Genomic DNA, 55,751 nt, shown 5'->3' with positions numbered 1-55,751 from the left:
GGGATGAACTCGTTGTTTTGTTTTCTTCTCTAGGATATGTCAAAAAGGAAATGCAGGGATCAAGAGTGCGATTTTTCAATGCTGAAATTAATCACACAATATTAATGCATCGCCCACATCCAGAAAGTTATATTAAAGGTGGAACGCTGAAAGCTATTAAACAGAACTTGAAAGAGGCTTGGGTTTTATGAAACATTTAAAATATAAAGGATATTTAGGTACGGTTGAGCCGGATTTTGAAAATAATATCCTGTATGGAAAGCTGGCATTTATTCGTGATCTGGTGACTTATGAGGCAGAAACATTGGCTGACCTGGAACGGGAATTTAAAACATCGGTTGATTTGTATTTACAGTCCTGTGTGGAGGACGGAAAGGAGCCTGACACGCCCTTTAAAGGTGTGTTTAACGTCAGGCTTGATCCAGAGCTGCATCGTCGGGTCGCTGAAATGGCGATGGAAGAAGATTTGTCGCTGAATGCCTTTGTCAATAAGGCACTGGAAAAAGAAGTCAGTCATCATCGCGCAGGGGCTTAATCGCCCCTTTTTGTTGCTCGCAGGCGTTGATGTTTCTTGGTATTACGGTGTAGTGTGTTGTATTTACAAACAATGCTTTACGGTGTATTACGATGCATACTCTTTAATTGCTTGCAATCTCTTTTCACGTTCGTTGCTTTGTTCAGCTTTTTTCAGTTCACTGAATATGTACTCTTCATCTTTACCCGTGAGTTTTGAACCGGAGAGCAAGCGATTAACAACTTTACGTCGAATTGCAGGGTAATCTTTGGTTTTATCGAGTATGGACAATATGCGGTCACTACTAAGAATCTGGCCTTTCCCTGATTCCACATAATGTAGAAAAAATGCGATTGCGGACACGCCCAAAAGCACTGTAAGGACGGCTACACCATCAAGACGAAACTTTGATATAAAGGAATACGCGACCACTCCAATAATTGCTAAGCAGAGACATAAATAAATTAAGAGGTTTTTGTTGCGTTGTTTTTTTTGTGCGCGATCATGATCATCTATGATTGCCAGTATCTTTTCTGGAGTTGCTTGAGCCATTTTTTTTCCTTATCAGGGAGACGGAGTGTTCAATCATCTGGCTTTACAATGTAAAGCTGTGTTTGTCTTTACGGTGTAAATAATGAGATGTGCAGTTAAAAGTGTCAATCAGGTATCATATAGTAAAACACTATATGATTTTTCTGTAATAGGCTTAAAAAATTCTCGCTTACATTGTAAAGGTCTTTGTGTCTTTACAGTGCACCACGTTGTAAATCACTGCCTTCTGTGGAGATAATCATGTTTTTTTCTGTTGGTGTCGAAACACCGAAAGATGATCAGACTGCATACGGCATCACTGTTCCGGCTTTTGATTGTTTTGGTTTTGGATGTGTTTCTGCGGCTGATTCTCAGGCAGAAATACCCGCTATGGCGCGTGAAGCGATATTGGCAATCGTGGAAGATATGGTATTAAGCGGTGCTTATTCTGTTGATGATATTCATGATGAAGGGTGTTTGACTTATTCGGATCACTCCAATTATAAGCACTGTGATAGCTGGTTTTTGGTTGATGTCGATTTAACATTAGACATGCCGTAGTCCGGCTATCGGGTCATGAGGACGCTGAAGAATATCGCAGGCATATATTTACAGTGTAAAGGTGTTTCTGTCTTTACATTGTAAGGCTTATTGAATACTACACTGTAGTGCAATGTATGTGTTTTTATGACCTATCCCCGCGTTGTGCGGGGATTTTTTTTGATAGCTAACCGCTCGCCGCAGTCTAGCGACCGAGCATAGCGAGCGAGTGACGAGGAAGCGGAAGATCCACCGTTGCCAGGAGAAAAGCAGGTACGCACTATGCATTCTGCCCTAGTGATGCTTTCACAAACCACGCGGCCTGAACTATTACGCCATGAATCCAGCGCAAATCGGCATCACGATTTTCTTTTTTCATTTTTTCGCCACTTAAAGCCTTGCTTACGTGACTTTTTACCAGATTTTCGTGTAATTCTTTTGCTTCTTCAATTGTGAAACCACCAGGCAAATTTGGCGCTTCTGCTTCCAGTGATGCCAGAGCAATTTCATAAGCCCGGCGCTCAATATTGTCTCGCACGTCCAGGCTGCCGATTCGCTCCCTGATTTCTTTAATTAGTTTCTTGTCGTCGTCGGTAAATGTTGTCATCTCACTCTCCTTTGGCGTCAATGTTTACAGCCTGGCAAGCCTCTTTGAGCACCCAGTCAATAGCGTCTTTCCATGCCCCTGTTTCGACGGGAGGATTCGTGTGCTTTACCTGATCGTAGAAGCGTACTGCGTTTACCAGTCCTCTTGTTGGTGCTGCTATCGCAGGTGGTAAGTTGTAGAGTTCCTGAATTTCATAGTTCGGCCTGTCGTTGCAGTCTTCTTTTGTCGGCACGTATTTCCAGTCACCAACCCACGTTTTACCCTGAGAGTCCGTAACGTCTTTTTTCACGTAACGATACCTCCATGCAACAACCCCAGCTTCCAGCGATGCCAGTGCGATTTCATAAGCCCGGCGTTCAATATTGTCTCGCACGTCCAGGCTGCCGATTCGCTCTCTGATTTCTTTAATCAGTCCCTTGTCGTCGTCGGTAAAAGTTGTCATTAGTGACTCCTTTTCATATCTATGGTTTTCTTGAATCAATTTCGTCTAGTTTGAGTTTTATATTTTGCTGGTCTGATTTTGGTAATTTTCTCATGCTCTCTTCAGTTATTTTTTTCATATCAAGAAAAGCTCTTGCATAGAAGCGCAGGCTTGCCTCTTTTTCATGTTGTGCAACATACCAGGTTGCGCCAGAAAATGCCGCAGACAGGCATAATGTGCACAAGGCACAAATTGCAATGGCTGTTCTTGTACTGAAGGGTTTTACAGTCTTAGATAATGACTTCAACTTTTCTTCATATAATTTGTTGTTTTTTTCCTGGTTGCGTTTAATTCCAGATATGAGTTCAATAATATCATCTGTTAATTTTTCTTTTACCTCAATACTTGTTTCTTTTAGATCGTTTTTTCCCTCTTCTACTTTTTCTTTTATTTCATTATCCAGATCGCCGCACGTCTCAACAATATTCTTGAATCTTTGAATATAGTCATTTTCTACAGATGAAACGACCTGTCTGAAGCCCTCAGACAGGGCAGTGAAGTTAGCTTGTAACTCATTGCTGAATTTTTCCTGTATCTTTTGGTTCAGAAAAATTAATGAAATAACTGGATCGTCTTTTGATATTTTATGCCCTGTCTCCTTGAATACATCAACAATAAAATTATCAATATCTTCACTGGAAACAGCCTTTTCAGGCTGTTTTAATTCTGGCTGATTAACTGTACTCATATTATTCACCGTATTCATCGTCATAGATGCTATCTAATTGTTTGTAAATGTCATTGAAGACTCGTTTTAATCGTGATTTAGCCATTAATCCAAAATGGTCGGACTCAAGAGCTTCTTTCAGTGTTAGTGATTTTTCTGTTAGCTCTTTGATGTCAGAGGCAAAGGCATCACTTTTTCTGTCCTGAATAACCACAACGCCAGCGATTACATCCTTGTTTTTTTCAATGAATTTAGTTTCTATTAATGGGATATTTTCAAGTGCTGGAATACCCTGAAATTCATTTATCCAGACAATAAGTTTTACCTTACTTCCTTTAACCAGTTCTTTCAGTTCTTCAAATCCCTGCAAGGTATCCGCAAGAGCTTGTCCACCAACGATAACAGTATGGATATAAACGTCTTGTTCTACATCTTCAAACATGTCCATAACACAGTTATCATTGAAATACTGAATTAACGGTAAAAATGTAGATGCGCCATTGTCAATAACAAAAGTATTCTGACTATTGGTCAGCATCGATTCGAACATTGGATCGAATTTGGATTGTATTACTTTGCTGTTTTCAGTGATTTGTATCAAATCTGCATTTAATCTTTTTACTTTAACCGTAGTTGTATTAACCGGGTCTGTGTCACCGACTACGATATTATCCATGTGATTTTCATCAATAAAGTATTGTGCCAGTATTGCGGTCGCGAATGATTTTCCAACACCACCTTTACCCTGAAGGATGAAATTGATTGAGTTTTTCATTTATAATGCTCCTTTACTTAAAGATATTTATTTATAAATTTTTCATTCGTAGCACTTGGATCGTGCTCTATTTCTTTTTTGTTCTCACTAATGTTTGAAAAAAAACCTTTTACCCCCCCTCTCGGTTCATCGCCTTTAGCTTCATTCTGAACAATTACATCTATGGTTTTTGTCTGTTCTTTTGGTTCAGTGCATTTTTGTCTTTTTTTAGCCCTCTCTGTCATATTTATATAAGTCTTTTGGGCTAGTTCTGTCTTGGTGTTGTTGTTTATGTAATCAGCTATTTGCTCCCATGTATAATATTTCTTTGCTTCAAGTATATTTTGCAAATACATATTGAAGACAGCCTGCTTTGATTTCGATTTTGTTTCGTTTATAGCCTCGCATATTGGAGATAATAAACTCTCGATCTTTTTCATTTGTTACATTTCCTCTCTCTCTACCTCCTACATTGGCATAATACCTTATTTAAAGCAATTTGCTCGCCGTTTGTGTGGGTGATTATGTGGGTTGTTTTGTGGGTTGTCAATGGGGGTGTGGTCTTTTTTGTGGGTTAAAGTGTGGGTGATTGTGTGGGTTGTGTGTTTTTGGTTGTGGGTTATTATGTGAGTCATTGTGTGGGCTGTATGCACGGCATTTTTTGTTCTTCTAAAACACAGGCACGATACCGATTGTACACAAGACCGTTCCGGTCATGTTACAATCGTGTGCCAAAGGGGGACGCCCCTTTGAAACCCCGAACGATGCAGCCGTTCTTATGCGGTTCTACGAACCTTGAGGACATATGAAGAAAAAAACCAACAAAAACGTTCATGTAACATTCAGACTTACCGAAGAAGAATATGCTCCGTTCGATAGGGCTATAAAAGAGCTTAATATTAGTAAGTCTGAATTTTTCAGGCTGCTTACTATTGGTAAAATAAACACATATGCATCTGATAAACGTAACATACCAGAATACAAACGTTGTCTTTCTCAGTTGAGTTGGGCAGGAAACAACATAAATCAAATAGCGCACCGATTAAATTCAGATCATTTAAAAGGTATTATATCAGAATCGCTTTATAAAAAGGTTTTAAATGGACTAATCGGTATTCGTGATCGCCTTCAGGAGATAGCTAAATGATTGTCAGATACGGTGGTGGTAATGATGGTATCGTTGATTATCTGATAAATGGTCGCAAAGCAGAACGCCAGTACACGCGTGATGAACTTGATCATCGTGTTGTTCTTGATGGTGATTTACAGACTACAGATAAGATTATTGATTCTATTGAAAACAAAAGTCAGGAACGTTATTTGCACATTACTCTGTCTTTTCATGAAAGTCATGTGTCGAATGAAGTGTTAAAGGCTGTTGTTGATGATTATAAAAAATTATTGATGAATGCTTATCATCCTGATGAATACTCTTTTTATGCGGAAGCTCATTTGCCTAAAATTCGTCATATCCAGGATAATAGCACTGGTGAACTTGTTGAAAGAAAACCACATATTCATATTGTAATTCCTAAAGTAAATTTGATTACTGAAAAGTTCCTGAATCCAGTGGGAGATGTTACCAAAGGGCATACAATTGAACAGCTTGATGCTATACAGGAATTTATTAATAATAAATATAATCTTGATAGCCCTAAAGACTATCCGCGTAAAGATGCGGATTACGGAAAAATTATAAGTAGAGTTAAGGGGGATCTTTACAAAGAGCATCACTCTGAATTGAAAGGTGAGTTGCTTTCGCGTATAGAGAACGAGAAAATTGAAAATTACTCTGTATTCAAAGATATTGTTGCAGAGTATGGTGAACTTCGTATAAGAAATGCTGGTAAAACCAATGAGTATCTGGCTGTAAAATTGCCTGGAGATAAAAAATACATAAACTTAAAAAGTCCTCTTTTTCGTCAGAATTACATTGAGACAAGGACATTAACACTTGAGAAACCAACACACAAAGAGATAGAAAAGAGACTTAATACCTGGTTAAATAAAACAAGCCAAGAGATTAAGCATATTTTTAACCAGGCGGAGAAAACAAGGGAACTTTACAAGACATTAAGCCCTTCACAACAAATTGATTTCCTGCAAGAGAGGATAAAAGAATATGACTCAAGAGAAAAACTTAACGAAAGAAATTCTCAGCAAACGTCAGGACGAGCGGGAGGTTACAAGTCGTGTCCTAAAAAGTTTGCCAGAATCCGTCAATCTGAAGCAACAGTCGGATTGTCACGTATGCCCCAACGCGGTATGGTTTACGGAATCAATGGATTCACAAGACCCGACTCTGTCAGTGTATTGTCAGATATTTCGCAGCGTGATCTGGCAGAGCAATTATCGCAAAGAGAACATCCTGGTCAGGATGTGCGACGGGATTATGATAGACAATTCACAGAGTCAGGAATAAAAAGTCTTGAACGCTCTTCTTTTTTGTGTGAAACGATGTTTCAGACTCTGAATGAGGCGGCAGAGAAAAACGAAATTGCAACGATGGCAGAAATTCGCAGAAATATTGATCCTGTCAGGTTTCTGTCTTCTGCCGCCGAGCGTTTTAATATTATTCCAGCGCAGCATAAAATCAGAACAGCAAAGGACGGTTCCCCCCGGTTTTCTGTGGGGAATCGTAATATGAACGCATCTGATTTTCTGACAAAGCATATTAATCTTGCCTGGAAAGATGCGAAATCCTTTCTGCTTGAAGTTTATTCACAGCAGTTAGAAAACACGCCATATACGCGCTATCCAACCTACAGACGCCTTACGCATCATGAAGCCCGTGAGCGTCTTAACTCACTGAATTTATCGGAAAAAACATTACGAAATACTATCAGGTTTGAGCGTGGCAAGCTGTATAATGATCTGCGAGAGATGAGACGCGAGTTGAAGTTAATACCACGTGAACAGCGTGATATTGCCGTGGGTGTGATTGTTTACAAAAAACTAACCACACTTGAGCGTCTTTCTGAACTCGACACAGAGGGGCGACACATAATTCGTCAATATCATGCTGACTGGCATAAGGATAAAGATGAAATGAAAGCCCTTGAACGTCTCAAAAGCTATCTCAACTTCGATGAAATCAACGCCATTTCTGCTGACGAACCCGAACTTTCGCTTCAGAAAGCGGTGGATTCCCAGCGCCGCTTAGAAGAGGCGAAAAAGGTTAACTCCAAACTAAAAGATCTTGTGATGGATAAGCAGGATTCCAGGATTGTTTATCGCGATCAGGAATCGGAAAAGCCTGTCTTTACCGACAAAGGGAACTTTGTCGTTGCGGGTAAAAATCCTTCAAAAGAAGAGATCGGAATAATGCTTGAGTATTCCAGGGAAAAGTTTGGTGGTGTACTCAAACTTACCGGCTCTGAAGATTTCAAAAAAATGTGCGCTGAAGTTGCCGCAGAGCAGGACATGAAGATTATTTTACGCCCGGAGCAGTATCAACAGATGATGCTGGAATTAAAAGCAGAACTTCAGGGTAATAAGTTTGAGCAGGTGGAAACACAGGAAAATAGCCAGGAGTCCGAATCCAGAATAGAGAAAGGTGATGCATTGAAGGAACAGGCCACCGAACAGGAACAGGCTACAGAGCAGGCACAGGCTACAGAGCAGGCACAGGCTACAGAACAGGCACAGGCTACAGAGCAGGCACAGGCTACAGAGCAGGAACAGGCCACCGAACAGGAACAGGTCACCGAACAGGAACAGGCTACCGAACAGGAACAGGCTACCGAACAGGCACAGGCCACAGAGCAGGCACAGGCCACAGAGCAAGCACAGGTCGCAGCGCAGGCCACATCTTCATATGATCCTGGTGTTATTACCAGGGCAAACACCCTGGATTCACAGATGCTTAGTAAAGGCACAAATGGTGAATTTGGCTATTTGAAATCTCTGGATAGCGATGAAAATGAGATTTGGGAAGTGCTGGGACATGTACCTGGAGACAGCGATGATATTTTTGACGTTGCCAGTTTTGATAATGAAAACGACGCAAAAGAATTTTGCAAAATTGTGAATGAGTTAGGTATTGACAGAACACAGGCTCTGATTCAGGAGCAGCTTACTACTCAACACGATCAGGCTACTGCGCAGGTGCATAATAAACAGGAAATTTATTGTATAAACTTTAGTCGCTTCCATGATTTGAATGAAGGTATCGTCTTTCATTCTAAAGATGCGGCTATTCAGTGTTATGAGGAAAGCAAATCTTCTGCAATAGAAAAATATGAAAGCAATTATTTAAATGGTGATGGTTTTGATACTGTTGTGCTTATGTCTAAAACTGTCTCAACCGATGAATTATCCTCTTATCCAGAGGGGGCATTAGTAACGTTTGATAGGCCATTTGAAATAATTGCCAATTCATATGAAGAATACCGTACTCCAGTGTATGCGGTTTCTTTTTCGAAGGATGAGTTTAGTGAAGATATTAAGACTTTTGAGTCATTGCACGACGCATCTGAATATAAAAATAAGATGCTTCAGGAGCACGGGCTTAACCAGGATGATATCTTAATCACACCTGTAACAAGAGAAGAAATCGCCTTTAAAGGAATTAAGGACGCTGTTAATGACGCTAATATGGCAGTGATGGAACAGGCGGGGGATTCGTCCAGAGAATCACCAGAAGAGATACTCGCCAGTATTTCAGCTAACGAGCATATGATCTCCGGGCTTGAAAACTTCCTGGTTAAAGACCGTTCTCAGTTCAGTTCCTGCAATGGGGATATCGTTGTGGAGGCGGAAATTACCAGGGGGGAAGGTGGTCTTTATCACCTTGCGGTCGCTGGTAAGCATGGCTTAGAGCGTGGTGATGCAGTTGCCAGAGTGGATGTTACGGAGCAGCAATTTGCCGCGATCACTGGAAAAACACCTTCTGAAGTTTTAACGGGGGACCAAACATCGGCTCGTGTTCCGGTAATTACAGGTATCCATTTCAGTACAAGGGCTATTGAAAATGTGAATAAACTGGAACAACAGAAGGATTATGTCTATTTCTCAACACATGAAGGCCTGAATGCTGAAATAAAAGATTTCAGCTCTCTCAAGGATGCTATTGAGTGGGGCCGGGTTGAATGCGAGCTACATGATCTCAATAAGCGCGATACTGTCATTTATCGCGTCGAGTCTGAACATATTTCTCAGGGGATTGACGCTGTAATGAAAAATGCTGAACGCGTGGAGCGTCATGAAATTGAGAAAGCACAGGGACGGGATTGCACGCCGGAAGACGGCAAGATTCTTGAGGCAATTGATCGCTTTGAGGACAAGTTCAGAGGGGAAGGACTGAAGTTCGAAAGGGAGAAGGCCGAATCCGATTTGCTTAATCACGGATTCACTCGTGAAATGGCAGAAGATGCTCTTGGAAAACAATTTGTCCAGGCCAGAGAAGAACATCTGGAATTGCAGCAACAGCGTGACAATTCACAGGACATGCACTAATTAAGAAAAAAGCCCGGTTTTCGGGCTTTTTAAGAGCTAAAAAATTGCAGTATAATTGCCGCAATTATCCCACCGTTTATTTTTTGAGTAGTTTCTCATGATGCAGCATACTTCTGTGTGGTACCGACGCTCGGTCAGTCCGTTTGTTCTTGTGGCGAGTGTTGCCGTTTTCTTGACCGCGACCGCCAATCTTACCTTTTTTGATAAAATCAGCCAAACCTATCCCATCGCGGACAATCTCGGCTTTGTGCTGACGATCGCTGTCGTGCTCTTTGGCGCGATGCTACTGATCACCACGCTGTTATCATCGTATCGCTATGTGCTAAAGCCTGTGTTGATTTTGCTATTAATCATGGGCGCGGTGACCAGTTATTTTACTGACACTTATGGCACGGTCTATGATACGACCATGCTCCAAAATGCCCTACAGACCGACCAAGCCGAGACCAAGGATCTATTAAACGCAGCGTTTATCATGCGTATCATTGGTTTGGGTGTGCTACCAAGTTTGCTTGTGGCTTTTGTTAAGGTGGATTATCCGACTTGGGGCAAGGGTTTGATGCGCCGATTGGGCTTGATCGTGGCAAGTCTTGCGCTGATTTTACTGCCTGTGGTGGCGTTCAGCAGTCATTATGCCAGTTTCTTTCGCGTGCATAAGCCGCTGCGTAGCTATGTCAATCCGATCATGCCAATCTACTCGGTGGGTAAGCTTGCCAGTATTGAGTATAAAAAAGCCAGTGCGCCAAAAGATACCATTTATCACGCCAAAGACGCGGTACAAGCAACCAAGCCTGATATGCGTAAGCCACGCCTAGTGGTGTTCGTCGTCGGTGAGACGGCACGCGCCGATCATGTCAGCTTCAATGGCTATGAGCGCGATACTTTCCCACAGCTTGCCAAGATCGATGGCGTGACCAATTTTAGCAATGTCACATCGTGCGGCACATCGACGGCGTATTCTGTGCCGTGTATGTTCAGCTATCTGGGCGCGGATGAGTATGATGTCGATACCGCCAAATACCAAGAAAATGTGCTGGATACGCTGGATCGCTTGGGCGTAAGTATCTTGTGGCGTGATAATAATTCGGACTCAAAAGGCGTGATGGATAAGCTGCCAAAAGCGCAATTTGCCGATTATAAATCCGCGACCAACAACGCCATCTGCAACACCAATCCTTATAACGAATGCCGCGATGTCGGTATGCTCGTTGGCTTAGATGACTTTGTCGCTGCCAATAACGGCAAAGATATGCTGATCATGCTGCACCAAATGGGCAATCACGGGCCTGCGTATTTTAAGCGATATGATGAAAAGTTTGCCAAATTCACGCCAGTGTGTGAAGGTAATGAGCTTGCCAAGTGCGAACATCAGTCCTTGATCAATGCTTATGACAATGCCTTGCTTGCCACCGATGATTTCATCGCTCAAAGTATCCAGTGGCTGCAGACGCACAGCAATGCCTATGATGTCTCAATGCTGTATGTCAGCGATCATGGCGAAAGTCTGGGTGAGAACGGTGTCTATCTACATGGTATGCCAAATGCCTTTGCACCAAAAGAACAGCGCAGTGTGCCTGCATTTTTCTGGACGGATAAGCAAACTGGCATCACGCCAATGGCAACCGATACCGTCCTGACCCATGACGCGATCACGCCGACATTATTAAAGCTGTTTGATGTCACCGCGGACAAAGTCAAAGACCGCACCGCATTCATCCGCTGATTTCTCCCTGTATTTTTTCCAAACCCACCGCACACTCCATTCGTATTATGGGCGGTGGGGTGGGGTTTGTTATGCCGTATTTATCAAATAAACGCCTACTTGCTGAGATGAGTATCGCTCTTGTCATGGCGATCGTTGCCACGCTGACCCTTGAGCACAGTCAGATTGATCTGATGGTCGCTGATTGGTTTTATCTGGGTATGGGGCATTGGATGGTTGCCAAGCAAGCTTTTTTGCCAGATTTGCTACTGTATTCTGGACTAAAAAAGCTGCTGATGGCGATGCTGATCTACTTGCTGGTTGCGACCATTTGCCGTGCTTATCATGAGAAAAAGGGCAATGCTATCACTGCCAAGTGGCTTGTCCCAGTGACAAAATTTCGCGTGCGTGAGCTTGCGTATCTGGTGCTGACTTTGATCCTAGTGCCGACAGTTGTCGCGTCATTGAAGGCATATACTCATGTGGTCTGCCCTGTGCATTTGACGATTTTTGATGGTACGCTGCCGTATTTGCCGATGCTTGATAGTATGCGTAACACCATTCCTGATAAGTGCTTTCCTGCGGCGCATGCCAGTAGCGGATTTGCGCTGTTTGCCTTTGCGTTTGCGCCAAGTTTGCGCCGCCGTCGTGGTGCGATCATCATCGTGGTGATGGCATTGGGCTGGGCGATGGGCTGCTATAAGATGATTATTGGCGATCATTTTTTGAGCCATACGGTGGTGTCGATGATGCTTGCGTGGGCGATGTCGGCAGGGCTTGCGTGGGTGTTTTTTAAGAAGGGTGAACAAGGAAAAAAAATCAACCCCAAACAGAAATAACAGCTACAAAAATGGACAGTAATAATGCAATAAAAGTAATGTTGAGCCATATGTTGGACGAGTCTTTTAAGACTAATGAGGCTGTTAATGCCATTGTAATGAAACTAATGATAATAATGGCTGCAAATAAATATTGTACAATGTTTTTTATTGTACTTGGTTGCTCCCCAATTCTTTCTCTGTAATTTGCATCAACATTAGATATCCATTGAAGTAATAGAGCAATAAAACAGCCTACTCCGCAAACGGTGAATTGCACAGACGTCGGGTTTGAATCAAACAACGAGATCGCTAAGTTATATAAGTATACCGCGCCTGAAATCACCCCGACAACTAAAATAGAGATGAGTATAATCCGAAGAACTAATGTATTGCTTTCCTTTAAGGAATATATTAAAGCCGCTTTTTCGTATTCTTTCATGATTTAATCCAGTCTATAAGTATAAGAACCAACAAAACTGTCCAGGATTCATTTTCTGTGAGCATATGAAATCCCATCCAGAGTGATGATACTGGCAGAAACACGCCCACAGCCGGAATTATTAGTCTGGCGGAGAATATCCTTATCAGGAGTATCAATAGTGATAAGAACAGAAAAAGAGTGATCATGTGGAAAAACATTCACATCACCTATAACACTATTAAGATAGCCTGCCAGATATCCATTTCAGACAGGCTATATACAGGGTTCAATTCATTCTATGAAAGGTGTATAGGGATTGCTGATGTTTGTGTCGATCAAAAATCTAATATTAATAGATGAGAACTAATATACATATTTCCAGACGGATGGGGGGATTTTATCGTAGAGTTTATTCATTGTGAGTTCTGCAAGCCTGTGATCGGCGGCGGCATTAAACGACTCAAGCTCAGAAGGAGGGAGGCTGTTTTGGTTTTTTTCAATAATCTTTTCAAGTGTGTCGAGTGTTGAGCAACGTCTTAACTGAAAGAGCCAGTCTTGTTTTGTTTTCATTGTACAATTCCTGAAGAACATCCTTGTCCTATAGTAGCTACAACGATGTTTGATTTCTACTGCTGGATTTATTTCTTACTTTTTTGTGTAAACTCAAATCCCAGTTTCCCGGTTGCTTTGTCAACCAGTTTTACTTTTGCTGAAAATTCTTTGTTTGTTTTTTGACTAATGAAACCTTTCAATTCACTTGTAACTCCTTTTGTTATTAACGTTTCAATTTGTTTATCGGTTAATGATTTGCCGCAGAAATCTTTCCATATCTTAAATTCACATCCTGTACAGGAATAGCTTTTTGGCCTGATAACAATCTGTTTACCACAGGAAGGACAAGGAGAGGACAGGCGTTGTGACTGACCAGACGGCGCGCTGGGGGAAACTTTTATTTCAGCACTGTTCGCATTACTGATCATCGGTATCAGATCATTGTACAGTTCGTCAACGAACTGTTCGATGGTCATTTCTCCGTTTTCAATGAGTGTCTGTTTTTCCGCCCATAATGCCGTCATATCTGGATTAACAGCTATATCCGGCAGAGCATCAATAAGCGCATACCCGGTATCTGTCGGAATAAGTTTTCCTTTTTCCAGGGTGATATAGTTCCGTTTTTTCAGTGTTTCCAATATGGAAGCCCGCGTAGCTGGCGTACCAATACCGCCATGTTCGTCTTTTTTATCCCGATCTTTATCCTTCAGTAACTTTTTAATCACTGGATCAGTGACAAAATCTGCGACACGAACAAGCGCGGCAAGTAAAGTGGCTTCGGTGAATAATGGCGGTGGCGTTGTTTTCTTCTCATTCACAACCACTTCTTTTGTCGTCACTGTTTCTCCTGTGCGAATTTTACAGAGCAGATCAAAAGCGGAATCATCATTTTCGGCTTCTGATTCCTCATCCCCGGTATTTTCCTCACCAAGAAACGCTTCAAATCCGCTGTCTGTTGTTTTCCTGGCACGGGCATAAAACGACTCATCACCACACTGAATGGCAACGGATACTTCCTGGTATGTTTTTTCAGGCATGAACTGAACAAGATAGTGTTGTGCGATTGCCAGGTAAACATTGCGCTCGTCACTGCTCAGCGCGTTTACATCCGGTACGTTAACGGTCGGGATTATCGCCGTATGCGCAGTCACTTTCGCACTGTTAAACGCCTTGCTTTTACGTGTCGAATCAACGTCCAGTGGCTGATCGAATACTGACTTCAGGGCATCGAGAACCTGTGGTGCTTCGCTGAATTGTTCATCAGAAAGATATGAGCAATCTGAACGGTTGTAAGTAATTGCTTTGTATTTTTCACGTAGCTGCTGTGTGATATCCAGCGTTTGTTGTGCCGTCATTTTGAACTTCTTGTTCATGTACTGCTGAAGCCGGACCAGGTTAAAGGGCAATGGCGCAGCCGTTTTTTTATCGTCTGTTGCTGCTGCTTCAACTGTCGCTGGTTTTCCTGCAAGGGAAGCCGCTGCTCCATTCGCCCACGCCTTATCAAGTAATTTACGGTCTGTCAGTGGTGCGAACTCACCAGGTTTCCAGTTCGCCCTGATAACATCAACGCCGCGTTGAAAATGCCCGGTCATGGTGTAGTAGAAACTGGATTTATGATTCTTGTTGGCACGGGTGCGATTTACTATCAGGCCAAGAATAGGCGTCTGAACACGCCCGACCGAAAGTGTCCCTTTATAGCCTTTAGCCCGTGCCGGGATCGTATAAGCACGCGTCATGGATAAACCGTATATCGCGTCGGCTACAGAACGCGCCAGAGCCTTGAGATAGAGTCCTCTGAAGTCACGGTTATTTTTGGGATTTGCCAGTGCCTTTTTCACTGCCGGAAGGGTGTTGTCGTTGATCAGAACGCGCTTAACGGGTTTTGTGTTGCCTGCATATTCCAGGACCTCATCGACAAGTAGCTGTCCTTCGTCATCTGGATCGCCAGCATGAATAATTTCGGTCACATCGGCACGCCTGATAAGCTCAATAATCGTTTTAACTTGTTTTGCGGCGCTTTCTACTGGCTGGTATTTTACGGGATAAAGACGCAAAGGGAGTGTTTCAATCTTCCACTCTTTGTATTCAGGATTATAGTTTTCGGGGGGCTGTGATTCGATAATATGACCAAAACAGTTAGTCACAATAGTATTATCACTTTCAAACCAGCCATCATGACGGGTAAAATTGCCACCAAGCGCCTTAACAATATCATTCGCTACTGCGGGTTTTTCTGCGATAAAAAGTTTCATTTTGTTATCCTTTACATTGAATTAATCTTTTGGCACAACGGATAGCACGTTCTTCTGATACTGCCTGTTGCCAGTTATCTTCACTTACTGGATGTCTGAATCTGCGTTCACAGCCATTAAAAGCAAAAATCCCCTCACGGTTAAGTATATTAGTTGCAATATCCTGGTCTTTAATTCTCAAAAAGGCTGTTACGGCAAAACCAGAATACGAAGAAATTTTTGAAATGATGCATTCATCAGCTTTTATTAACGCGGCAAAAGGAACTATCTTTTGATGACCACACGAAATCAGAGGGAGTGTGTGAATATCATAATAAGCTATTGAATGACAATCCATGCGGGTATCATCAATAGCTGCCAGCCAGAATCCTGTCTGGTCTTTTATTTTTCTGCTAATATCTGAATCTGAAACACCAGGATTTAATAAATATCCACCATAACAGACATGGAAGGGGTGAGCAGATTCATCAATATCAGGAAGTTCTTTTACCGGATTTTCTTTCCAGTCCTTCAGAACACCGAATTCAAGAGCATCCAGCAAAAACTTTCGTTCAAATCCATCAAGCAATGCATATTGCATGTTAAACCTCTCAAAGAAGCTCTGATTTGTTGACCTCATGGTGAACCAGTTCACCATTGCGTAAGACAAACAGGTAAGAAAACTTTCTTTCCTTATCTTTCAGTCAGTTTTTGTATTCAGAAAGAATAAACACCCAGTCATCGGTGCTGTAATGAGATGCGATGACTCATTATCTTTTTAGTGATGAGTTGATTATTTTTAAAATATGCCTGCCTTTAATTAGCATGTTTCTGGAAACAGCCTGATTACGAATACCTCTCATCTGGTCAAACTGATAGGTTAAATCATGTTCTTTTCGTGAAAGTCCAAGAGTGGCTCTTTCATTATCCATCAGGACTGAAATTGCAATATATTCTCCAGATGCACACCAGTCTGCATAACTGGCAACGCAATGTTCCATCTCCTGACCTTCCTGACACAGAGCATCAAATGTAATTAATTCATTTACACCGTTATCAACTTTCTGCCAGTTTATCCCAGTTCCTTTCCATTTTGGGATTACGGGAATAACGTTATTCTTCACTTGTCGCGTCCATTCATCAGATAGTCTCCAGAAAGAAGGCCACTCCTGGTTTTTATGAATTAACCGTTCTTCTGCTAACAACCAGTCAATTGCATGACACAACTGATTCGTTTCCATTTCCCAGCGTGATGTTTGCCTGGATTCAGTATTACGGTCATAAAAGCCAATGTTTTTAAATAAATCACGATGATATTCTAGCCATTTTGAGCATATACGATAAATATCATTTTCTTTTTCTGAGTAAGCTCGAATGCTAATATAATCGATAATCCAGTAAATTGCTCTCACAGGATAGTTCTTGATAAGTGGATGGCGTAATAATCTGACTGTAAATCTGAATGATGCATTATCATGTTTATCATTTAAAGCATATACTAATGACAAACTAACATGTCGTAAACTTCTGAACTCACCATAACTAAGTTTGCAGGGAAAACTGATTTTTTCATATAACTCTTTTGTCTTTCCAGATAGTATAAACTGACCATTTTTATGTTGTTGTCTTAGACGACCAACCATAGGCCACAATCCGAAAAAATCCATATCATTCACAATATGGATTCGCTTTGAAAAATCCAGATAGTCCTCAAATAATGCCTGACGAATTGAATTGTAAGCTATCGAACAATGTGAAGCTCTGGCATATTGTGCAAATATCTTTTTATCTACCATTATCCATATAGCTTTACTCAATGCTTTTGAAGCATTAAATTCATTATCCACCCCTATAATTTTTAATGCTCTCTGATAAATTTTGTTTTTTATCTCTGCGAGTAAAATATGTCTGCTGATATATCGTGTATTATAGGGGTAGTTGAATGATGCTATTTTACCAAGGCAATGAACAATGTCATGTATTCCATACTCATATGAGTAATATACATTGGATGGATATAGTGTGGAAATATAACGACTCTCACTGTTTTCCTCTTCCTCTCCAATGCGTAACAAATAGAGTTTGTCTTCAATTGAATATCCAGCCTCAATCAATGATTTGATGATGTAGCTAATCGCATATTTTAACCAGTCGTCCATGTCGTATGCAGATTTTTTAGACCAGAATAAAAAAATCTTACCAGGAAATGAATTTCTTCTGGTCCATACCCCAGTGTGCTTATCTCTTAGCTTGTATCCCCACAAAGTGATTTTGTTATTCTTTTTGTTTTTTCTAATACGAAAAACGCCACAAATGATAATGGAGATGTACTTTTCATTCTCCTCTGTTTTTACAAGACGAAGCCCCCCTGTATTTTGATAGATTTTAAAAACATCATGCAACGTAAGAATATTATTGTCCCTTGTCTGTTGATTAATTACATACATGCCGCCCCCTGTTAAAAAGAAGCCTTTAATATTGCACAAAGATAAAAAGACAGAATCATGGCAAACCAAAAGAAGAATGCATTTTCTTGCCCCCTTAATTTCTGATACGCCATTCCCACGGTGGAACCGGATTTGCATCGGCCCACAAACCACGTTTTTGTTCCTGCGCTTCCCGTTGCAGAGCCGGTAATGACTCATCCACGTTGTAACGTTCATATACCCATGCAGCGCCAGACTGAACCATAAAGCGGCTGGCATCCGTGCCGTTCGTCGTGAACACATGACCGATAATGCGTCCGTAGCGGTCTTTATGTGAATAAGAGACTGTCACCTGTTTACCTGCAACCAGAGTTTTAAGCTGACTAGTTGACCAGCGTCCAAAAGGTTGTTTCTTTTCAGGGGCATCGATGTTTATCAATCGGACTCGGATCGGAACTTCATACACAACAATTTTTGCGGGTAGTGTTTTAATTTCTATGGTGTCGCCATCGAGAACGCGAATAACTTTCCCCTGAAGAATTTTCTGGTTAAATGTATAAGGTATTCCACCTGCATTTGCAGACTGAAAAGCGGTAAGCAGATAAATAAATATTGTTAATAAGATTTTCATAAAAGATTAACGTTAATTTGTCTGTGCAATGGATAGAGCGTTATTCTTATTTTCTTCCTGCCGCTTCATCGAAAAATGATGATTTTCCTACTGCTGCGGCATCATACTGAAATGAATATCCAAAATCATCGTCATGCTCAAAACCTGTATTTTCTCCATTTTTTAGTCTGGAAAGAATAATCTCAAGTTGACTGATTATATCTTCCCTTTCACTATGACGAGTGCCTTGTAAGAGAATAGTTACTTGTTGCAAAGGATATGCATGTTCAATCCATGCCTGGCTAGGTCCAGAGTGCGTTGTATATAAATTTTTTTGTGCCGAAATATTATTCAGAAAACAGTTTAAGTCATCATTGGAATAAATTTCTTTAATATTGTTGATGTTGGATGTTAGTTTTCCAAGTTGGAATGGTGGAGAATTTTTGTCTTCATTGTTGTCTCCTTTATCGTATTCTGGAAACACAATTAACAAAGGTGCACCATTAGTTCTCTTCATAAAACGGGTTACTAGCCGCCCAATATATTTATTGGACATATGCTGTTCAATGTCCAGGACAGCATATTCCTCCGCTGGGAACATTTTGTTTTTTTCGATGGATTTAATTTTTCTGGTAAGATGAATGTTTCTGATAAGCAAACCTACTATCAGGAAGTAAATAAATATCCAGAATAAAAAATCACTCTGTAGTTGTTCTATCATAAGTGAATCCTCTAATTTGTTAATGGACAAATCATTACCCGTTCATCAATGTTTGTAGGAAGTTCGCCAGGAGTAGGGACGCGTTCTCCTCGCTGGGCGGCTTGTGCCAGTGTTCGTAGCAGCAACACGCTGGCATGAAATATGGCCTGTTCTTTTGTGGCTGCGCTTGTTTCCAGGTCGAAATCACTCAGAGTCACAACGACTTGCCCGTTTCTGTTCTCGACCGTTGCCGGGTAGGGAACAAAATAGGGAGCGATTTTGCTGGTTTGCTTGCGTCGGGCATCGAGTTTACTGACAAGTTGATAAGCCCGAAGGTGTGTGTATCGTTTCAACATGTTCAGGGAGCGATGGCCTGAAATAGCGGCAACCTCAATGACGTTCAATGTACCAAGTTCGAAAAATCGGCTGATAGCCTCATGACGGAGGTCATGAAAATGCAAGTTTTCTATCTTCAGTTCCTGAAGTGCTGTTCGCCAGGCACTTTTGAATCCCGAAGAGGTATAAGAAAAAATATTACCGTTAAGCTGTGTCGGCAGCATTTGCAGGTAATTACGGGCTTTCCTGGATAGCGGAACATCGCGTGGAGCACCGTTTTTGGTTGTTGGAAGATGAGCTACCCCATGTTGCAGATCGACGTGTTCCCAACGCAATGACAAGATTTCACCTTGTCGCATTGCTGTTTCCAGCGCCAGATGAAAAATGACGTAAAGAGCCTGATTTTTTTCTTTGAAATACCGCGAAAGTCGGCGTTCTTCTCCTGAAGTCAGGCGACGATCGCGCCCGCTACTGATTTTGGGTTTTCTGACCAGTTCGACAGGATTCATGCGGCATGTTCCCCATTCCACACGGGCGATATTGAATAATGATGACAACAGGGCAAGTTCAAGACGGACGGTGTTTCCGGTTATTTGACGCCCCGTTCGTGGGTTAATTTGCGCCAACCGTTGATCCCGATAATTGGCAATATCAACAGTGGTAATGTCATCCATATAGCGTTCAGCAATAGGGTGACGTTTAATCACATTTACGCGATAAAACTCCTGTAGATGGCCTTTTTTGTGGATGGATACTGTCTTCAGGTATTTGTCCAGCGCCCGGCTGATTGTCATTTTGCGAATTTTGATTTTCTGAAACATATCCCCTCCAGACAAAAAAGGGGGGAAGGTAGAGATTCTTGCTTCGAAATGCAATATCACCGTGCCAATCCGGTCGGTGGTCTGGTGGCAATAAAGTGAACTACTCCGCCTGTAAGTGGTATCAATCATCTGTAGCAATGAATCACTTCATTGGCGGGAAAAGTGGAGGATCTATCTACTACAAACCCATTCAATGCCCGACCGGATTTATCATGACAGGTACACGCATGTATGGCATTGGTGATGGCGTTGATGAGGAACACGTTGATGCTTATTGTTGCCCCTTCGGTTAAATCCCAGCACCAGGAAGATTCAGGCATGTAACAGTAATTGTGCCGCCGGACTCATAATTTCCCCACGCATAATTATTCACATACCAAACCTTGTTTTGGTCGGAGTATACCTGCTGAAACCCACCAAAAGGCGCACCATTAAGGTATGTCCACGAACAGTACGCATGTACGCCAATGCTCAGATTTCGGGTGTTTTTCCCGATATTGTACGTACTGGTAGTGAAGTTCACTTTTGCCGTTGTCCAGATACCGGATTGGCACTGGCCTCCGTGCCAATCCGGTACGTGGAAAAAAATTGGCGCAGGTGATAGCCAAATTGTTACCGCTTCAGCTACTGCGTGGCGTTGGCCTGGAGCAACGGCAACATGTCCATCTGGCAAGAAAGTCATTGGTGGAGGCGGTCAATGCAGATCAAATACCGGATTTATATGGCTCACACGTTCCATGCCTTCAGGCAACAATGCATGGACTGCCAGTTGCGACACGACCGAAGATCAAAATGGTTCAATTACAGTTTACGCCATTTGCCAGTGACGATACTTATCACTGGCAAACCACGATGTAACTACATTTCCCCGACAGGTCAGTTCGGTGAGTACCGCCATAAAAGTTGTATTCGTCATAGAAGCCGCATTTCACAATTCGATTGGCATCATAGGTTGCAACTGACCCCGCAAAATAATTCGGCTTCCACCCGTGCGGATTTTCTGCATTACTGACACTCCAGGTACACTGGCTGGCAGAAAAACCAGATGGCAATGGGATCTGTTGTCCATTTGCTATTTTTCCTGTCAGAACAGTGCTACCTGATGCCCTTCTCCACGTACCGGATTGGCACGGAGGCCAGTGCCAATCCGGTGTGTGGAGGGCATTAGGTGGAAAGCTCAAGGTTACTCAACTTTCCAGCACTGGTTACTTGGGGCAATTTGACTTTTGTGCCATTGCCAGAATGGGAAATGCTGAGGATTCTCATTACTGCCAGGTAGTCGAGAGTCCATCTGGTTCACGAAAATGGTACAAATACGAGCACAAGACAGGTTGTATTGCGTCCTGTGTAACTCTCAATTAAGTTTGGTATCCAAATACTGAAAATACCCCTGAGCCACAAGAGTAGTTTTGGGCCGGATAAGAGGTGATCTGATAAGTTGCGCCAGCAGGGACAGCAAAAGAGATGAATGCTGTCTTCCCATAAGATGGGTTATTACTCGCATTTGTGCTAATCAATGCCCCTGCAACGTATCCCTGCAATCTGGATGTGTTAGCACAATCTCCCCCGGCGGAACCACCATTCCCTCCAGAGGCGTAAACAAACAGCGTACCACTTCCCGTATTGCGACCAGTAAATGATCCTCGGTGTGATCCAAGATTACTGTAACTACCGTTAGAGGAACCGGAAGTTCTCCACACACCGGATTGGCACGAAAGTATCGCCCCTGTACTGTCGCGGCCTACAAGCCCGTTAGGGGAGCAGGAAGCGCCAGCCGTTGCTGTTTTTTCAAGCTGTAAATACTCGCCTGTATAGAGGCGTCCATCAGCGCGTACAGTTCCACCTTTTACCTGGCCGCCAGTATAAATCCCTTTATTATTCACGCTGCGCAACCAGGACGAATCGGACATATACCAGCCGCCACCATAGGTACTGTTCATCCAGCCTTTGCTGTTTTTTGTGACCAGCCAGCCATTATTCGAAGTGATATCGCCGTTGGTTGTGGCTGTATTTCCTGAAATTGCGCCAGAGAACGTACCGTTACGTGCGCTGATATCGCCGGAGAGCGCGGCGGCGTTGCCGTTTAAAGTGCCGACGTTGTTCAGATTGTTGCTGTTCATATCAATCGCCGTATGCATCCTGTTAAGGTCGGGACGATTGGTTATGGAGTAACGATATAAACGGTCGCTTTCCTGCAAATCAGCGCCAACAAGTGCCATTGCAATATGCCCGGTCGCGCAGTTCAGCCCGTAATTTGAAGGCGTGTCAGACCAGCCGCCACCCGCGCCAATCGCCTGCTTGCTGCTGTTGATGTAGCCGCCAAGCCCTTCAATCATGCTTGCTACCGAGCGCATTCCGGCTTCTGACAGGGACTGACCGCCATTACTACAGGTCAGGGCTTCCAGACGGGATGTTTTGCTGTTCTTTGCAATACCGGTAATGTAGCTTTGTCCAAAATTGGATTCAGAAAAACCAGATTTCAGATAGCCTTTCTGAATGAGTGTTGCTGGCGTGATTGTTTTGGGTAAAGAGCCAGCAAGTAGTGTTGATGCATTGTCAGCAACATAATTACGAACAGCGGTGTTATAGGTATTTGCGTGTTCTGCTGCATTCTGCCAGCGAACATTATTCAGATGGTTTTCAATGTTTTCATAAACTTTAGGGATAACCATCACCATTATGCCGATGACAAGCAATACCTCAAGGAGAGATACACCTTTATCTGTCTTTTTCATTGCTCTTAATCCTCAGAATAATATTCCCGGTACGAGTGAGTAAACAAACATTCCGCCACAAAGAAATGGGCCAAATGGGATATATTTTTTTTGCTTGTTTAATCCGCCAAGAGTGAAGAAAATAATTCCGCCGATAACGGCAATAAATACAATTGAACAGGCAATCTCAGGCGTTGGAAACCATACGCCAGTTCCTGCAATAAGTAGCACATCTCCCATGCCGAAACTTTCCGTTCCGTTTTTATATGCAAAGTAAAGTCTTACAAACAGCATAATGAAGAACATCAGTATTGCACAAAACAAACCAGACAATATATTGTTATTCCATGTCTGATATAACAGGCCGGAGAAGATAAATGTCACGGTATAAAGGCGTGGTAGTAGAAATGAAAGAAGGTCTATACAGGCCATTAATGTAAGGAAAGCATAGAAAATAATCACTATTATAGATTGAATCAGTGATAGCTGATTTAATGAAAGATACATAACGGCAAGCGTTGTCAGTATCAGGCAGTAATATTTCTCTGCTCCGGTTTTATAAGATACATTAAGTTTATTTAAACGGAATTTAACTTCATTGTAGGCGTAGCATTGACAGACGATATTTGCACAGCAAAGTATCGCCGTATTAAATATGCTGTTTAGCATAAGTTACCTTACCATGTATTTATTGTAGACATAGCGTGCGTATTTGATTCTTTTCTGTTCGTTACTTTCTTTGAAACCAGCGTTATAACTGCCAAGACAACTCCAGTTTATGCCGCATTTCTGAAAATGTGTTGCCAGAATCCACGCGCCAATCTGTATATTGAGACAGGGGTTATCAATAAGCTCTGATTTGTCTTTTATTACGCCAAGTTTTTTCAGGTTAGGGATGTGTGATGAATTAATTTGCATTAGTCCGTAATCGGTGCTTAATATTTTTCCTTTTTCTTTGTTGTGATTTATCCGGTCTGGTATGAGTGAACTTTCTACAGTGGCAATGCTTTTCAGAAGCAGGGGGTCAATCAGGTAACGTTGCCCGGCTTGTGCAAAGCAGGCATCAAATCGGGTCGTTGTCGCTGAATATGCGGGTTGCAATGAAAAGATTAATGATGAAATACATGATAGCAGGATATAAAGAACAGAACGCACAATACTCCTCCTTAAACATGGAAAAAATAAGCGCCCGAAGGCGCTTATCCGATGCACATGAAAAATCAGGAATCAGTGCTGAAGGTCAGCGTATTGCTGTCAGATGCGCAAACAGTTGCTGCACTGACGGTTGATGTGGAAGTGTTGTTAATTTTGGAGATTGCGCTGGAAGAACGCAGGGCGTTTACCATTGCCATGCAGTTTTTCTGTGGGACATTGGCCTCTACAACATTGAAGGAGTATTTATCCGAAGAGGTGGTGATTGTAACGGAGCCGCCCCACGGGTTTTTCGCGCTTGCGCCAGTTGTATCTGCGATCATATCGGATGGCAGTAATCCTTGCGCGTAGAGAGTCTTAATATAGTTACTGTCAGTATAACGCCCCTGGAATTTCAGTGATTTCATGTTGGCAATCACTGTCAGGACATTGTTTTGTTCATTGGATGATTGAATGTTGGATTGCACCATTGAATAGAGTTTATATGCACTTGCTGCAAGTACAACAATAACACCAACAACCAATAACACTTCCATCAGTGTTGCCCCTTTGTCCTGTTCTTTTTTACGGCGTGCAGAAAGAGAAGAAAAAACAGAACGCATATTTAAAATATTAATAGAAGACATAATAAATAATTCCTTATTTATTGAGAGGTTAAAAATATTAGGGATTAGTGTTGCAGGACGTTACTGACATCGTAGAGAGCAGTAATCATCATTACAATAAATGCGAAAACAATTAATGCGGATACTACAGTTATCCAGACTCCTGTTGATTTGACTTTTCCTTTTGCTTCCTCCAGCCATTTATCAGCATAGTTAGACATCATCAATGCATTGTCAGCATTTTCAGAATGAAGTAATAGTTTGTTAATGCATAATTTCGATGGGAAGTCATAACCGCAACTTTTCATTGCCATTGCAAGTGACTGTCCAAGTAAAACATATCTCCTGATTTCTTTTATTCGTTCGAGTAGCCATCTGTTTTGAGTGCTGTTTTTCTCCAGCCTTTCCAGTGCTTTTGCAACGGGAATATCAATACTTAACATGGAGGCCATGTTGAAGAGAAAACTTACACCATTAAATGTTTTATAAAGTGACCAGGGGGGAATGTAATCAAGATACTGACGGCCCGGTCCTGTATAACGCGCAAGCGAATATCTGATCAGGAAAAACAGTACGATGCAGAAGCAGAGAATATACGTTCCGTTTTCTATCAGGAAACCAGACGTATCTGTCAGTAATCGCATAGAACTTGTCCAGCGTTCTTTCGGTGCGAGAGAAAGGAAAACAGGTGTTATGGTATCGTGGACCATATACATGTTTGCCAGACAACCAAAAACCAGTACGGATGGATAAATCATCGACATAACAAGAGTCATTGTCATTTCAGAACGACTTCTGACAATTTTTATGGCCTGAACTAACCCTCCCGCAAGGTCGCCGCGAATTTCACCGCTGGATATTAATTGATATTCATCCTCCTTTATATATTTTTTTAATGCTGAAGATATTGCCCCTGTGTTATTCAGTGCATTAAGGCACTCACAACAAATATAGTAGGTTGCAGAAGACCCCGTTTTCTTCCCGTAGTCTGTTTCTACATCAATCAGGTGTGTAAGAGCACGCTTTACATTTATGCCATCATTTAACATTCCAGATAAATCTTCATATAAACTTATTCTGGAATACCTGAATGTGTATTTTGCCAGCCAGTGGGATATTCCAGAGAAATCAATTTCTATCGAATTGAGTTTCTCAAATATATCTTTTATCGCCATGTCCCCTCCGGGAGCATTGAGTATTTATCTTCGTCAATGGGGGATATGAAGTGTGCGGACAGCGGATCTACCAGGCCATGATTAATCAGGTGTAATAAGTGCTGATTACGGGTAATTCCTCCAAGTTCATAGTGCCAGTATGATTTTGCTTCCAGACGCCCGGACTGACGATATAACTGAAAAAAACGTGCGTCGGGTGAGACGACTTCTGCTATAACCGTTCTTCCCGTTACGCCTTTATAACAGTGCTCGCAACCGTCAAGATTGCGCAACCGGACCTGTTCCGGCAGGCAATTTTCCTCAATGAGTTTCCGTTCTTCTGTACTCAGTTTGTCTGCCATTTCAGCATAAGTGCGCTTACAGTAAGGACAGAGTTTTTGTACCAGCCGTTGACTCAGCAGACCGATAAACAGAAGAGGATCTGCAATTAGCCTGGCCTGAATATTCTCCATTTCAAGGCGCTCAATAATATTCAGGGCATCGTTGGCGTGTAAGGTCGTCAACAGAAGGTGGCCTGTCATCGAGGCTTTGATTGCTGCTAATGCCGATGCGTGATCACGAATTTCGCCGTTCAGTATCGCGTCTGGATCAAGTCGCATAGCGGATTTAATCGCGTCAACCCAGCCATCGACGGAATCCCTGACTGCCGTCTGTATTGCGCCGGGAATGCGGCCCTCCGGCGGTGATTCAATGGTGAAAAGGCGTTTTCGGGGGAGACGCATATTATCGTTATGGTTGAAACCAAACGTGCTCAGATAGGCTTCTGAAGCCGTTCTCAGAGTCGTTGACTTACCGGACCCTGTAGGGCCGGATAAAACGATAATTCCTTCCGGGCGTTGTAACATTCGCCTGATTGTCTGGATTTGTTGTGGCATGTAGCCAAGTTCTTCGAAAGTGGGAATATCCTCGCTGTCATCTTTAATCAGGCGGAAGACCGCGTACACACCACCCACGCACGGATAATGCGAATAGCGCGCCCCAAAAAGATTTACAGGCTTCAGAAAATTCTCTGCGATACGTGCATCCTGCGGTATTGCCGGGTCAAACTGCGTACCTTTGATAACATCGCTCATTCCAGAATAGGCAGCACCCAGCAATTCCAGCCCTTCTTTACGCGGGATGACATCCAGAATTTCCAGTTCCCCATGCACGCGTGCTTCGACATAAGTGAACTCGGAACCGTCCCGACCAGGTGTGATGTGCAAATCGGAACTTCCCAGGTTGTTTGCTTTCGCCAGGTAGCTAATGACCTTTTCCTGGTTGCTGTTTAAGTGTTGTGATGAGTTTGAATCAGACCTTCTTTCGCTGTCCTGGTAGCGGGATGCGATAACATCAAGAGTGGTCCAGGTTATATTTACCTTTCCGGGATATTTAACATTCAGAGTGCCAATATAAGCCTGAACAGCACGCTGTCCTTTACTGTTATCAGCGATATAAACATGAACAGGTTTATCGTCTTTTTCAGATATACTGACGTATACAACATCAGAAATATCTTTTCCGGGATAGTCTGCGTCAGAAAAAAACATTATGTGTCGTCTCTTTCAATAGCATTAAAGAATAAGCTGGCGTTTCTCTGTACCATTCTGAATCCAGACGCCATTACCGGTGATTGATGCCACCTTATAAGAAGTACCAGGAATACTTTGCCCGACCTTGACATCAGTTACTGACCCGTCCAGGAGAGAAATTCGTGCTGACATTTGTTGTGGTGTACCAAATATTTCAATAACACGAAGTGATTTAGCGGCTACACGTTGCGCTGGTATATCGGTATCTGCAAGAGAAGAATACCCGGAAGAGGGCGTTATTGCTGGCGTTGCGGACGCTACACCATTCAAATCAAGATTACGCAATTCACTGACAGCCTTCTGACGCGCCAGCTTTGCTTCGTAAATTACCGTTTCAGCCTGAATCTGCTCTACCTGTAAAATGGTCGGAGATGAATATTTTATTTCGTCTTTTGGCGTGCTTTCAGATTCTGTTGCGTAAGCAAGTGAACTGAAAAAACAGACAGAAATAATCGTTGGTTTAATTATTTTTAACATAGAATGCACCTTTAATCTCATAATTCAGTCTTCCTTCTTCCAGTTTTATTCCTGCATACTGGAAGCGAACGGCAGGTTCATGAAAGTTAGCGAAAAGTATTGAAGGCGGGGTGCTGGTCTGAATCATTAATTCATACTCGTTCCACGGGAGAATTATTGGACGGCCTTCTTCATCTGTTTTTGTGTTTTCAATTTCCTGCCAGGTGAGTTTTAACCTCATTTTTTGTGCAAATGTTGTCAGGCGTTCCTGAATATCTGTTGCCTGTGGCAATGTGTCCGGGGTAATTGGATCAGGTGAAACGTCAAAACTGACAGGAAGAGAAAATCCCCCGGCGCTGCCTTCTGGCAATACAAAAGTTGCTGTGGTTGTCCCCTGGAATATTTCTCGTATCCGTGTGCTGAAGTCCTCGACCGTAACGCCGCTCAGTTCCTTATATGATGTGCGTAACAGCCCGTCATTACCGGATGTGCTGCATTCAGCAAGGTCAAAACGCCATCCGGCGATCGATAAGGGCAGTGCATCCCATTTATCAATGCATTTATCAATAAATGGTTTTATTTCAGGTAAATGTTGCCACGGTGGGGCAATCTGTATTGCCTGTTTGTCTGCCATTTCTTTTGCCAGACGAAGACGTGCAGCTTCTGCCGCAGCTTCTTTTTCCCGGTATTCCTGGTACATGGTGATCCCGTTCCAGAGCAGTATGGCCAGAATGGCACTTCCGCCATAAATCATGAACTGACGTTTTCGGGATACGCGAGTAAACGCCGCCTCTTTCGGCGGTTTTTTTACGTCAATCAACGCAGACAGAGTGAGTGAGGGGAGTGCCTGGCTGATATCCCATGATTCAGGCTGGTATAGTTTCCAGCCGGGTTCTGGTGTTTCATTAAACTCAAGAAATGTTGTCAGAGCACTCATGATCTGACTTTTGTTACCTACAACATCGTTGACGAGAACGTTATTGACGCAGGAAACAAAGCCATAAAGATCACCGAGTTCGCAGATAGCGTATCCGTCAGGTTCGATGAGGGGTTTTATCATCAGTGCCAGTGACCAGAATGAGGACGCCCCTGTGGGAAGATCCTCTTTTCTGATAAATGCCACCATCGTTTTGGTTTCATTTTCTGAATCCTGATACTGACAGGAGAGAAAATATTCAGCGTCGTTTTTTCTTGCGAATGTACGCGCATTCTTTTCTTCTGAAGGAAGCGTTTTCCAGTCCAGACCGGAGAAAAAAGCACGCTTGTTTTTAATAACCGAAGTGAAATTCCGGTTATTCTGATTATTCTCAGACAAAGTGACCTCCAAAAAAACTCCCTGTGTTTTTTCAGGGAGTTTTCAGTTAATTAGTTCACATTTTTTATTACTGCACTGGAGCCGGAATTAAGCACATTTGGTGTAATCAAAACGACCAGAATCGTGTCGCCGTCTTCGCTGTTAATGCCACCCCCAAGTCCAAAGAAGGAGGGGGTTATTACACCTTGCTTACTGGTTTTCCGGTTTGATTGCTGGAATCCACTCAGAATAACTGTCTGGCCTGATTTCAGGTCAATAGTCTGATTAATTGTTTTCAAATCCACATTCGGTGTTTGTGCTTTACTGCCGCCACTTTCGAACACCTCAAAAGTAGGTTTGTCAGACAGACTCATTGAGAACAGCAATTGCAGGTTTTGTGAATCCGGCTGAATGTATGGAAGCAGAGTCATATTGAATCCGGTCGTTATTGTTGCCGCATTCAGTGACGTGGATGATCCCACATTGGCGGTGGAATCGGTTGTGACACTTTCAATGAAGCCCTGCTGATTGGCAATTTGCATAGGGACGGGCGTCAGGTTTTTAGTCACAGCGGAGTTTTGCGTTACGACACTGACGCTGCCTTGTGACGACAGGGCTTTCAGAAATGCTTTTGAGCCAGCCAGCTTACCGTCCACGATGGATACACCACTGGTAATAACATTCTCGGCGGCATTACCAAATGAGCCACCAAGACTCAGACCAAGATGACCATCATTAAATACTGCGTTCCAGTCGATTCCCGCCTGTTCCTGGCTTGATTTCTTGATACTCAGGATTTCAACGTTCAGCACAACCTGACGACTCATTTCATTATTGCGCTTGTTCACAATCTCCTGAACGCTGTCCAGTACATCCGGGGTATCTGTTACTGTCAGTGAACCAGTGGACAGATACATGCGCCCTGTGCCTGGTGTCAGCATTGAGGAAACTTCGCTTTTCAGGTCGTTGTACAGCGATGATTTCATTTCCACGGTTGTAGTTTGCGTATTTGATGCGTCGCCAGTCATACCGCCAGAGCTGGTAGAGCCGGTACTGCCGCTGGAAGACATTGTGCCGCTCACAACTTTTGAGTTGTATGCCACATTGCTGTCCATATATGTGATCGGGAATGAGCGCGTTTCCAGATAGAAGAATGTGATACGACCTTTATCGTATTTCCAGGATATTCCCAGCCGTGAGGATACGGTTTGCAGTAGGGCAGGAAGCCCGGAGATATTCAGTTCCGGGAGTGATGTACCGCCAGAAGAGACTTTTACTGGCTGACTGCCTACTGACGCCAGAGGAACCATTCCATTTGCATCCGGTGCTGGAATTGATCCTGTCATTTGTTGTGTTGAGCCAGTGCCTGTACCGTTCAGATAGGTCCAGACATCGGCGCTGATTCGTACCGGGATATGACAGGTTTGTGTGATGCGTTGTGCGATCTGGCGTAGCTCAATATCTGAACGAGTATTAATCACAATCGGGCAGGGCGGCGCTGATTGCTTTACCTGCTTTTCAATAATTGGCGTTGTATTAATCCATTGTTTTGTTGAGTCCTGGATAACCGGGTTATTACGAATTTTTTTCGCGTATTCAGTCGCTTTTTGTGCGTCTTTTTCGGCTGCAAGTTCATTAGTATTGATTTTTTTGAAGTTTGCACAGCCTGATAATAAAAAAGAGGATATTAATAAACAAAGCAATTTTTTATTCATATTTAATTAACTCCGGTACTGGAATGATAACTGTGCATCCTATTTCATCGTGAGAGCGGGTTAACGATATAACTGTGTCGAAAAGGTTTTGTATCTGCACGCCGCCATCTGAAGGAGTCGTGACAACAATAAGACGTTTGCCACGTTTCCTGGCTGTTTTAATAAATCGAACAATAAACTGAACAACTTTTGATTCCCGTAAGTTGTTACCGATGGCTACACTATTAAGAACCAACGTTTTTTCAGGTGCAGATAAAAAGTCAAAATAATCAAAATTTTCATCGCAAAGATAATGGTGTTTTAGAAGGGGAAGGTGTTCATGGCGTTTATAAATATCACAGAAATCAAAATATTTAACGTCAGTGTCATTGATTAGCAATTCTGCTAAAAGTGTTGATTTTCCAGTTCCAGTTTCGCCTATAATCAGAATATGTTTTTCAGAGTTTATCAAAACATCAATGGCTTCTTTCATCATATTCATATTCATATTCATATTCATATTTATCATATTCGAGTGTTTTATTCTCATAATAGAATCCTGTCTTTGCTAATCAATAGTATCTTTATTGCGAGGATTATTCAGATACGTCTGTTTTATCGTGATTATCAAGGTCTGGATTAGTAATCACATTGCCTCCGGCAACCATGACTTTTTTTCCTCCAGCTTTAGGGAGATAAATTTCTGCAATTTTTGCTATTTCATCCATGACTTCTTGTGTAAACAGGTTTGGAATGTCAACATGATTGTTACGGGCGATATCCACGCGGCGTTTAAACTCTGGTTCTTCAAACCAGATTATTTTGTTGGCAATAAATGGTCGGCTAAATTCACTGGTTATAATTTCACGGATTGCAATATTTCTGGCTTTATTCTTCTTATCCCGGAGAGACACAATTTCTTCAGGAAGAAGAACCGGGCGCTCTATTACATCATCATTCCGTGTACGTGAACTTCCTCCCTTACCACCACCACTGGATATTGAGCGTTTGGATATTTTCATATCACGCACCCCAATCTCTTCTGAAATCTTTTTAGCCAGAGCATTTTTTGATTTCGGCGGATAGTAAAGCACAACAGCACTGTTTTCAGTGAATGTGGTCCATCCTTCCTGACCGTACATATCGCTTTTTTGCCCTTGTCCTTCATTCTGAAGAATGAACATAAAGCGAAGGTTATAACCTGCTGTAAAACCAACAGCGCGTTCAATGACCTCCGATTTACCCATTGATGTAAATTCATCCAGGAGAATAAGGCACTGGTATTTCAGGTCCGGGTTATGTTCCGGCAGTTCACGACAGTTTTCATTAACCAGTAATGAGAAGAAAAGGTTTACAATTTTCTCATGAGTGATTAAGGCATCCGGTGTCAGACCAAGATAAATTGACATGGGTTTTTTACGAATATCCCGGATATCAAAATCACTGAAATTCGTCGCTTCAGCAGTAACAGGGTTGCTGAATATATTCAGTGGTGATGAAAAGTTCGTTTTTATACTTCCCCTTGTGCGATCTGGTGCTGACATGAACTCAAAGAAGAATGATTTTGTTTTATCGCTAATCCAGCTACGATTTTCAACTTCCTGTCCCATCCATGCGGCGAGATCTTTTCCATTATCGGGAATCGACGTTTTCAGTATGGCGCTGATGGAAACAAGGACGTCCGGTGCATTATGACCTTTGGCTTTCTGGTCCAGGTGAAAACGCTCCTTGTCCAGCAGGTAAAGCCCTAACCCGACAAAAAGGTTGCGTGCAGAATCAGACCATATAGGATCATCACTTGCCGGGATAAGGATTGCGGCAATTTTTGCCAGGTCCGTTTCACGAAGTAAATCACTGCGACTGACGCAATCCAGAGGATTCCAGCGGTGAGAGCGTATCTGTCCTTTAATTGCCTGGTCGATAGTTTCCGCGTATCCGGCGGGCGCAAAGAGAAAGCATTTTTGCCCTAATTCTTTTTGCCTGAATCCGGCTGATAAAAACCAGTTTTCAAGTTTGATATCCAGTATGACCATACTTCCTGGATAGTTTACGCAGTTGGGGATAACAATCCCCACCCCTTTACCAGAACGTGTCGGGGCATAAAGAATTAAAAATTGTTGTCCGGCGAAATAAATAAATTGTTTTTTGTATCTCCCCTTGAACATTTTACCGATGAGTATTGGTGGATGTTTGTAAGGTGATTTTTTATCCGGGAAAAAACCTGATTTACTCAGGTCCATATCAGTTGCAAGCCGGGCGTCACCGTAGATGACTTTTTTAGGCATAATCCCAATCACGACAATTAACATGAATATGGCAAAGAATATTAATGGAACGCTGAATCCAAACCATGCCATAAAAACGAGTTTTTTATATTGTGGGTTGCCAGAAAATGTTGAGATTACAGAATGGAATGTATCCCACTTGAGCAAAGACATATCAACGGATGAATATCTTAATGCTGTGTATCCACCGAGATAGTTTGAGGCTATAAGCACACCCACAAGAAGCAGTAACAGGAAGAGAATTAACCCCCCCATCTTTTTTGCATTCATAGTTATCTCCACAATTTACATTGTGCTCAAAAAACGATTTTTTTCTTCGGGTTCGTAATACAGTTCAGTCATTCTGGTATGGTTGAAAAAAAGAATGACATCAATTGATGTTTTTATCGTGCGCATGATGAGGTCCATATCAACAGTCATACCAACATCAGATTGTTTTACAATACTTGCCAGTCGTGAAAATGAGGCATAAGTATTATTAGCATGAATGGTACTGATTGAGCCTTCATGCCCTGTATTAAGCGCCTCCAGATAACTCCATGCTTCGTTACCCCTAAGTTCAGCAAGAAAGATGTGATCTGGCTTTAATCGCATACACGCTTCAATGATTTCCTTCGCTTCAACGGTATTTTTTTTGTAGAAAAGCCGGATGTGGTTTGGATGCAGCGGCAGAGACATTTCCGGTACATCTTCAACGGTTATATAACGCCGTTCAGGTGGAAAGATATCTGCAATTGCCTTTGCTATAGTTGTCTTACCGGAGCCAGTCCCACCTACGATTAAAAAATTAAGACGGTCTTTAACTGCCTCTCTTAAAAATTGAGCTTTAGATTGACCATCCGGACGCCGGGATAATTCATACAGGTAGCGTTGCCGTTCAGTCAGTATTGCTTCGTGTTTTGTTGCAATCCTGACATTATCAAAACGCCCTGTTCGGACATAATCATCTATAGTGAAGCGTGTTAATGATGGCTTGCGGATAGATATCACAACGCTGTTATTTTCCGTTGCAGGTGGAATGATGATTTGTCCACGTTCCCCACCGGGAAGAACTACCGATGCAATGGGATTATCATGGCTAAGTGGTATTTTTATCTTTGATAAGTTCGTCAGAGTTTTGGCAAGTGTCATTAAATTATCAAAAGTCGCGTCTGGCGCATCTTTAGATTCCCAGCCATTTTTCCCTTCAAACCATATTGTTCCTGGTTTATTCACAGATATTTCTGTGACATGTTCAATATTAAGAACAGACTGGATACCCGTCATATCCAGATATCGTCTTGCGGTTTTACTGTTATCTCGTGGTTGTGATGTATTACTGGTATCTCTGATGTTATTCATATCAATTGCTTTACTGAATTACTGAAGTTCATATACGGATGAAAAGTCGATATTTCGCGGAACAATAACAGACAATACAGTCCCCTGATTAATATATGCCGTGGGGGGAATATTTATCGTATTGTCCAGCGTTGTTTTTGCCATTTCTTTTGTTGCGTCAGATGTGTTTTCGTAGGTGATATTGCTGTTTGAGCCTGTTTGTTGCGTGCTGTTTTTCAGAATATCTAAACCATCACCAAGTAATGACAGCAGCAATGCACCACCAAAACGCTGACCAAAATGATTATCGACCCATGCAGGAAGGCCGGAAGCGCCCAGACTGTCAGTGCCAAGTGCGCCAATGCGCACATTGACATTTTCATCTTTGAGCGTTGTCCAGTTAACGAACACACGGGCTACTCCCTGTGTCATGACTTTATTCTGCTCCCCGATCAGTAATGCTCCTTTACGGGCAAGAAGCACTTCGCCGTTATCCGACCAGACGTCTCGTGTTAACTGACACATTGTGATACCGGGATAAGAGGTTACGATTTTCGTTTTGAGCACACAGGATAATGCTGTTCCCGCAGATAACAGATATCGGCGGTTCAGCACAGGGGATACCTTTCCGTCTGCGTACTGACTGCCCTGTAAATCATCTCTTTCCTGGTTTTTTTCGCCTGGTTCCTGATTGTCGATCTTCACCATTGTGTCGCCCATCAGTTGTCGGACGGATTTTGGCAATGGTTGTGGTTGGTTTGGATCTCCACTGGCGGTTTGGGGACTGCCGTTGGCTATCACATTGACGGCTGTTTGATCGGCCTTTTGTGATGCTGGCGCTGACGGGGCATTGTCTGCCTGTTTCTGTTCTTGCTCCTCCTGTGCTTTCCTGCGGTTAGCGGCATCGAGTTTTTCCTTTTCTTCGATGTTTTTCATCATTGTTGTCAGTGAAACGCCATTGTTGGTATTTGTGACCAGTGTCTCGTCAGACTTCTCAAGAGGTGTTTGCTGAACGACCTGTTCTCGTGAAAGAACTTTAAACAAGATAATGATCACAAATAACGCGGCAATCAGTAATATGATGAGGATTAATATTTTTTTTGGTGCTGCTTTACCTTTTACTTCGATAATTCCGCGATTTCCCGCGTCATTATTTTTTTCATCATCTTTATTTTTCATAGCTGAACTTCTCTACTCGTGTTTTTCCGTTTGACGTACCTTTTTTATTCCACGGACGATTAACGATTGATGATGTTCTGATATCTGCAACCTGATCACCCAGGCGCAAACGGAGATTTTCAGCCACGTCATAGTAAACCATTGTGTTTTTATTTCTGTCTCCGTTAACCAGATGTTCATTTCCATCGGCATCAACACGATAAAGGACCGGAATTTCCTGTTTATTAGTCCATCTCATGCATGTAAATTCGCCATTATCCCATACCTGATAAGGGAAAATTGATTTGTCCCCCTTGAGTTGATAATGACCATTAATTATTCCACCATCAGTGCATGGAAATGGCTTTTCAGTCATTACGGTAGCTGACGGTGGTTTCGGATAATTAAAACGCAGAATATACGTGGGTTGTTTCGTGGTTGATATCAGGTAAAGAGGATATATATGCTTATTGGTCTGAACGGTAACGTTTGTATCCGGTTCTTCTGCTTTTGGACGCAGAAACAGAGTGTTGTCCCTGACCGATACTGACCAGGCTTCTGGATCACCAATTCCGACATCTTTTATTGTTTCGTCTTGTCCGAACTTAATTGTTGTTTGTGCGCCTGCTTTTACGCGCACATTAAATACATCCTGCTCGTTATAATCTACGGTCTGAATACGCCCGTCTCGTTCCGATGGTGTGCCGTACATAGCTGCTAAAGCACCAGGTACTTGTAGCATCGACAAAAGAACTATCGCAGTAGTGCGTTTAAGCATCATTTTATAACCTCTGGATCAGGTTGGTAGCTCAGAACTTGCAGTCCCAGCGGATTCACAAGGCGCTCTTTTTCTGTTTTGATATCTTTATCCCAGTCAAAAGAAATCGTCGAAATCCACTCTGTTGCTCTGTATCCGGGGGCGGGTTTACCAGATAAATCCAGTACCATTTTTTTGAAACGCACCTGCGCCATATCCTTCCTTAGAAGGATTACTGAATTAATCTGGACCTTAATTTTGTAGTTGTTTTTCAGAATGTTCAGTGGTGAGGAATCAGCACGAATCATGGTGTCATAAGCTGAAAACACCTTTTGGGAAGACATTGTTTTTACTGTATCGGCCTGTTCCTGGATAGTCTGCCAGTCGTATGCTTCATAGTTAATGAGATATTTTGACAGGAAATATTTAGTCTCAACATCCTGATAACTTTCCTTAGCATCAGATAATTGAGGGGCAATATCAGTATATCCAGTGCTGTTATCCACTCGCACAAGGAACGGTACAGCGGTTTTTAATGGAGCAAGGGAGGCTATTGCGAAACCAAGAATGCAAATTACAACAAATTCACCAATGGCGAGAATGGTAAATGTTTTTGCCTTTTTCTTTATGATTTCAATTTCACTACGCTCAAAGTCACGTATGGCCTTGAAATAATCCTTTTTTTCGTTCTTTTCTTCAAATTTCTTTTTGGAGGCTTCTTTTTTTGAATGTTCATAATAGTTTGTGTTTTCCATTAATAATCACCTGCTTTGATCTGTTCAATTGCTGTGTTTAACTCAAACCATCCCCCTTTTTTCTGCACAGGATTGGGGGTGTGAGAACATGCACTAATTAATAGCGCGGAGGCAATTATGAGGGGGATTTTCATATTGTTTTCCGTTCTGTATAAAACAGAGAAATTAACCGTTCAGGCGTTTCAGGAGTTCTGGTATCCAGATATCAGGAGCTACATCTCCTTTTTCAGCAATAATCTCATCAAAAATAGACAGGCCAGTTTCAGAGCCAGAAAGCACGGGGATAAACTCATCGAATCCAAACAAATCCATTTTGGCGAAAACAGAAGAGCCAGATTGCTTGATGAGCATGGTCCTTGACTCCTTCGTCAGTTCTTTGAGTTTTTCAAACTCTTTTTCAGTAAGCCCAATTTCTTTATATCCTTCCCATTTTGCATCGGGATTGGGCAGGAGAATTTTCGTTGCGGTTTGTTGTACCAGCGCCGCAAAAATTGCGCAGTTTATGGCGTCTTCCGGGGACTGTGATGTTAACCACATCATTTCACCTTTCATGCGCCCCGCTTTCAGTGCGCTTTTAATCATGCTTTGTGTCATGGGAAAGTTTGCTGGCATCCAGAACTCTTCAATAATGGAGAGCATCAGATTGCCGCCGCGTTGCATGATTTCTTTGTAGAAAAACAGGACCGCGAGTAAAGGTTCACAGGCAGGATGAATACCGTTTTTTGTGTCCAGGACAACGGTTGTATCAAATCCCACTTTTTTATGATGCAGTGGATTGAAGGTATTCCGGGGGGAATCCACCGCCCAGGCATATTCGCCGTTGTCGCACCATTTGGCGAGACGCGTCTGAAGTTCAGGACTGACTATATCGAGAAGAAGGGCTGTCCGGCGTTCTTCGACAGGCATTCGCATAATGCTTTCCACGGCAGCGTTTAATTCAATGCCATGTTCATCAGAACAGGGGTTGCCCTGGTTGTCTCGTGCCAGAACCTGTGTCCAGCGTTTCAGAAATGCGAGAAGTCTGTGCCAGACGGGAGATTCCGGGCCTTCTGCCAGTTGCCACGGATTGCAGCCGGTATAGATACCTTCCTGCAATGTGAAATAGCTCCCTCCGTATGCGCGGACAAAAAGTTCGGTAGAACGGTTGTAATCCACAACAAACATTAAAGGGTCAAAGCGTTGAAGAAAGCCGCTGGCTGTTGCTTCAAATGTTGTTTTCCCTGTGCCTGTTGCGCCAAGAAACATTGCGTGTCCGGCAATTTTTTGCCCGGTAACATTTTTTTCCGGTGGGCTGTAATGTGTATTGAACCAGTAAACGCTGCCTGAATCCGTTTTTAAAGGCATTATGGCGGAGCCATCACCAATAGGATTGCCTGATTTTTTCCCGGAGGAATAATTGTGAAAAGACATCAGACAGGCCAGGTTGGTAATTGTTCTTCGGGTATCCAGTGGACGCCTCTTATTCAGCGGCATATGACTGAAAAAAACAAAAGGTGATGCGAGTGAGGCGCGACTGAAGCGGAATCCCTTACCCGAAGTAATAAACTCAGCAGAGAGCTTTATACCATTGCTTCTGGCCTGATCTGGTGTATCACCGAATACCGTTAATGCGCAGTGTAGTGAACCAAACAACGTAATTCCGGCTGCGACCGCTTCTTTACCAGCTTCGAGTTCTTCCTGCTGTATTTTGGCTGCATCATTAGCTGATTGTAGTTTGTTTAACTGTGAATCGATATTCTTCAGGGTTTTTGTTGGTGACTCAAAAATAAAGGATTGAGTAAGAATAAATTCATAGGGTTGTTTGAGAAGGAAATCCCATTGTCCGGGGGTTGTTTCTATCGGGAAATCCTTCAAAATATAATTCGTTGCGAATTTTTTACTATCCGATTCGTTGTTACGCAGTTCAAGAACATCAGCACCAAAATACCATTCAGAATCACAAATACTGGATGATAAGGGGGTGGATGATAAAGGAATCATGTTATGTTCTGCATTTAGCAATAGTGATAGATAGTCTGCCACCTCACTAATATAAGTATTGTATACGGATAATAAAGAAGCGTTAAATGGTAGAAGTGCTTTTTGCGCCTGTTGTGTCATTTCATTCATGCGCTCGATTCCGGTATCAACATCATCGTAGGGAATCCCAAATGTCAGATACCATGTTGATTTATAGAATGCGCTGGATGTGAACAGAGCAAGGTATTTTTTTGAAAACCTGCTTAAAAAATCATTGTCATAATTCCATTCTCCATTGATGGTTGCTCTTTTCTTGATAAGATGAGTCCATAAATACAGGTCGCCTTCCTTTCCTAACCCAATCAGGAAGTTTTTAACGCTGTTAAATAAATTTGTAAGAACATTATCGTTCTCCGTCTCAAATGGAATGCCTGCTACAACAAGTGAAGCCAGCATTTTTCTGTCAGAAGTAAAGATAATACTGTCTGTTACATGGAAGCGATAATCGGGATATTCACGAGCAACATCCATATTGTCACTGTTTTTTAATTTGATTTTGTGCATATATGTTACCTGACAGATGAATAACCAATAATTAAATCTCTGTGGCGGATTTTTAACAAAAGCCCCATAAGGTTTAAACGGATGACTCTTAGTGCGTTTGAGTCATTTTCACAGGCCAGTTTTACTATAAAAAGAAACAGCGCACATATGACAGGAATAATTATCCCTTTTATACCCCAAAGGAAAATAGCGGGGAAGCCTGTCAGAACAGCGAAAAAAGCCGTGAACAATAACAACATTAAGGGTATACCAGCAATTAACGCAGGACGGTTAAACCCGTTATAAGTCATGAATGACTCACTGACATGTTCATTTACTTTGTCCATAACTCACCATGAAAAAAGCCGCAATTCACACATAAGGTAAATATGCGGCACAGTTGTATATATGGATTACTTATTTGAAGAGTTCCAGCGCCCAGTTCCCGGCGTAAAGTGCACCGCCAGCGAGGGAACAATAGACAAGCGCCATTCCTACATCAGACCAGCTTTTCTTCTCCATGAATGCCATGATGACGTTATAGATCAGGTAACACAAAGCACAAACACCACCAAAGCTAAATGCCCATGTCTTAAGTTCTGTCATGGTATTTGTTGCGGTGTCGAGTCCACCTGCATAGGCAACGGAGGCGGTTAGTGACAGGAAAAACGCCAGGATAAAATACTGCAAAGTTGATTTGACTTTCATTAATTAAAATCTCCAAAAACATCCCAGTCCGGTGATGTTTTCTCTTCATCATTCGGGGGTTTTATTTCTGATTCATCAGTTTTTTCACGGATTGATGGCACGATATAGTTATTCGCGTTACGAATAACCCGTTCCAGATAAGAAGTGTTGTTGAATTTCTTTTCTTTAATAAATCCTGTTGATTCGTTACCCGAATAATACAAAGATAAAGCGCGGAGAATTTTTTGATTACTACTACCCTCCTTTTGTCTCAGATAATTGTCCGTCAGGACTGCCGCTCCTGCTTTTATATTTGTACACGGGTCAAAAACTGTTTTATTAGTCAGATTGAGTGATGGGAAATTTTTGCTGTATATCTGTGTCAGACCTGCACTAAATCTTTTATTTTCTGCTGTTAATTTTTCTGCATATTCAATAGCTCCTTTTTCATCTTTAAAATACTTACTTGTTCCGTCAGAAACATTCGCTATTACATATGGATTAGCCCCTGATTCAGTCATAATCAGGGCATTCATCGTATCGGGTGATACATCAGGGGCACACTGACTTATCAGTGCTGCCAGAACAGCCGCTGATAACTGCATAAGGGATTTATCTCCTGATATTAAATTCGTGAAGAACGTTTTTTCCTGCGGGGGCGACGAACGATACTGTCCAGCTCATTAGCGCCGGAAAGAAGTTCTTTCAGCGAGACAATTTTTTCCCTGACAGGTATAAGGGATTTTGCCCCCGGACATTGTTCAAAGTCTGATTTGTACAGGTCGTATAAAACAAGCGTATGTTTTACATCCTGTGACAGATAATTATGTTTATTCTGGATGTTACCTTGTTCGATATTTTTGATAACATCTGCTGAACGATGAATTAAATCTGTATAGATTCGGGTGTTTTTAAGGGGATTTATTTTTATATATTCAGAAGCAAGCTGAATAAGATTGCATCGTAAGATAAGGACTTCACGAGTGGCAATATCAAGCTCGCTGAGATCATCATTATCCTGCATGGGTATCTCCGGTAAAGATTTTCTGGACTGAAGTCCGCGCCGTAGCGATATATCCGGCCCACATAATGATGTGTCGGATATGCAGACTCCAGTTCAGAATCCCCTTGTCAGGGGATATTTAGTTAATGAGTACAATAGCCTCTTCTGGAATGGAGGAAGGAACGGGAACGCCCATATCATTCCCCTGATTATCGACAATCTTCTTATTTTTTACTCTTCCTAACATTGCTGAATGTTTTGTTTGCTGCTGCAAAGCAGACATCAGACCTTCTGTATCGGCAGACCAGATATAAACTCGCTTACCGTAAATAATATGATGAATATCATAAACGGGTGTTATACCGATTTGCTCAGATGTTAACGTTCCTCCTGAATTACGTTTGTCTGGATATTTATAAAGATAGTCATTGATAACATTTGCGAAATGGACAAATTCAATTGCTTCCTGTTTTGCAGGAAGCAACTTCATTCGCTGTATGGTTTGGTTATTGTTATCTGTCAGATAGTAACTGCCTATTGACAGGAATATCAGGAGCAAGCTGAAGAACCAACCCATAGCGATTACTCCTGTTGTGTGTCTTTAATTGTGATTACGCATTGTGAAATATTCCTGAATGCGTATAACGGTTTATCTGCTGAAAGATAAAGCATCAGCGTATCTTTTAATGCAGATTCAAAGTTTCCCCGGAAAATAAGAGGAGCATCTATTCTGTAGTTCACAGGAGTATCCCATACAAGATTCCAGGTTGAATTACCACACGGTGAACTTGACGCCCATTCGGTGAGGCCATCCCGCAGCGTCGAACCTTTTTTAAGATTCCAGGTGAGTTTTTCTGTCTGTTTTTGCGGAACGGTGACAGGCGTTAGCGGTTTTTGAGGTAACTTGTCAGAGGAAACTGGTGTCCTGACAGGAGATGCAGGGGTTTTGTCAGGAGATACAGGTGCTTTTTGTGATGTTTTCCCTTTCTGTTGTTGAAAATCAATCAGAAGATGTCTTTTTTCGGTGTTCTTAATTACCGTCAGACCGTAGTTGCGAAGCATTTTATCCAGGACATAAGGCCATTGATCGTTGCCCTGCCAGGATATCGTGCGACGGAAAGTTTTCGTTACCTCCGGGGATATTTCAGCCGTCCAGTCCGATGGGACAATTTCTTTTAATGCTTTTTGCAGCGAGCCTTTACCATCATGGCGAACAAAGTAAATTTGCTTTTCAGGTGTTGATGGGCCTGTAAGCGTGGTGGCCGGAACAGCGTTGTTAGCGTTTTTTTTCAGAAAACCGCTTTTTGACATTAGCGGTGGTTGTTCAGGACGCGGTTTTGTCTGCTGATCAGTCTTTTGTGCCGTTTGTGCCTGATGGTTGTTGCTACTGATTGGCTTTGCGGGAGAGAGTGCTGGTTGTTCAGAATGCTGTTTAGTTGCTCCTTTGGCTGCTGTTTTTATCTCACCAGATGAAGTTATGCTGTTTGTTGTCGGCTTCAGAAAACTATTATTGCTGCCCTGGTTTTTTGGCGCTGTCGCTGATTGCTCAGAACGTGGTTTTACGGTTTCTGCAATACGAGGCGCGGGAGTTACGTTTATGGCTTCCTTTTTGAGATAATTATCATTGCTGTATTGAACAGTGCTGTTTGGCTGTGACACGGGCTGCTGAAGGGCCACCCCGTTATGGTATGTGTCTGCTCTTACCTGCTCAATTGTGGTATTCAGTTCATACCAACCTCCTTTTGCCTGTGCGGGTTCAGGGGCATGGGAACACGCATTCAGCAATAATGTGGTGGGAATAATAATGAGCTTTTTCATGGTTAACCCCAGGAACGTCCGAACTTACTCATGATTTTTGAGATCGCCGCAGGGTCTGCGGTCGTGCATTGATTAAGAAACGCTTTTCGGGCATCAAAGGTTTTGCTCCAGCGAATAGATCCCTTTTTCTTTTTGATGATATTAAAGAAGTCCTTTTCGGCGCTTTTGCATTCGCTCCCGCCGCCGCTACCGATAGCTTTACCGTACAGACAAAGAACGGAAGCACACGGATCAGACGCATATACGGGGGCAGTGAGTGCGATAGCACTTGCGGCAACCATCGATAAAATGATGGATTTCATGGTGTTCCTCCATATTTCAGGCAAAAGAAAACCCGCACGAGGCGGGTTACTTGACAGGTTTAAAATATCAGCGGGTATCTGCCATGTGATAGACGTCGCTGCCTTCTCTTTTTCCCACAGAAATCACAAGCAAAACGACCTTCTCATCAATTACCTGATAAACGAGCCTGTAACCGGATGCGCGAAGCTTAATTTTGTAACGGTCAGTATGACCATGTAGCTTGGCTGCGGGGACGCGTGGATTTATCAGGCGTTCTGACAGTTTCTTTTTGAATTGCTCACGAACAGTGTGACCGAGTTTTTGCCATTCCTTCAGTGCTCTGTGGTCAAATGCCAGTTCATAAATCATCCAGGTTAACCCTTACAATGTCTGGATTTTTCATTCTTTCATCAGCAATTGCGTTGAGTTCAGCGTCTTCAGCGAGTTCCCGGTAGTAGGCATAAAGTTCTGGTGGGACACAGTAGAACGCTGGTTCATTTCGGTTCAGGATTGCGACGGCATCCCCTTCTCCTTCGGCTACAGTTCCCATAGGATTTTTTTTCAGGTCAGTAATACTGGCTGCTGTCGTAGTCAGAATTTGGTAGCTCATAAGTCCTCCATTTGTATCATGGAGATTGTAGCACCTTAAAAAGACTTTTAAAGGTGCTTTTGATTGTGGGGAACGACAAAAATGATCCGGGGTTGGGAATCAACGCACGTGTGGCGTAATGATGACAATCCGGTTCTCACTTTGGCTATCAGCATTAACTCCAGTAAAACCACTCACGATAAGGGGCTGGTCCGGTTTGAGTAAAATATTCTGCTTGACAGTCAGTTTCCGTATCGGGTCAGTGGTTGTGAGTAGCAGGTGGAAATTTCCACGCTCAATCTCCGGTGCTATCCGCATTGTGAAGCCAGCAGTCCGATCTTTTTCAGCCAGTGTAGTGTCACCGGATATTGCCTGACGGGGGATCAGTTCCGTGGCAGGTTCCCAGCTTCCGGCAGATGTTGTTTGTGATTCAACGCACGGGGTACTCTGCATTATTTTGCGGATTGTTTCGGAGGATATCGCCTGACCGTCATCAAAGAATGCACTACGGAAAATCACGTTCTGATTTTTGGCAAACAAGCCTGGATGCCGCTCGCTCAGACTTTCGTATATATTCATACCATTCAAACAAACAGGAGAACTGTCCGGCAGGTCTGTTCGCACGGTATCAATTTTCAACGTTATCTGGTGGTCATTTGAGGTTAACGGTGACTCAGGTACTGGTTGTGTTTTGCTATCCGCGCAGCCTGACAGTAATGCGGTGGCGGCAACCATCGATAAAATGATGGATTTCATGGTGTTCCTCCATATTTCAGACAAAAGAAAACCCGCACGAGGCGGGTATGAATGAGCCATTAAAGGCGGAATTGCACTCTTTGTTTAGTTTTGATATCTATCCTGTTGCATCATCAGAACAGAATACTGGAGTTAAGTTGGTTATGGCGCGGTTTTATTTAAATGTTCCGTTTGAAGAAAAGGAGTTAGCCAAACAAAAAGGGGCGCAATGGGATCAAGAACAACGGAAATGGTTTGTTCCACAGGGGAAAAATCCAATTTATTTTATTCAGTGGGTAAAAGAATTAAACGAACATGATTACAATATTTTTTCTCAACGTTTTTATATTGCGGAAAATCACCAGTCTTGTTGGCGCTGTAAGAAAACAACTCCTGTGTTTGGTATTTTTTTACCTCGTTGGTATAAGTATAGAGACGTTATTTGGGGAGTTGATCCTGCCGAATGGGAAGATTGTATATTAGATGAATGGTATGAAACATCCTCCCCTAAGGGTATGGAGTATTTTGATTCAAAGAAAAATATGATTTATCGGTGGTTAACCAGTAGAGTATGGTGGACTGATTTAACGAAAATTGAAATAATTTCAACCTCTGCTCTCTCAAGGATTAATGAGTATTCAAAATTATATTATCCATCCCATAGCAAAACAGCAAAAATGAAGTATTACGCGAATCATTGTTGTCATTGTAACGCAATGCAAGGTGATTTTATGATGTTTAATGAGCCAGGGGGCGTGTTCTTCCCTGTAACATATGAACAGGCGGAGAAAATAAGATTCCATGAAGTCAATGAAACAATATTTGCCAAAGCAAGTTATAGTTTAATACCCGAAGCCGGAGGTTTCATAGATCTTTAAGCAAGATAAGACCCGCACGAGGCGGGTATTCTTTTAAATAGAATCACCTTGCTATAGGGAAGGTGATTCTATTGTAAACGTTCCATTAGATCCCGCACTGTCTTCTTGTACTCTTCTTTTTGTGCGTTGTTCTAATGCAGCACGAACATTAGAACTATTTATCAACTGGTCACTGCGTACAGCCAAAAAAAGCCCGCTTTGCGAGCTGTTTTTAATGAAGGATTATTGCATCATATTTTTAAATGCTTTACCCGATTGCTCTTTTTGAATGGCTTCACGCGCATTTTCGCAGTTTTGACCAGACATATCCCCTTTGCTGCATTTTTCGACAACATCTTGGGCTTGTTCAAGATGTTCAGTGTAGTAACTGACATCATAAACTTTGTCTTCACAAGCAGCTAAAAGGAAGCATGACAAGATAGTTAAAGTGCTTATGAATTTTTTCATTCGAACACCTATTGCATCATTAATTTAAACTTTTCTCGACTAACAGCCTCTTGTCTTGCATTTTCAGACGCGATTAGCTGTCTCTCTGCAATATCATATTGCTTCAATTGTAGCTCCATTGTCAATTTTTCTGTATTCAATTGGTTAGATAAGTCAGCTTTTTTTTGCGGAGTATCTGCTGACGCGAACTCCTTCTGTAACGTGGTTAATCTCTTAGCCCTTTCCTGCATTTCATTGTTGAAATTTTCATAGAATTTGATCTTAGCCAGGATTGCATCATATTTTTGTTGCGTCTCTGCAATGTTGCTTGATAAGTCATATTGCGATCGCAAAGAGCTAAGATCTGATTTTGCACTATTTGTTATTGTTGATAGAGAATCCTTCATATAGCTGGATGCGCTATCAAAGCCATTGCTGAAATCAGTGAAGCCTTCGAGTCTTTTCTTCTGTTCTTCAGCGTATCTTATGGTCTGTTCATATTGTTGCTTGAGTTGCTCAAGCTGTCTTGCCGCTTCAGCGGCACGATTTAGCCCTTCTTCAACTGTTTTAGCTATCGCTGTAACGTCTACTACTGGAATACCAGATGCAAAGATTGATGGTGATGTTACGGTAATTATTCCAGCAAAGAGAAATGATAATACTTTATCTTTCATGTTAATCACCCCGCTTTAAGTTTACTTCCACGGTTTAATCCCTGAACTAATGCTGATGCAGAACGACTTCCTGCATTAAAGAATGGATTTGGCATTTTGCTGGCAAATCCATTGGTGAAAGATCGGAGTCCTGATGCTCGCATAAAACCAGATGCAACCTTACCTCCAAAGCCATTAGCGGCTGATGTAAGGCCATTTATACCTACCCCACCTGTTAATGTAGAACAGAGTGTGCCAACTTGTTCTATAAGGAATATGGAAATAATAGTAATAAGGAAAAAGTAAACTACAATAGATAGTTTTATATCTCCATTAACAGGGACAACTGATTCAACGAAACTAATTAAGAAACTAAATGATATGCTATAGAATAAATTTAACAGTATATAGTTGAGACAACTGCCGACCCATGCAGTAAACATATTTCTGGTCGATGAAAATAGAGCGAAACAAATGAATAAAATGCCAGCGGAAAGAAGAATTCCAACCATAAAAGTTGATAGTGTCAAGAAAACAGTAGTGTAATAGATGAGAAGCATTCCGCCGATATAGCCAATCCCCCATACTAGATAAACCCCCATTTTCTCAGCAATTTGGAACTTTCCATAAATACTCATACTTGTATCAAGGAAGTTGTTTAAATTCGTAGATAGAGCGTTCCACAAATTATCAACACTGGTTGCAGTTCCTGAACCTCCAGTAACAGCAGCAGAAAGGTCGGAGCCAGCGTGCATGACAAAAGGAATAACAAACTGGCTGTAATAAGGCGCTGAATAAGTGAATGCACCAACCAGGGCGAATGCACCGATATTCTTAGTCACCTCGCTCATCAGGACGTCACGTTGGGCATACGTGATTTCATATATTAGATAAATAACGTATAAGGCTATAGCCGCAAAAAATGTAGGAGATATTGCCTGTGCGACCTTAGCGGCGTTCGTCGCCGCTGTGGATTCAACAATGGTTGTTACTTTCTCAAGAAATTCTGAAACAATGTTCATAGCTTAGTCCTTCTGGCAGATGAAGAGTTCACCAGAGGCACTAATATTTGGCTTCAGCTTAATTACCAGGTCTGTGCCGAAAAAAATTGCTTCTCCAATTTTTTGGAAATTTAATGTGGATTCTTCTTTATTGTAACTATAAACGTTGTGGGTCGCTGTCGATGTTTTGGTTTTACGTGGTGTAAACGCTTTTTTAATGATGTAATCGAGAGCGTGGCTGTTATGAGATGGTAAAGTGATTAAATCGTCGTTTTTTTTCATAATGTAGTTCTGATTTTTGAGGTTGAAGATAATTGTCGGTCAATGCTTTTGATTTTTTTTCGTATCTCAATTGGATTCGCCTCAGATAAGTTAGCAATGGATAAAGCCAGTTCGATTTGTAAAATTTTCCTTGTTTCGATGAGATTGATTTTTACTTGTGGTATATCACGGAAGACACCACAGCCTGTAATTGCTTTTGAAACGACACGTTCTGTATTCGCTATGCTTTTCTTTACTGTTCGAGGGGGGACATAACGTGCACGGCGAAGTTTTCTCAGATTAGCTTTTGCTTGAGTCATATTTGTATGCCATGAATAAATAAATGCTTTCTTCAAAGCCTGAATAAGCATAAACCAGTAATATGGTGGCTAAAGGCAAAGAAAAGGTGAAATGAATAACGGCATTCAGAACTGAACCGGTTAATGTATATAAGACAAACGGTGCTGAAAGTATGAAAGCACCCAGCAGGAAAGAAAAAACATTGCACGCCATTTTTAATAAAAATATTTTTATTAGGTGATGTTTTTTTCTGTACATTTCATCGTATCCTTCAGGGGGCTGTCACCTTCTCACGTTGTTGCTTCCATCGCGAGAGCTTCAACAAGTTCATTGATACAAGTCCGTTCTGCCGGAACTTCCCGACCTGTAACCGGGTCGAAAACGATATGCTCATTTTCAACGTAACGCAGGCGATCGTAGATTTTTTGACGAGCTTTTATCTTAATCACGTCCAGCTCTGCATGTTTTAACTTTTCTCGTCTATCGCCGATGAAAAATATTATCCATATGACAGCCATGATAATTGCCGTACAGGGGAGCATGTAGCTTAATACTTTTACAGCCACAGCAAATGTATCTTTGGCCCTTCCTGCTGCTGATTCAAGGATAAAAAAAGCTACAGTTATTATTATGACTGTGTATGTCTCGTATTTATTTACACCTCTAATACCAAATTTGCGTAATGTGGCTTTAGTTACAATCTCTGAAAGAGAAACACCTTCATTTGCGTTTCGCATTGAATTTTCCTCATACTATTCCTGTGACACTTAACACCATCAATAAAATATGTAATGCAGTAATGTTTTTTAGCGTTTTTTTGTAGGCTTCAATAAAATCCTTATCCAGAAGTCTGATAATAAAAATACATAGTGCATTCATCGCTGCTCCTGTAAGCGGAATTAACAACGAAAGATGCATGATTTATTCCTTGTTTTCACTCTTGTCTTCGATGGTCATTACTTTAAGAGTTATTCCTTGCATGTCTGTAACAATAACTCTTGTTCCCGCAGGGTAGTTTTCATTGTGTAACGTCTCAACAGGCCAGAATGTATCACCAATGAGTAATTGCCCCTTGCCGTTAACAATATCGTCACTGAGCGTAAATTCTTTTCCTTTAAAACGTGAATGCCCTGTGTTCACCAGGAGAGTGTCTAATTTCTTATGTTTTTTGTCATAGAAGAACTTAATTATCGACGCCAGTATGCTGATTGACGCAAAGAAACATATATTGGCTTCTTGTGATATCGGAAGAAAAAAGCCCATAATGGCGCTTGATAATGCACCAAGACTGATTAAGAGTAACCATCCCGTTCCGGTTATAATTTCAAGTGCAATACACAGAAGAAACAGTGTAAACCATAACATGGCTAATCTCCATGATAAAAGGCGGAGAGTGAATAAAGATAATAAAGGTGGTAACAAACGGCTAATACATTAAACAACAGACATAAACCGAAGAATATGCCATTCAAACTCCATATAAGCAGAGGCATCGTTGCTATCATGAGCGTCGAAGATCCCCAGTCTAGCCATCTTGGAAATATGGAGTCGATAATATGCTGTAGTCTTTCTCTTTCATTATTATCTCTTGTAATAGAAAGGAGAAAAAACCATGTTGACATGGGAATTATATACAAAATGATAATGATGCATGTATAAGTTTTCATTTTAATGGCTCACTCAGGAGTTAAGATAAGGACGGTGATTAAAATAATATTGTCACCGTCCGCTATCTTTTTTAAGACAAATATTGTTGAGCCTGTTTCATATCAACTTTGGGAGTATCCTGTGATACGTTTTTTAGCAGTTCACTGATACCTGCAACCGAACTCACCAGGCTACTTGAATCAAGAGGCATCATAACCAGTTTACTGTTTGATGCAGTGCCAATTGCCTGGAGTGCTTCAGTGTATTTCTGCGCAATAAAGTAATTAACAGACTGAACATCACCTTCAGCGATTGCATCCGACACCAGTTTTGTTGCGCGAGCTTCCGCTTCTGCCTGACGTTCGCGTGCTTCAGACTGAAGAAATGCTGATTGCCGTTCCCCTTCCGCTTTCAGTATTTGAGACTGTTTTTCCCCTTCTGCCTTCAGAATTTCTGACTGGCGGATACCTTCCGCTTCAAGAATCCGGGCACGCTTAGTTCGTTCCGCTTTCATTTGCGCGTTCATCGCTTCAGTCAGTTCTTTTGGTGGTTTAACATCCCGAATTTCAATACGTGTGACCTTAATTCCCCACGGGTCAGTCGCATAATCGACAACCGTTAACAGTTTAGAATTGATGCTGTCACGTTGAGAAAGCATATCGTCGAGATTCATTCCACCAACGACAGTTCGGATATTGGTCATAACAAGATTTGAAATAGCTGATGCAAGATTATCGACTTCATAAGCTGCCTTCGCTGCATCAATGACCTGGATAAAACAAACAGCATCGATAGTTACGTTTGCATTGTCTTTCGAAATAACTTCCTGTTTAGGAATATCCAGGACGGTTTCCATCATGTTGATCCGTTGACCTATGCGGTCCATAAACGGGATCAGGAAGTGAAGACCGGGGGAAAGCGTATGGGTATATTTACCAAAGCGTTCCACTGTCCAGGCATTACCTTGTGGCACGATTTTGACGGCAGATTTAACGAATATCAGCGCGACTAAAATTAATAAGAGTAACGGAATAGATGTAACTATTGGCGTAATTATAGCGTCAATCATGATTAATCCTCTCCCCATTCATCACAATATGCTTCAACCGGAGTTTTTCCTGCTTCATAATCACCACGCCATGCTTCCGCATCGGCGGCATTTCCACCGCGTAACTCTGCGTAATCCATTAATAGCTCGTGCCATTCTTCAAATGTTACGGTTTGTTTAGTGGAACCAAAATCAGCCATATGTATTTCCTGCATTTTGTGGAGGTATCTCTTTGCAAATGAAATCTGAAATATGAACATCAACAGAAAAACACTTTCCTGCTTCTTTTTCTTTTGAGAAGTTTTTTCTGCATTCTTCAGCGGTCATAGGGAAGTCGCTGTAATGAGTCCATTTCACGGGGCCACCACCTGGTTTTTTGATGGTTGCGTTTATTTGGTACTTAGGCATTCAAAAATACCTCCACTCGATCACCTGTCTTTCTTGAACACATCCAGCGGCGCAGTTCTGTAAAACTATCCTGGATCTCACAACGGGTACTTTTCATTGTGACAGTTGGTATATTGTCGTAGCTGGCATATGCAATCTCTTTTTTGGGTGTGCGCAATATGCCTTTGTCAATATCAAGAATCCTGAACGCGCTAATTCTTCTTTTGTGCTCGTTAAATAGTGTTCGTTTAGTTGCTGTTATCTGCTTCTGTGCTTCCTGGTAAATGTAGGTAAGTACATCATAAGATTGTTGCTGTGTAATAAGGAAATTACGGCTAACATCCGTTGTTGTGAGCGTTTTATTATTTCTTAATCCCCAATAAGCCACGATGATATAGAGTGGATATCCTTTCAAATCTGCCACACATTCAGGAATGACAGGATTAATTTTTAACTTACGCGCCATATTTTCTCCCGGTTGTTTGTCTGAAATAGAAACATCCCCGGAATACAGCGTCATAAGCTAATTATGAAAAGTTGCAGCCACTCACTACAGGCTCTTTATCTGATTGTTCATCATCATGCATAGCTAAACCCCCTTACCTGGAGTGGAGACTGGCAAATCTGGTGTACTTCTGCGTTGCAGCCTGTACGACTTGCTCAGGGAGAGAGTGAGTGAGATTAACTCAACGCGAGTTCACCAAATAAGGGGGTTTAAGTATGCAGAATGATATTTGCGGATAAAGAGTCGTTACCTGTGTAGATGGCGCGGCACGTCACTCTGTTACGTAGCCCGTTGCTGACAGATGCCAGCGGTGCTTGAAATGCACGAATAATAACCTCCTTATGCCAGGGCTTTAGGCAATGACCGCTGTCCGGGGTTGTTAAAGAGCATGAGATGACAAGCGTTCTAACGGGCGTCAAAGAGTGCTCATTTTCCAGGCAATGAGCACAAAAAACGCGATGAACGAGCTTTTTACAATCATCTGGATAGTATTGTGTGTGCGACATTTAAAACCTGTCAATGCCAGAAGAGCGATCTAATGATCTGTATAATATCTAAAAAACAGAATAATATTCTGTTTGTTAAATGGTGTACGATCTAAAAATCTAGATAATACTGTTTGCGTGGTTTATTCGATCGTGTGAGTGGGTGTATGTAGTCAAAAAAACTTTTTTGAATATACAAAATTCTGAATTTCTGATTTTGTAAGGTTTTGTATGGGGAACGTCAGTAAAGAAGGGGCTTCACTAGCTGTTCTGAAAACGATTTTGAAGCTGTCAGAGATGTGTGTTGAATCAAAAAGGAAACGAGCCAGGCTTGAACATCGTTGATCGATTGCGCCCATGCTGCTAAATTTGCAGGCAAGTTTTCCGCGATTTGTAAATGCAGAAAACGAGGTGCTGAAATTTTGTTCGAGAACGTAAATTTCAGATAAAGAAAACCCCCGTAATCTCGTCTTTTCCAGGGAGCGCAGATTAGCGGGGGCTGACATCAAGGCAGAGCCTTGAGCTTATTTATTTCAGGTATGCTTGTTACCTGAGATGGAGTTTAATTCCATGAGAAGGAAATATCAACTCTTACAGTGCAAGCTAAGTGCAGCTTGCTGTGATTAGCAAACGTCACTGGTCTGAACTATCACCGGAAGAGCAGGTCCGTTTCTGGCAGGACTACGAAGCGGGTATTGAAAGCTCATTCCTGGTCCTCCAGGAAAACAAAGGCGGAACAACAAAACGTCGCCGGGGTGAACATTCCACTAAGCCAAAGTGTGAGAATCCAGCCTGGTTCCGTCCCGACAACTATAAGGCGCTGGGCGGACAGTTGGGCCACGCTTACAATCGTCTCGTTAAAAAAGACCCGGTCACTGGTCAGAACACACTCAGAATGCACATGTCGTTGCATCCATTTTATGTACTGAAACGTCAGAGTGTCGGTCGCAAATATAAATTCCGACCGGAAAAACAGCGGCTGCTTGACGCAATATGGGTTGTACTTGTGAGTTTTTGTGATCGTGGATTGCACACTGTCGGCATGTCTGTCTCCCGCCTGGCAGAAGAAATAAGCCCAAAAGACAGTAAGGGAGACGTGATTCCTGAAACCGCAGTCACAGTATCGCGCCTTTCCCGTCTGCTGGCAGAGCAGGTTTCCTTTGGCACGTTGGGAACGTCAGAAAAGACGATATGGGACCGTGAATCCCGCCAGCGACTGCCGAAATACGTCTGGATCACCGAAACTGGCTGGAAAATGCTGGGAGTTGATCTGGTGAAACTTCAGGAACAGCAACGTAAACGCCTTGCAGAAAGTGAAATCCGTCTGCAATTGATTAAAGAAGGCGTTATCCGCGAGGGCGAAGAAATCTCTGTTCACTCGGCTCGTAAACGCTGGTATGCGCAGCGTTCTCTCGATGCCATCAAGTCCCGACGTAAGAAAGCAGCGGAGCGCAAACGTGCTAATCGCCTGGCAAAACTGCCGTATGATGAACAGCGAAACGAAATTGCGCGGTTTATTCTGAAGCGTATGCCGCCGGACGAAGCGTACTGGTGCACTAAAGAAAGATTAGAGCAACTGGTAGCCAGAGATCTACGTCAGCTTGAACTGGCTCTGACAGCTTCGCCACCCCACTAGTTTAGCTGCCTGATACAATCGGCACTCTCTTCAGCCCCTTCGGGGCTTTTCGTGTTGCCTGCATTTCATGAAATTCCTCATATTTGACGACCGTTTTTCATTTTGTCCCGCTCTGACAGTTTTTTGATGGCCGCAATAGGGTATCGGAGTAAAAACGCCTTCGGTTATCCACAAAAACCCGCAAAGGAATAGCTTCAGAAAGCAGCAAACATAGAACATCAAACCCGCAATATATTCTTAACCCCTGTTCTTTAATCCCCTGCGTTGCTTCGCCGCAGGGAAAATATTTATCTTTGAAACAACTGTGGATAATTACAAAAATGCCTTCGCTTGCAGCGGCTAACGCCGCGCCGCTCAGAATATAAAAGTACCTCCCACCGCTTCGCGGCGGGCATATGGACTTCTGCCTAATGAAAAACAAAGCCCCTCCAACCCTCTTACAAAAAAACGCTGCAAATACTCAGCCACAGCGCCCAACCCATCACTGAAAAGCGCCGCCGCCCCCGCCCGAAGGGCGGGAACAACATCGCTTTCAATAATGGATGTTGTAACTAAGAAATCACATGGCTGTCAGTCTTCTGGCTGGAAGTACCAAGTACACGCTCGTAAGCGGTCCTGGCGGCCCGCTAACGCGGAGATACGCCCCGACTGCGGGTAAACCCTTGTCGGGACCACTCCGACCGCGCACAAAAGCTATTTCATGGCTGAAAGCGGGTATGGCTTAGCAGGATGGGGATAGGTAAGGTGAAACCTATCAATCAGTACCGGCTTACGCCGGGCTTCGGCGGTTTTACTCCAGTATCATATGTAACAACGGAGTGCCGCCTTCCATGCCGCTGGCGCGGCATCAAAAAAGAAAGCCCCCCAATGACGGGGGAAATAGCGTTTTGATCAAAATAATAATGCTAGTGTGCTTCTTGCGTGCCATCTTAACTTCCAAAGGGTACTCCCGCCGACATAAGGCGGGAGGGGAATTTGGACGGGCTTGAAAAGCCCGAAAGGTGATCAGCCACGCTGATGTTGAATGTATTGCTTCACAACTTCCAGCGGCGCACCTCCGCAGGAGCCAGCAAAGTATGACCTCGACCAGAGCACGGCTTTTCCGTATGCCCCCCGCAAATCAAGAAATTCATTTCGCAGACGGCGGGATGTCACTGCTTTCAGTGAGTTAACCAGTACCGAAAGTTGCACTGTTGGTGGGTATTCGATCAGCATGTGGACATGATCGACGTCTCCGTTACTTTCTTTAAGTTCTGCCCCAAAATCACGGCAGACTTCTGCTGCATACTGATGGAATGCTGCACAGTGTAACTCTCCCAGTATCTTTCGACGGTATTTTGTTACAAAGACAAGATGAACATGCAAAAGGAAGGCAGCATGTCTTGAACGATTGATTTTATATTTTTGCATTGAGGTTGGCCGTAAAAGCAGTAATATTGTAAGCAAATCTACTACACACTGAATGATGATGCTAATCCTGAAAGCCTACAAATTCAGACTGGAACCAACGCATGAGCAGTCGCAGCGTTTGCGGCAGTTATGTGGTTGCGCCCGTTTTGTCTGGAATTTAGGTCTTGCGGAGACAAAGCGCATACTTGGCTCAGGCGAAAAGCTACCTTCGGCTTTCGAGTTGAACCGGATGATTACGGTGTGGAAAAAAATGCCGGAATACATCTTCTTACAGGATGCTTATACCGACAATCTGCAACAAAAGCTGAAAGACCTGCATACCGCATGGAAACGTTGTTTTGATAAAAAGCTCGCAGCTAAGGCTCCGGTATGGAAACGAAAAAATGAGGGC

Annotated in this window: 63 protein-coding genes and 4 pseudogenes (1 of these 67 running past the window's edge); 13 read left to right on the top strand and 54 right to left on the bottom strand. The window is 42.4% G+C overall.

Annotation, left to right across the window (positions count from 1 at the left end):
- Together ACJHXB_RS21675 and ACJHXB_RS21670 are read left to right on the top strand one after the other, a co-directional pair.
- Window positions 1-191, top strand: partial view of a type II toxin-antitoxin system HicA family toxin gene (locus ACJHXB_RS21675; protein ID WP_232596620.1) — the 3' portion only. Its footprint begins 58 nt before the window's first position; only the last 191 of its 249 coding nucleotides appear in the window; its start codon lies beyond the left edge, outside the window; the stop codon is at window positions 189-191.
- Window positions 188-535 carry a type II toxin-antitoxin system HicB family antitoxin gene (locus ACJHXB_RS21670; RefSeq protein ID WP_000681609.1) on the top strand — a complete coding sequence of 116 codons (348 nt, stop codon included), beginning with the start codon at window positions 188-190 and terminating at the stop codon, window positions 533-535. Before ACJHXB_RS21675 ends, ACJHXB_RS21670 begins: the two co-directional genes overlap by 4 nt.
- A gap of 87 nt (window positions 536-622) precedes the next feature.
- Here ACJHXB_RS21670 and ACJHXB_RS21665 read toward each other — a convergent pair whose 3' ends face one another.
- Window positions 623-1,066 (bottom strand): hypothetical protein, encoded by a 444-nt coding sequence (locus ACJHXB_RS21665; RefSeq protein WP_023223351.1) that lies wholly within the window; start codon window positions 1,064-1,066, stop codon window positions 623-625.
- Window positions 1,067-1,306: 240 nt separating this feature from the next.
- Here ACJHXB_RS21665 and ACJHXB_RS21660 point away from each other — a divergent pair.
- Window positions 1,307-1,591, top strand: a pseudogene (locus ACJHXB_RS21660) (type II toxin-antitoxin system HicB family antitoxin); the annotation flags it as partial.
- A gap of 274 nt (window positions 1,592-1,865) precedes the next feature.
- Here ACJHXB_RS21660 and ACJHXB_RS21655 read toward each other — a convergent pair.
- The 5 genes and pseudogenes from ACJHXB_RS21655 to ACJHXB_RS21635 all read right to left on the bottom strand — a co-directional run bounded on the left by ACJHXB_RS21655 (window position 1,866) and on the right by ACJHXB_RS21635 (window position 4,534).
- Window positions 1,866-2,192, bottom strand: coding sequence for a hypothetical protein (locus tag ACJHXB_RS21655; RefSeq protein ID WP_000206697.1), 327 nt, complete (start codon window positions 2,190-2,192; stop codon window positions 1,866-1,868).
- A gap of 301 nt (window positions 2,193-2,493) precedes the next feature.
- A pseudogene (locus ACJHXB_RS21650) lies at window positions 2,494-2,634 on the bottom strand (hypothetical protein); the annotation flags it as partial.
- 19 nt (window positions 2,635-2,653) lie between these two features.
- Window positions 2,654-3,361 (bottom strand): hypothetical protein, encoded by a 708-nt coding sequence (locus tag ACJHXB_RS21645; protein ID WP_063084541.1) that lies wholly within the window; start codon window positions 3,359-3,361, stop codon window positions 2,654-2,656.
- A 1-nt stretch (window position 3,362) separates the two neighbouring features.
- A complete protein-coding gene (locus ACJHXB_RS21640; RefSeq protein WP_000797967.1) occupies window positions 3,363-4,115 on the bottom strand; it encodes a conjugal transfer protein TraL in 753 nt (250 codons plus the stop codon).
- A gap of 17 nt (window positions 4,116-4,132) precedes the next feature.
- Window positions 4,133-4,534, bottom strand: a complete 402-nt coding sequence (locus tag ACJHXB_RS21635) for a hypothetical protein (protein ID WP_063084542.1) — start codon at window positions 4,532-4,534, stop codon at window positions 4,133-4,135.
- A 365-nt stretch (window positions 4,535-4,899) separates the two neighbouring features.
- On the opposite strand from ACJHXB_RS21635, the gene ACJHXB_RS21630 reads away from it, so the two are divergent.
- From ACJHXB_RS21630 to ACJHXB_RS21615, 4 genes are all read left to right on the top strand, one after another.
- Window positions 4,900-5,241, top strand: a complete 342-nt coding sequence (locus ACJHXB_RS21630) for a plasmid mobilization protein (protein ID WP_000730722.1) — start codon at window positions 4,900-4,902, stop codon at window positions 5,239-5,241.
- Entirely contained in the window at window positions 5,238-9,551 is a 4,314-nt protein-coding gene (locus ACJHXB_RS21625) for an LPD7 domain-containing protein (RefSeq protein ID WP_034169409.1), read from the top strand. The genes ACJHXB_RS21630 and ACJHXB_RS21625 overlap by 4 nt, the downstream gene beginning before the upstream one ends.
- 97 nt (window positions 9,552-9,648) lie before the next feature.
- The gene (locus ACJHXB_RS21620) at window positions 9,649-11,274 is read left to right on the top strand and encodes a phosphoethanolamine--lipid A transferase MCR-1.1 (RefSeq protein ID WP_049589868.1); all 1,626 of its coding nucleotides are present in this window, start codon (window positions 9,649-9,651) and stop codon (window positions 11,272-11,274) included.
- 71 nt (window positions 11,275-11,345) lie between these two features.
- A complete protein-coding gene (locus ACJHXB_RS21615; protein ID WP_063101822.1) occupies window positions 11,346-12,092 on the top strand; it encodes a PAP2 family protein in 747 nt (248 codons plus the stop codon).
- Here ACJHXB_RS21615 and ACJHXB_RS21610 read toward each other — a convergent pair.
- From ACJHXB_RS21610 to ACJHXB_RS21575, 8 genes are all read right to left on the bottom strand, one after another.
- A complete protein-coding gene (locus ACJHXB_RS21610) occupies window positions 12,073-12,513 on the bottom strand; it encodes a hypothetical protein (protein WP_000666084.1) in 441 nt (146 codons plus the stop codon). The genes ACJHXB_RS21615 and ACJHXB_RS21610 overlap by 20 nt on opposite strands.
- A 345-nt stretch (window positions 12,514-12,858) precedes the next feature.
- Window positions 12,859-13,065, bottom strand: coding sequence for a hemolysin expression modulator Hha (gene hha / locus ACJHXB_RS21605; protein ID WP_000850854.1), 207 nt, complete (start codon window positions 13,063-13,065; stop codon window positions 12,859-12,861).
- 68 nt (window positions 13,066-13,133) lie between these two features.
- The gene (locus tag ACJHXB_RS21600) at window positions 13,134-15,299 is read right to left on the bottom strand and encodes a type IA DNA topoisomerase (RefSeq protein ID WP_063078686.1); all 2,166 of its coding nucleotides are present in this window, start codon (window positions 15,297-15,299) and stop codon (window positions 13,134-13,136) included.
- Between the two features lie 4 nt (window positions 15,300-15,303).
- Entirely contained in the window at window positions 15,304-15,879 is a 576-nt protein-coding gene (locus ACJHXB_RS21595) for a hypothetical protein (RefSeq protein WP_001303470.1), read from the bottom strand.
- Between the two features lie 169 nt (window positions 15,880-16,048).
- Window positions 16,049-17,725, bottom strand: a complete 1,677-nt coding sequence (locus ACJHXB_RS21590) for a PcfJ domain-containing protein (RefSeq protein WP_000289347.1) — start codon at window positions 17,723-17,725, stop codon at window positions 16,049-16,051.
- Window positions 17,726-17,819: 94 nt separating this feature from the next.
- Window positions 17,820-18,335 (bottom strand): thermonuclease family protein, encoded by a 516-nt coding sequence (locus ACJHXB_RS21585; protein WP_000698398.1) that lies wholly within the window; start codon window positions 18,333-18,335, stop codon window positions 17,820-17,822.
- 46 nt (window positions 18,336-18,381) lie between these two features.
- A complete protein-coding gene (locus ACJHXB_RS21580) occupies window positions 18,382-19,035 on the bottom strand; it encodes a hypothetical protein (protein WP_170855322.1) in 654 nt (217 codons plus the stop codon).
- An 11-nt stretch (window positions 19,036-19,046) separates the two neighbouring features.
- Window positions 19,047-20,171, bottom strand: a complete 1,125-nt coding sequence (locus ACJHXB_RS21575) for a site-specific integrase (RefSeq protein WP_000486716.1) — start codon at window positions 20,169-20,171, stop codon at window positions 19,047-19,049.
- Between the two features lie 38 nt (window positions 20,172-20,209).
- Here ACJHXB_RS21575 and ACJHXB_RS21570 point away from each other — a divergent pair, with 38 nt between their 5' ends.
- Together ACJHXB_RS21570 and ACJHXB_RS21565 are read left to right on the top strand one after the other, a co-directional pair.
- Window positions 20,210-20,464 carry a pilus assembly protein PilV gene (locus ACJHXB_RS21570; RefSeq protein ID WP_224519887.1) on the top strand — a complete coding sequence of 85 codons (255 nt, stop codon included), beginning with the start codon at window positions 20,210-20,212 and terminating at the stop codon, window positions 20,462-20,464.
- A gap of 847 nt (window positions 20,465-21,311) precedes the next feature.
- Window positions 21,312-21,533 (top strand): annotated as a pseudogene (locus ACJHXB_RS21565) (shufflon system plasmid conjugative transfer pilus tip adhesin PilV); the annotation flags it as partial.
- Here the strand turns inward: ACJHXB_RS21565 and pilV are convergent.
- The 26 genes from pilV to ACJHXB_RS21435 all read right to left on the bottom strand — a co-directional run bounded on the left by pilV (window position 21,530) and on the right by ACJHXB_RS21435 (window position 44,744).
- Window positions 21,530-22,906, bottom strand: a complete 1,377-nt coding sequence (gene pilV / locus ACJHXB_RS21560; protein WP_000750519.1) for a shufflon system plasmid conjugative transfer pilus tip adhesin PilV — start codon at window positions 22,904-22,906, stop codon at window positions 21,530-21,532. The pseudogene ACJHXB_RS21565 and the gene pilV overlap by 4 nt on opposite strands.
- 12 nt (window positions 22,907-22,918) lie before the next feature.
- Window positions 22,919-23,554 carry an A24 family peptidase gene (locus ACJHXB_RS21555; RefSeq protein WP_000934977.1) on the bottom strand — a complete coding sequence of 212 codons (636 nt, stop codon included), beginning with the start codon at window positions 23,552-23,554 and terminating at the stop codon, window positions 22,919-22,921.
- A 3-nt stretch (window positions 23,555-23,557) separates the two neighbouring features.
- The gene (locus ACJHXB_RS21550) at window positions 23,558-24,040 is read right to left on the bottom strand and encodes a lytic transglycosylase domain-containing protein (protein WP_001258095.1); all 483 of its coding nucleotides are present in this window, start codon (window positions 24,038-24,040) and stop codon (window positions 23,558-23,560) included.
- 65 nt (window positions 24,041-24,105) lie between these two features.
- Window positions 24,106-24,663 carry a type 4 pilus major pilin gene (locus tag ACJHXB_RS21545; protein ID WP_000095048.1) on the bottom strand — a complete coding sequence of 186 codons (558 nt, stop codon included), beginning with the start codon at window positions 24,661-24,663 and terminating at the stop codon, window positions 24,106-24,108.
- Between the two features lie 44 nt (window positions 24,664-24,707).
- Complete coding sequence (locus ACJHXB_RS21540; RefSeq protein WP_000974903.1) at window positions 24,708-25,817, bottom strand: type II secretion system F family protein; 1,110 nt, start codon at window positions 25,815-25,817, stop codon at window positions 24,708-24,710.
- Complete coding sequence (locus tag ACJHXB_RS21535; protein ID WP_000466225.1) at window positions 25,808-27,346, bottom strand: GspE/PulE family protein; 1,539 nt, start codon at window positions 27,344-27,346, stop codon at window positions 25,808-25,810. Before ACJHXB_RS21535 ends, ACJHXB_RS21540 begins: the two co-directional genes overlap by 10 nt.
- Before the next feature lie 24 nt (window positions 27,347-27,370).
- Entirely contained in the window at window positions 27,371-27,865 is a 495-nt protein-coding gene (gene pilP / locus ACJHXB_RS21530) for a type IV pilus biogenesis protein PilP (RefSeq protein ID WP_000912553.1), read from the bottom strand.
- Entirely contained in the window at window positions 27,849-29,159 is a 1,311-nt protein-coding gene (gene pilO2, locus ACJHXB_RS21525) for a type 4b pilus protein PilO2 (protein ID WP_001454111.1), read from the bottom strand. Before pilO2 ends, pilP begins: the two co-directional genes overlap by 17 nt.
- Before the next feature lie 50 nt (window positions 29,160-29,209).
- Window positions 29,210-30,853 (bottom strand): PilN family type IVB pilus formation outer membrane protein, encoded by a 1,644-nt coding sequence (locus ACJHXB_RS21520; RefSeq protein WP_001035592.1) that lies wholly within the window; start codon window positions 30,851-30,853, stop codon window positions 29,210-29,212.
- Window positions 30,846-31,382, bottom strand: coding sequence for a sigma 54-interacting transcriptional regulator (locus ACJHXB_RS21515; protein WP_001220543.1), 537 nt, complete (start codon window positions 31,380-31,382; stop codon window positions 30,846-30,848). Before ACJHXB_RS21515 ends, ACJHXB_RS21520 begins: the two co-directional genes overlap by 8 nt.
- Before the next feature lie 46 nt (window positions 31,383-31,428).
- Window positions 31,429-33,387, bottom strand: coding sequence for a type IV secretory system conjugative DNA transfer family protein (locus ACJHXB_RS21510; RefSeq protein WP_015059539.1), 1,959 nt, complete (start codon window positions 33,385-33,387; stop codon window positions 31,429-31,431).
- Window positions 33,388-33,402: 15 nt separating this feature from the next.
- Complete coding sequence (gene virB11 / locus ACJHXB_RS21505) at window positions 33,403-34,458, bottom strand: P-type DNA transfer ATPase VirB11 (RefSeq protein WP_001059977.1); 1,056 nt, start codon at window positions 34,456-34,458, stop codon at window positions 33,403-33,405.
- An 18-nt stretch (window positions 34,459-34,476) separates the two neighbouring features.
- Window positions 34,477-35,616: a TrbI/VirB10 family protein gene (locus ACJHXB_RS21500; protein ID WP_000790640.1), complete on the bottom strand. Its 1,140-nt coding sequence runs from the start codon at window positions 35,614-35,616 to the stop codon at window positions 34,477-34,479.
- Window positions 35,606-36,307, bottom strand: a complete 702-nt coding sequence (locus tag ACJHXB_RS21495; RefSeq protein WP_000274524.1) for a TrbG/VirB9 family P-type conjugative transfer protein — start codon at window positions 36,305-36,307, stop codon at window positions 35,606-35,608. The genes ACJHXB_RS21500 and ACJHXB_RS21495 overlap by 11 nt, the downstream gene beginning before the upstream one ends.
- A 65-nt stretch (window positions 36,308-36,372) precedes the next feature.
- Window positions 36,373-37,107 carry a virB8 family protein gene (locus ACJHXB_RS21490; RefSeq protein WP_000432282.1) on the bottom strand — a complete coding sequence of 245 codons (735 nt, stop codon included), beginning with the start codon at window positions 37,105-37,107 and terminating at the stop codon, window positions 36,373-36,375.
- A gap of 165 nt (window positions 37,108-37,272) precedes the next feature.
- The gene (locus ACJHXB_RS21485) at window positions 37,273-39,630 is read right to left on the bottom strand and encodes a VirB4 family type IV secretion system protein (protein WP_063078682.1); all 2,358 of its coding nucleotides are present in this window, start codon (window positions 39,628-39,630) and stop codon (window positions 37,273-37,275) included.
- A 5-nt stretch (window positions 39,631-39,635) separates the two neighbouring features.
- Window positions 39,636-39,956 carry a VirB3 family type IV secretion system protein gene (locus ACJHXB_RS21480; RefSeq protein ID WP_000362080.1) on the bottom strand — a complete coding sequence of 107 codons (321 nt, stop codon included), beginning with the start codon at window positions 39,954-39,956 and terminating at the stop codon, window positions 39,636-39,638.
- A gap of 70 nt (window positions 39,957-40,026) precedes the next feature.
- Window positions 40,027-40,317, bottom strand: coding sequence for a conjugal transfer protein (locus ACJHXB_RS21475; RefSeq protein WP_000865479.1), 291 nt, complete (start codon window positions 40,315-40,317; stop codon window positions 40,027-40,029).
- Window positions 40,317-40,901: a lytic transglycosylase domain-containing protein gene (locus tag ACJHXB_RS21470; protein ID WP_001177113.1), complete on the bottom strand. Its 585-nt coding sequence runs from the start codon at window positions 40,899-40,901 to the stop codon at window positions 40,317-40,319. Before ACJHXB_RS21470 ends, ACJHXB_RS21475 begins: the two co-directional genes overlap by 1 nt.
- A gap of 20 nt (window positions 40,902-40,921) precedes the next feature.
- Window positions 40,922-41,320, bottom strand: a complete 399-nt coding sequence (locus ACJHXB_RS21465; RefSeq protein WP_001153665.1) for a hypothetical protein — start codon at window positions 41,318-41,320, stop codon at window positions 40,922-40,924.
- Between the two features lie 118 nt (window positions 41,321-41,438).
- Window positions 41,439-41,876 (bottom strand): type IV pilus biogenesis protein PilM, encoded by a 438-nt coding sequence (pilM, locus tag ACJHXB_RS21460; protein WP_000539665.1) that lies wholly within the window; start codon window positions 41,874-41,876, stop codon window positions 41,439-41,441.
- Between the two features lie 5 nt (window positions 41,877-41,881).
- Complete coding sequence (locus ACJHXB_RS21455; RefSeq protein WP_072652802.1) at window positions 41,882-43,117, bottom strand: TcpQ domain-containing protein; 1,236 nt, start codon at window positions 43,115-43,117, stop codon at window positions 41,882-41,884.
- Window positions 43,118-43,119: 2 nt separating this feature from the next.
- Complete coding sequence (locus ACJHXB_RS21450; RefSeq protein ID WP_000835764.1) at window positions 43,120-43,419, bottom strand: TrbM/KikA/MpfK family conjugal transfer protein; 300 nt, start codon at window positions 43,417-43,419, stop codon at window positions 43,120-43,122.
- Between the two features lie 67 nt (window positions 43,420-43,486).
- The gene (locus ACJHXB_RS21445; protein WP_000638823.1) at window positions 43,487-43,768 is read right to left on the bottom strand and encodes a type II toxin-antitoxin system RelE family toxin; all 282 of its coding nucleotides are present in this window, start codon (window positions 43,766-43,768) and stop codon (window positions 43,487-43,489) included.
- The gene (locus tag ACJHXB_RS21440) at window positions 43,758-44,009 is read right to left on the bottom strand and encodes a type II toxin-antitoxin system Phd/YefM family antitoxin (protein WP_000121741.1); all 252 of its coding nucleotides are present in this window, start codon (window positions 44,007-44,009) and stop codon (window positions 43,758-43,760) included. Before ACJHXB_RS21440 ends, ACJHXB_RS21445 begins: the two co-directional genes overlap by 11 nt.
- A gap of 99 nt (window positions 44,010-44,108) precedes the next feature.
- Window positions 44,109-44,744, bottom strand: coding sequence for a hypothetical protein (locus ACJHXB_RS21435; protein ID WP_015059536.1), 636 nt, complete (start codon window positions 44,742-44,744; stop codon window positions 44,109-44,111).
- Between the two features lie 47 nt (window positions 44,745-44,791).
- Between ACJHXB_RS21435 and ACJHXB_RS21430 the strand changes: the two genes are divergently transcribed.
- On the top strand, window positions 44,792-45,601 hold the full coding sequence (locus tag ACJHXB_RS21430) for a DUF5710 domain-containing protein (RefSeq protein WP_171004827.1): 810 nt from the start codon (window positions 44,792-44,794) through the stop codon (window positions 45,599-45,601).
- Window positions 45,602-45,823: 222 nt separating this feature from the next.
- Here ACJHXB_RS21430 and ACJHXB_RS21425 read toward each other — a convergent pair whose 3' ends face one another.
- The 13 genes from ACJHXB_RS21425 to ACJHXB_RS21365 all read right to left on the bottom strand — a co-directional run bounded on the left by ACJHXB_RS21425 (window position 45,824) and on the right by ACJHXB_RS21365 (window position 51,790).
- Window positions 45,824-46,048, bottom strand: a complete 225-nt coding sequence (locus tag ACJHXB_RS21425; RefSeq protein WP_000713562.1) for an EexN family lipoprotein — start codon at window positions 46,046-46,048, stop codon at window positions 45,824-45,826.
- Window positions 46,049-46,056: 8 nt separating this feature from the next.
- Complete coding sequence (locus tag ACJHXB_RS21420; RefSeq protein ID WP_001310442.1) at window positions 46,057-46,701, bottom strand: type IV secretion system protein; 645 nt, start codon at window positions 46,699-46,701, stop codon at window positions 46,057-46,059.
- A 5-nt stretch (window positions 46,702-46,706) separates the two neighbouring features.
- Entirely contained in the window at window positions 46,707-47,702 is a 996-nt protein-coding gene (locus tag ACJHXB_RS21415; RefSeq protein WP_065304446.1) for a type IV secretion system protein, read from the bottom strand.
- A gap of 3 nt (window positions 47,703-47,705) precedes the next feature.
- Complete coding sequence (locus tag ACJHXB_RS21410; protein WP_000739144.1) at window positions 47,706-47,963, bottom strand: hypothetical protein; 258 nt, start codon at window positions 47,961-47,963, stop codon at window positions 47,706-47,708.
- A complete protein-coding gene (locus ACJHXB_RS21405) occupies window positions 47,960-48,262 on the bottom strand; it encodes a hypothetical protein (RefSeq protein ID WP_001360345.1) in 303 nt (100 codons plus the stop codon). Before ACJHXB_RS21405 ends, ACJHXB_RS21410 begins: the two co-directional genes overlap by 4 nt.
- Window positions 48,243-48,500: a hypothetical protein gene (locus ACJHXB_RS21400; RefSeq protein ID WP_001542015.1), complete on the bottom strand. Its 258-nt coding sequence runs from the start codon at window positions 48,498-48,500 to the stop codon at window positions 48,243-48,245. Before ACJHXB_RS21400 ends, ACJHXB_RS21405 begins: the two co-directional genes overlap by 20 nt.
- A gap of 32 nt (window positions 48,501-48,532) precedes the next feature.
- Complete coding sequence (locus ACJHXB_RS21395; RefSeq protein WP_001243165.1) at window positions 48,533-48,979, bottom strand: hypothetical protein; 447 nt, start codon at window positions 48,977-48,979, stop codon at window positions 48,533-48,535.
- Window positions 48,980-48,989: 10 nt separating this feature from the next.
- Window positions 48,990-49,160 (bottom strand): hypothetical protein, encoded by a 171-nt coding sequence (locus ACJHXB_RS21390; RefSeq protein ID WP_000550720.1) that lies wholly within the window; start codon window positions 49,158-49,160, stop codon window positions 48,990-48,992.
- 3 nt (window positions 49,161-49,163) lie between these two features.
- Window positions 49,164-49,607, bottom strand: coding sequence for an NfeD family protein (locus ACJHXB_RS21385; RefSeq protein WP_000964330.1), 444 nt, complete (start codon window positions 49,605-49,607; stop codon window positions 49,164-49,166).
- Window positions 49,608-49,980: 373 nt separating this feature from the next.
- A complete protein-coding gene (locus tag ACJHXB_RS21380; protein ID WP_215412611.1) occupies window positions 49,981-50,958 on the bottom strand; it encodes an SPFH domain-containing protein in 978 nt (325 codons plus the stop codon).
- A gap of 2 nt (window positions 50,959-50,960) precedes the next feature.
- Entirely contained in the window at window positions 50,961-51,137 is a 177-nt protein-coding gene (locus ACJHXB_RS21375; RefSeq protein ID WP_000753050.1) for a hypothetical protein, read from the bottom strand.
- Window positions 51,130-51,345: a DUF1187 family protein gene (locus ACJHXB_RS21370; protein WP_001127357.1), complete on the bottom strand. Its 216-nt coding sequence runs from the start codon at window positions 51,343-51,345 to the stop codon at window positions 51,130-51,132. Before ACJHXB_RS21370 ends, ACJHXB_RS21375 begins: the two co-directional genes overlap by 8 nt.
- Entirely contained in the window at window positions 51,338-51,790 is a 453-nt protein-coding gene (locus ACJHXB_RS21365; protein WP_000101552.1) for a CaiF/GrlA family transcriptional regulator, read from the bottom strand. The genes ACJHXB_RS21370 and ACJHXB_RS21365 overlap by 8 nt, the downstream gene beginning before the upstream one ends.
- A gap of 1,131 nt (window positions 51,791-52,921) precedes the next feature.
- On the opposite strand from ACJHXB_RS21365, the gene repA reads away from it, so the two are divergent.
- Complete coding sequence (repA, locus tag ACJHXB_RS21360; RefSeq protein WP_001175212.1) at window positions 52,922-53,950, top strand: plasmid replication initiator RepA; 1,029 nt, start codon at window positions 52,922-52,924, stop codon at window positions 53,948-53,950.
- A gap of 700 nt (window positions 53,951-54,650) precedes the next feature.
- Window positions 54,651-54,841: pseudogene (locus ACJHXB_RS21355) on the top strand (hypothetical protein).
- 114 nt (window positions 54,842-54,955) lie between these two features.
- Here ACJHXB_RS21355 and tnpA read toward each other — a convergent pair.
- Window positions 54,956-55,360, bottom strand: a complete 405-nt coding sequence (gene tnpA / locus ACJHXB_RS21350; protein ID WP_001175008.1) for an IS200/IS605 family transposase — start codon at window positions 55,358-55,360, stop codon at window positions 54,956-54,958.
- Between the two features lie 58 nt (window positions 55,361-55,418).
- Between tnpA and ACJHXB_RS21345 the strand changes: the two genes are divergently transcribed.
- A partial coding sequence (locus ACJHXB_RS21345) for a helix-turn-helix domain-containing protein (protein WP_410233535.1) occupies window positions 55,419-55,751 on the top strand: 333 nt, incomplete at its 3' end.

Origin of the sequence: Escherichia sp. WS3227_2, from assembly GCF_046486495.1 — a bacterium.
Classification (GTDB): domain Bacteria; phylum Pseudomonadota; class Gammaproteobacteria; order Enterobacterales; family Enterobacteriaceae; genus Escherichia; species Escherichia coli.
The sequence above is the reverse complement of the archived record's forward strand: the minus strand, read 5'-3'. Positions and strand labels throughout refer to the sequence as shown.

Coding starts and splice junctions, on each gene's coding strand:
- ACJHXB_RS21670 (WP_000681609.1), top strand. CDS start 188: ATGAAACATTTAAAATATAAAGGATATTTAGGTACGGTTGAGCCGGAT.
- ACJHXB_RS21665 (WP_023223351.1), bottom strand. CDS start 1,066: ATGGCTCAAGCAACTCCAGAAAAGATACTGGCAATCATAGATGATCAT.
- ACJHXB_RS21655 (WP_000206697.1), bottom strand. CDS start 2,192: ATGACAACATTTACCGACGACGACAAGAAACTAATTAAAGAAATCAGG.
- ACJHXB_RS21645 (WP_063084541.1), bottom strand. CDS start 3,361: ATGAGTACAGTTAATCAGCCAGAATTAAAACAGCCTGAAAAGGCTGTT.
- ACJHXB_RS21640 (WP_000797967.1), bottom strand. CDS start 4,115: ATGAAAAACTCAATCAATTTCATCCTTCAGGGTAAAGGTGGTGTTGGA.
- ACJHXB_RS21635 (WP_063084542.1), bottom strand. CDS start 4,534: ATGAAAAAGATCGAGAGTTTATTATCTCCAATATGCGAGGCTATAAAC.
- ACJHXB_RS21630 (WP_000730722.1), top strand. CDS start 4,900: ATGAAGAAAAAAACCAACAAAAACGTTCATGTAACATTCAGACTTACC.
- ACJHXB_RS21625 (WP_034169409.1), top strand. CDS start 5,238: ATGATTGTCAGATACGGTGGTGGTAATGATGGTATCGTTGATTATCTG.
- ACJHXB_RS21620 (WP_049589868.1), top strand. CDS start 9,649: ATGATGCAGCATACTTCTGTGTGGTACCGACGCTCGGTCAGTCCGTTT.
- ACJHXB_RS21615 (WP_063101822.1), top strand. CDS start 11,346: ATGCCGTATTTATCAAATAAACGCCTACTTGCTGAGATGAGTATCGCT.
- ACJHXB_RS21610 (WP_000666084.1), bottom strand. CDS start 12,513: ATGAAAGAATACGAAAAAGCGGCTTTAATATATTCCTTAAAGGAAAGC.
- hha (WP_000850854.1), bottom strand. CDS start 13,065: ATGAAAACAAAACAAGACTGGCTCTTTCAGTTAAGACGTTGCTCAACA.
- ACJHXB_RS21600 (WP_063078686.1), bottom strand. CDS start 15,299: ATGAAACTTTTTATCGCAGAAAAACCCGCAGTAGCGAATGATATTGTT.
- ACJHXB_RS21595 (WP_001303470.1), bottom strand. CDS start 15,879: ATGCAATATGCATTGCTTGATGGATTTGAACGAAAGTTTTTGCTGGAT.
- ACJHXB_RS21590 (WP_000289347.1), bottom strand. CDS start 17,725: ATGTATGTAATTAATCAACAGACAAGGGACAATAATATTCTTACGTTG.
- ACJHXB_RS21585 (WP_000698398.1), bottom strand. CDS start 18,335: ATGAAAATCTTATTAACAATATTTATTTATCTGCTTACCGCTTTTCAG.
- ACJHXB_RS21580 (WP_170855322.1), bottom strand. CDS start 19,035: ATGATAGAACAACTACAGAGTGATTTTTTATTCTGGATATTTATTTAC.
- ACJHXB_RS21575 (WP_000486716.1), bottom strand. CDS start 20,171: ATGTTTCAGAAAATCAAAATTCGCAAAATGACAATCAGCCGGGCGCTG.
- pilV (WP_000750519.1), bottom strand. CDS start 22,906: ATGAAAAAGACAGATAAAGGTGTATCTCTCCTTGAGGTATTGCTTGTC.
- ACJHXB_RS21555 (WP_000934977.1), bottom strand. CDS start 23,554: ATGCTAAACAGCATATTTAATACGGCGATACTTTGCTGTGCAAATATC.
- ACJHXB_RS21545 (WP_000095048.1), bottom strand. CDS start 24,663: ATGTCTTCTATTAATATTTTAAATATGCGTTCTGTTTTTTCTTCTCTT.
- ACJHXB_RS21540 (WP_000974903.1), bottom strand. CDS start 25,817: ATGGCGATAAAAGATATATTTGAGAAACTCAATTCGATAGAAATTGAT.
- ACJHXB_RS21535 (WP_000466225.1), bottom strand. CDS start 27,346: ATGTTTTTTTCTGACGCAGACTATCCCGGAAAAGATATTTCTGATGTT.
- pilP (WP_000912553.1), bottom strand. CDS start 27,865: ATGTTAAAAATAATTAAACCAACGATTATTTCTGTCTGTTTTTTCAGT.
- ACJHXB_RS21520 (WP_001035592.1), bottom strand. CDS start 30,853: ATGAATAAAAAATTGCTTTGTTTATTAATATCCTCTTTTTTATTATCA.
- ACJHXB_RS21515 (WP_001220543.1), bottom strand. CDS start 31,382: ATGAGAATAAAACACTCGAATATGATAAATATGAATATGAATATGAAT.
- ACJHXB_RS21510 (WP_015059539.1), bottom strand. CDS start 33,387: ATGAATGCAAAAAAGATGGGGGGGTTAATTCTCTTCCTGTTACTGCTT.
- virB11 (WP_001059977.1), bottom strand. CDS start 34,458: ATGAATAACATCAGAGATACCAGTAATACATCACAACCACGAGATAAC.
- ACJHXB_RS21500 (WP_000790640.1), bottom strand. CDS start 35,616: ATGAAAAATAAAGATGATGAAAAAAATAATGACGCGGGAAATCGCGGA.
- ACJHXB_RS21495 (WP_000274524.1), bottom strand. CDS start 36,307: ATGTACGGCACACCATCGGAACGAGACGGGCGTATTCAGACCGTAGAT.
- ACJHXB_RS21490 (WP_000432282.1), bottom strand. CDS start 37,107: ATGGAAAACACAAACTATTATGAACATTCAAAAAAAGAAGCCTCCAAA.
- ACJHXB_RS21485 (WP_063078682.1), bottom strand. CDS start 39,630: ATGCACAAAATCAAATTAAAAAACAGTGACAATATGGATGTTGCTCGT.
- ACJHXB_RS21480 (WP_000362080.1), bottom strand. CDS start 39,956: ATGGACAAAGTAAATGAACATGTCAGTGAGTCATTCATGACTTATAAC.
- ACJHXB_RS21475 (WP_000865479.1), bottom strand. CDS start 40,317: ATGAAAGTCAAATCAACTTTGCAGTATTTTATCCTGGCGTTTTTCCTG.
- ACJHXB_RS21470 (WP_001177113.1), bottom strand. CDS start 40,901: ATGCAGTTATCAGCGGCTGTTCTGGCAGCACTGATAAGTCAGTGTGCC.
- ACJHXB_RS21465 (WP_001153665.1), bottom strand. CDS start 41,320: ATGCAGGATAATGATGATCTCAGCGAGCTTGATATTGCCACTCGTGAA.
- pilM (WP_000539665.1), bottom strand. CDS start 41,876: ATGGGTTGGTTCTTCAGCTTGCTCCTGATATTCCTGTCAATAGGCAGT.
- ACJHXB_RS21455 (WP_072652802.1), bottom strand. CDS start 43,117: ATGAAAAAGCTCATTATTATTCCCACCACATTATTGCTGAATGCGTGT.
- ACJHXB_RS21450 (WP_000835764.1), bottom strand. CDS start 43,419: ATGAAATCCATCATTTTATCGATGGTTGCCGCAAGTGCTATCGCACTC.
- ACJHXB_RS21445 (WP_000638823.1), bottom strand. CDS start 43,768: ATGATTTATGAACTGGCATTTGACCACAGAGCACTGAAGGAATGGCAA.
- ACJHXB_RS21440 (WP_000121741.1), bottom strand. CDS start 44,009: ATGAGCTACCAAATTCTGACTACGACAGCAGCCAGTATTACTGACCTG.
- ACJHXB_RS21435 (WP_015059536.1), bottom strand. CDS start 44,744: ATGAAATCCATCATTTTATCGATGGTTGCCGCCACCGCATTACTGTCA.
- ACJHXB_RS21430 (WP_171004827.1), top strand. CDS start 44,792: ATGAATGAGCCATTAAAGGCGGAATTGCACTCTTTGTTTAGTTTTGAT.
- ACJHXB_RS21425 (WP_000713562.1), bottom strand. CDS start 46,048: ATGAAAAAATTCATAAGCACTTTAACTATCTTGTCATGCTTCCTTTTA.
- ACJHXB_RS21420 (WP_001310442.1), bottom strand. CDS start 46,701: ATGAAAGATAAAGTATTATCATTTCTCTTTGCTGGAATAATTACCGTA.
- ACJHXB_RS21415 (WP_065304446.1), bottom strand. CDS start 47,702: ATGAACATTGTTTCAGAATTTCTTGAGAAAGTAACAACCATTGTTGAA.
- ACJHXB_RS21410 (WP_000739144.1), bottom strand. CDS start 47,963: ATGAAAAAAAACGACGATTTAATCACTTTACCATCTCATAACAGCCAC.
- ACJHXB_RS21405 (WP_001360345.1), bottom strand. CDS start 48,262: ATGACTCAAGCAAAAGCTAATCTGAGAAAACTTCGCCGTGCACGTTAT.
- ACJHXB_RS21400 (WP_001542015.1), bottom strand. CDS start 48,500: ATGTACAGAAAAAAACATCACCTAATAAAAATATTTTTATTAAAAATG.
- ACJHXB_RS21395 (WP_001243165.1), bottom strand. CDS start 48,979: ATGCGAAACGCAAATGAAGGTGTTTCTCTTTCAGAGATTGTAACTAAA.
- ACJHXB_RS21390 (WP_000550720.1), bottom strand. CDS start 49,160: ATGCATCTTTCGTTGTTAATTCCGCTTACAGGAGCAGCGATGAATGCA.
- ACJHXB_RS21385 (WP_000964330.1), bottom strand. CDS start 49,607: ATGTTATGGTTTACACTGTTTCTTCTGTGTATTGCACTTGAAATTATA.
- ACJHXB_RS21380 (WP_215412611.1), bottom strand. CDS start 50,958: ATGATTGACGCTATAATTACGCCAATAGTTACATCTATTCCGTTACTC.
- ACJHXB_RS21375 (WP_000753050.1), bottom strand. CDS start 51,137: ATGGCTGATTTTGGTTCCACTAAACAAACCGTAACATTTGAAGAATGG.
- ACJHXB_RS21370 (WP_001127357.1), bottom strand. CDS start 51,345: ATGCCTAAGTACCAAATAAACGCAACCATCAAAAAACCAGGTGGTGGC.
- ACJHXB_RS21365 (WP_000101552.1), bottom strand. CDS start 51,790: ATGGCGCGTAAGTTAAAAATTAATCCTGTCATTCCTGAATGTGTGGCA.
- tnpA (WP_001175008.1), bottom strand. CDS start 55,360: ATGCAAAAATATAAAATCAATCGTTCAAGACATGCTGCCTTCCTTTTG.